The 48,461-nt window shown below is 69.6% G+C and carries 43 protein-coding genes, 1 tRNA gene and 1 pseudogene; 27 read left to right on the top strand and 18 right to left on the bottom strand.

The window, feature by feature from the left end; all coding sequences use genetic code 11:
- The 3 genes and pseudogenes from D7X99_RS29280 to D7X99_RS29270 all read left to right on the top strand — a co-directional run.
- A pseudogene (locus tag D7X99_RS29280) lies at window positions 1–644 on the top strand (serine/threonine protein kinase); the annotation flags it as partial.
- Window positions 645–743: 99 nt separating this feature from the next.
- On the top strand, window positions 744–1,214 hold the full coding sequence (locus tag D7X99_RS29275) for an NUDIX hydrolase (RefSeq protein WP_121780659.1): 471 nt from the start codon (window positions 744–746) through the stop codon (window positions 1,212–1,214).
- 93 nt (window positions 1,215–1,307) lie between these two features.
- Complete coding sequence (locus tag D7X99_RS29270) at window positions 1,308–1,778, top strand: NUDIX hydrolase (protein ID WP_121780658.1); 471 nt, start codon at window positions 1,308–1,310, stop codon at window positions 1,776–1,778.
- A 42-nt stretch (window positions 1,779–1,820) separates the two neighbouring features.
- On the opposite strand, the gene D7X99_RS29265 is transcribed toward D7X99_RS29270, so the two are convergent.
- Window positions 1,821–2,678 (bottom strand): SDR family oxidoreductase, encoded by an 858-nt coding sequence (locus D7X99_RS29265; protein ID WP_121780657.1) that lies wholly within the window; start codon window positions 2,676–2,678, stop codon window positions 1,821–1,823.
- A 108-nt stretch (window positions 2,679–2,786) separates the two neighbouring features.
- Between D7X99_RS29265 and D7X99_RS29260 the strand changes: the two genes are divergently transcribed.
- The 3 genes from D7X99_RS29260 to D7X99_RS29250 all read left to right on the top strand — a co-directional run bounded on the left by D7X99_RS29260 (window position 2,787) and on the right by D7X99_RS29250 (window position 5,281).
- A complete protein-coding gene (locus D7X99_RS29260; protein WP_121780656.1) occupies window positions 2,787–3,197 on the top strand; it encodes a helix-turn-helix domain-containing protein in 411 nt (136 codons plus the stop codon).
- Window positions 3,198–3,290: 93 nt separating this feature from the next.
- Window positions 3,291–4,490, top strand: a complete 1,200-nt coding sequence (locus D7X99_RS29255) for a GNAT family N-acetyltransferase (RefSeq protein ID WP_121780655.1) — start codon at window positions 3,291–3,293, stop codon at window positions 4,488–4,490.
- Window positions 4,491–4,585: 95 nt separating this feature from the next.
- Window positions 4,586–5,281, top strand: coding sequence for a suppressor of fused domain protein (locus D7X99_RS29250; protein WP_121780654.1), 696 nt, complete (start codon window positions 4,586–4,588; stop codon window positions 5,279–5,281).
- Here D7X99_RS29250 and D7X99_RS29245 read toward each other — a convergent pair.
- A complete protein-coding gene (locus D7X99_RS29245) occupies window positions 5,247–7,292 on the bottom strand; it encodes a PAS domain-containing protein (RefSeq protein ID WP_233613807.1) in 2,046 nt (681 codons plus the stop codon). The genes D7X99_RS29250 and D7X99_RS29245 overlap by 35 nt on opposite strands.
- Before the next feature lie 197 nt (window positions 7,293–7,489).
- Here D7X99_RS29245 and D7X99_RS29240 point away from each other — a divergent pair, with 197 nt between their 5' ends.
- Both D7X99_RS29240 and D7X99_RS29235 read left to right on the top strand, forming a co-directional pair.
- Window positions 7,490–8,560 carry a dipeptide epimerase gene (locus tag D7X99_RS29240; RefSeq protein WP_120579163.1) on the top strand — a complete coding sequence of 357 codons (1,071 nt, stop codon included), beginning with the start codon at window positions 7,490–7,492 and terminating at the stop codon, window positions 8,558–8,560.
- 99 nt (window positions 8,561–8,659) lie between these two features.
- Window positions 8,660–9,289: a response regulator transcription factor gene (locus D7X99_RS29235; protein ID WP_121780653.1), complete on the top strand. Its 630-nt coding sequence runs from the start codon at window positions 8,660–8,662 to the stop codon at window positions 9,287–9,289.
- Between the two features lie 4 nt (window positions 9,290–9,293).
- On the opposite strand, the gene D7X99_RS29230 is transcribed toward D7X99_RS29235, so the two are convergent.
- The 3 genes from D7X99_RS29230 to D7X99_RS29220 are packed head-to-tail and all read right to left on the bottom strand — an operon-like array spanning window position 9,294 to window position 12,534.
- Complete coding sequence (locus tag D7X99_RS29230; RefSeq protein WP_121780652.1) at window positions 9,294–10,574, bottom strand: hypothetical protein; 1,281 nt, start codon at window positions 10,572–10,574, stop codon at window positions 9,294–9,296.
- A 9-nt stretch (window positions 10,575–10,583) separates the two neighbouring features.
- Window positions 10,584–11,225 (bottom strand): hypothetical protein, encoded by a 642-nt coding sequence (locus tag D7X99_RS29225; protein WP_199756375.1) that lies wholly within the window; start codon window positions 11,223–11,225, stop codon window positions 10,584–10,586.
- Window positions 11,226–11,241: 16 nt separating this feature from the next.
- Entirely contained in the window at window positions 11,242–12,534 is a 1,293-nt protein-coding gene (locus tag D7X99_RS29220) for an AAA family ATPase (protein WP_121780651.1), read from the bottom strand.
- Between the two features lie 118 nt (window positions 12,535–12,652).
- Here D7X99_RS29220 and D7X99_RS29215 point away from each other — a divergent pair, with 118 nt between their 5' ends.
- From D7X99_RS29215 to D7X99_RS29185, 7 genes are all read left to right on the top strand, one after another.
- Window positions 12,653–14,197: an AAA family ATPase gene (locus tag D7X99_RS29215; protein ID WP_121780650.1), complete on the top strand. Its 1,545-nt coding sequence runs from the start codon at window positions 12,653–12,655 to the stop codon at window positions 14,195–14,197.
- Window positions 14,194–15,021 (top strand): hypothetical protein, encoded by an 828-nt coding sequence (locus D7X99_RS29210; RefSeq protein ID WP_121780649.1) that lies wholly within the window; start codon window positions 14,194–14,196, stop codon window positions 15,019–15,021. Before D7X99_RS29215 ends, D7X99_RS29210 begins: the two co-directional genes overlap by 4 nt.
- Window positions 15,018–16,718: a M48 family metalloprotease gene (locus D7X99_RS29205; RefSeq protein ID WP_121780648.1), complete on the top strand. Its 1,701-nt coding sequence runs from the start codon at window positions 15,018–15,020 to the stop codon at window positions 16,716–16,718. The genes D7X99_RS29210 and D7X99_RS29205 overlap by 4 nt, the downstream gene beginning before the upstream one ends.
- Window positions 16,715–17,281: a hypothetical protein gene (locus D7X99_RS29200; RefSeq protein ID WP_233613806.1), complete on the top strand. Its 567-nt coding sequence runs from the start codon at window positions 16,715–16,717 to the stop codon at window positions 17,279–17,281. Before D7X99_RS29205 ends, D7X99_RS29200 begins: the two co-directional genes overlap by 4 nt.
- Window positions 17,278–18,576 carry an AMP-binding protein gene (locus tag D7X99_RS29195; RefSeq protein ID WP_121780646.1) on the top strand — a complete coding sequence of 433 codons (1,299 nt, stop codon included), beginning with the start codon at window positions 17,278–17,280 and terminating at the stop codon, window positions 18,574–18,576. The genes D7X99_RS29200 and D7X99_RS29195 overlap by 4 nt, the downstream gene beginning before the upstream one ends.
- 86 nt (window positions 18,577–18,662) lie before the next feature.
- Window positions 18,663–18,857, top strand: coding sequence for a hypothetical protein (locus D7X99_RS29190; protein ID WP_121780645.1), 195 nt, complete (start codon window positions 18,663–18,665; stop codon window positions 18,855–18,857).
- 34 nt (window positions 18,858–18,891) lie between these two features.
- Window positions 18,892–21,045: an ATP-binding protein gene (locus D7X99_RS29185; RefSeq protein WP_121780644.1), complete on the top strand. Its 2,154-nt coding sequence runs from the start codon at window positions 18,892–18,894 to the stop codon at window positions 21,043–21,045.
- On the opposite strand, the gene D7X99_RS29180 is transcribed toward D7X99_RS29185, so the two are convergent.
- Both D7X99_RS29180 and D7X99_RS29175 read right to left on the bottom strand, forming a co-directional pair.
- The gene (locus tag D7X99_RS29180; RefSeq protein WP_121780643.1) at window positions 21,046–21,840 is read right to left on the bottom strand and encodes a radical SAM protein; all 795 of its coding nucleotides are present in this window, start codon (window positions 21,838–21,840) and stop codon (window positions 21,046–21,048) included. It lies immediately after the preceding gene.
- A gap of 41 nt (window positions 21,841–21,881) precedes the next feature.
- A complete protein-coding gene (locus tag D7X99_RS29175; protein WP_199756374.1) occupies window positions 21,882–23,669 on the bottom strand; it encodes a DEAD/DEAH box helicase in 1,788 nt (595 codons plus the stop codon).
- 291 nt (window positions 23,670–23,960) lie between these two features.
- On the opposite strand from D7X99_RS29175, the gene D7X99_RS29170 reads away from it, so the two are divergent.
- Window positions 23,961–25,553: a S8 family serine peptidase gene (locus tag D7X99_RS29170; RefSeq protein WP_121780642.1), complete on the top strand. Its 1,593-nt coding sequence runs from the start codon at window positions 23,961–23,963 to the stop codon at window positions 25,551–25,553.
- On the opposite strand, the gene D7X99_RS29165 is transcribed toward D7X99_RS29170, so the two are convergent.
- Window positions 25,550–27,478, bottom strand: coding sequence for an ATP-dependent DNA helicase RecQ (locus D7X99_RS29165; RefSeq protein ID WP_121780641.1), 1,929 nt, complete (start codon window positions 27,476–27,478; stop codon window positions 25,550–25,552). The genes D7X99_RS29170 and D7X99_RS29165 overlap by 4 nt on opposite strands.
- Window positions 27,479–27,572: 94 nt before the next feature.
- Between D7X99_RS29165 and D7X99_RS29160 the strand changes: the two genes are divergently transcribed.
- The 7 genes from D7X99_RS29160 to D7X99_RS29130 all read left to right on the top strand — a co-directional run bounded on the left by D7X99_RS29160 (window position 27,573) and on the right by D7X99_RS29130 (window position 34,844).
- Window positions 27,573–29,072, top strand: a complete 1,500-nt coding sequence (locus tag D7X99_RS29160; protein WP_121780640.1) for an asparagine synthase C-terminal domain-containing protein — start codon at window positions 27,573–27,575, stop codon at window positions 29,070–29,072.
- Window positions 29,073–30,266 (top strand): glycosyltransferase, encoded by a 1,194-nt coding sequence (locus D7X99_RS29155; RefSeq protein WP_121780639.1) that lies wholly within the window; start codon window positions 29,073–29,075, stop codon window positions 30,264–30,266.
- 71 nt (window positions 30,267–30,337) lie between these two features.
- Complete coding sequence (locus tag D7X99_RS29150; protein ID WP_233613805.1) at window positions 30,338–31,120, top strand: ROK family protein; 783 nt, start codon at window positions 30,338–30,340, stop codon at window positions 31,118–31,120.
- A 24-nt stretch (window positions 31,121–31,144) separates the two neighbouring features.
- On the top strand, window positions 31,145–32,086 hold the full coding sequence (locus tag D7X99_RS29145; RefSeq protein ID WP_121780637.1) for an HNH endonuclease: 942 nt from the start codon (window positions 31,145–31,147) through the stop codon (window positions 32,084–32,086).
- A 136-nt stretch (window positions 32,087–32,222) separates the two neighbouring features.
- On the top strand, window positions 32,223–33,113 hold the full coding sequence (locus D7X99_RS29140; protein ID WP_121780636.1) for a S1C family serine protease: 891 nt from the start codon (window positions 32,223–32,225) through the stop codon (window positions 33,111–33,113).
- Between the two features lie 12 nt (window positions 33,114–33,125).
- Window positions 33,126–34,040: a S1C family serine protease gene (locus D7X99_RS29135; RefSeq protein ID WP_120597583.1), complete on the top strand. Its 915-nt coding sequence runs from the start codon at window positions 33,126–33,128 to the stop codon at window positions 34,038–34,040.
- A gap of 96 nt (window positions 34,041–34,136) precedes the next feature.
- Window positions 34,137–34,844: a phytanoyl-CoA dioxygenase family protein gene (locus D7X99_RS29130; RefSeq protein WP_121780661.1), complete on the top strand. Its 708-nt coding sequence runs from the start codon at window positions 34,137–34,139 to the stop codon at window positions 34,842–34,844.
- A 3-nt stretch (window positions 34,845–34,847) separates the two neighbouring features.
- Here the strand turns inward: D7X99_RS29130 and D7X99_RS29125 are convergent, their stop codons facing one another.
- Together D7X99_RS29125 and D7X99_RS29120 are read right to left on the bottom strand one after the other, a co-directional pair.
- On the bottom strand, window positions 34,848–35,462 hold the full coding sequence (locus tag D7X99_RS29125; protein ID WP_121780635.1) for a hypothetical protein: 615 nt from the start codon (window positions 35,460–35,462) through the stop codon (window positions 34,848–34,850).
- A gap of 134 nt (window positions 35,463–35,596) precedes the next feature.
- The gene (locus tag D7X99_RS29120) at window positions 35,597–35,833 is read right to left on the bottom strand and encodes a hypothetical protein (protein ID WP_120578646.1); all 237 of its coding nucleotides are present in this window, start codon (window positions 35,831–35,833) and stop codon (window positions 35,597–35,599) included.
- A 165-nt stretch (window positions 35,834–35,998) separates the two neighbouring features.
- Between D7X99_RS29120 and D7X99_RS29115 the strand changes: the two genes are divergently transcribed.
- Window positions 35,999–36,979 carry an oxygenase MpaB family protein gene (locus D7X99_RS29115; protein ID WP_121780634.1) on the top strand — a complete coding sequence of 327 codons (981 nt, stop codon included), beginning with the start codon at window positions 35,999–36,001 and terminating at the stop codon, window positions 36,977–36,979.
- 59 nt (window positions 36,980–37,038) lie between these two features.
- On the opposite strand, the gene D7X99_RS29110 is transcribed toward D7X99_RS29115, so the two are convergent.
- The 4 genes from D7X99_RS29110 to D7X99_RS42935 all read right to left on the bottom strand — a co-directional run bounded on the left by D7X99_RS29110 (window position 37,039) and on the right by D7X99_RS42935 (window position 42,186).
- Complete coding sequence (locus tag D7X99_RS29110; RefSeq protein WP_121780633.1) at window positions 37,039–37,626, bottom strand: redoxin domain-containing protein; 588 nt, start codon at window positions 37,624–37,626, stop codon at window positions 37,039–37,041.
- A 67-nt stretch (window positions 37,627–37,693) separates the two neighbouring features.
- The gene (locus D7X99_RS29105) at window positions 37,694–40,015 is read right to left on the bottom strand and encodes a protein-disulfide reductase DsbD (RefSeq protein WP_121780632.1); all 2,322 of its coding nucleotides are present in this window, start codon (window positions 40,013–40,015) and stop codon (window positions 37,694–37,696) included.
- Between the two features lie 165 nt (window positions 40,016–40,180).
- Window positions 40,181–41,533, bottom strand: a complete 1,353-nt coding sequence (locus D7X99_RS29100; RefSeq protein WP_121780660.1) for a VWA domain-containing protein — start codon at window positions 41,531–41,533, stop codon at window positions 40,181–40,183.
- Between the two features lie 491 nt (window positions 41,534–42,024).
- Window positions 42,025–42,186 (bottom strand): hypothetical protein, encoded by a 162-nt coding sequence (locus D7X99_RS42935; protein ID WP_158627089.1) that lies wholly within the window; start codon window positions 42,184–42,186, stop codon window positions 42,025–42,027.
- Between the two features lie 452 nt (window positions 42,187–42,638).
- On the opposite strand from D7X99_RS42935, the gene D7X99_RS29095 reads away from it, so the two are divergent.
- Window positions 42,639–44,849, top strand: a complete 2,211-nt coding sequence (locus D7X99_RS29095; protein WP_121780631.1) for a (Fe-S)-binding protein — start codon at window positions 42,639–42,641, stop codon at window positions 44,847–44,849.
- A gap of 74 nt (window positions 44,850–44,923) precedes the next feature.
- Here D7X99_RS29095 and D7X99_RS29090 read toward each other — a convergent pair whose 3' ends face one another.
- Entirely contained in the window at window positions 44,924–45,424 is a 501-nt protein-coding gene (locus D7X99_RS29090; protein ID WP_121780630.1) for an ankyrin repeat domain-containing protein, read from the bottom strand.
- Between the two features lie 155 nt (window positions 45,425–45,579).
- Here D7X99_RS29090 and D7X99_RS29085 point away from each other — a divergent pair, with 155 nt between their 5' ends.
- Both D7X99_RS29085 and D7X99_RS29080 read left to right on the top strand, forming a co-directional pair.
- Window positions 45,580–46,050, top strand: a complete 471-nt coding sequence (locus D7X99_RS29085) for a DUF3592 domain-containing protein (protein ID WP_121780629.1) — start codon at window positions 45,580–45,582, stop codon at window positions 46,048–46,050.
- Between the two features lie 13 nt (window positions 46,051–46,063).
- Window positions 46,064–46,582, top strand: a complete 519-nt coding sequence (locus tag D7X99_RS29080) for a DUF3592 domain-containing protein (RefSeq protein ID WP_147476295.1) — start codon at window positions 46,064–46,066, stop codon at window positions 46,580–46,582.
- Here the strand turns inward: D7X99_RS29080 and D7X99_RS29075 are convergent.
- The 3 genes from D7X99_RS29075 to D7X99_RS29065 all read right to left on the bottom strand — a co-directional run bounded on the left by D7X99_RS29075 (window position 46,579) and on the right by D7X99_RS29065 (window position 48,330).
- Window positions 46,579–47,529, bottom strand: a complete 951-nt coding sequence (locus tag D7X99_RS29075; protein WP_306465377.1) for a hypothetical protein — start codon at window positions 47,527–47,529, stop codon at window positions 46,579–46,581. The two genes, D7X99_RS29080 and D7X99_RS29075, sit on opposite strands and share 4 nt — an antisense overlap.
- Before the next feature lie 140 nt (window positions 47,530–47,669).
- Window positions 47,670–48,200 (bottom strand): non-proteolytic archaemetzincin-like protein, encoded by a 531-nt coding sequence (locus D7X99_RS29070; RefSeq protein WP_121780626.1) that lies wholly within the window; start codon window positions 48,198–48,200, stop codon window positions 47,670–47,672.
- 56 nt (window positions 48,201–48,256) lie between these two features.
- Window positions 48,257–48,330: transfer RNA gene (locus tag D7X99_RS29065), tRNA-Gln, on the bottom strand.
- Between the last annotated feature and the right edge of the window lie 131 nt (window positions 48,331–48,461).

Genomic DNA, 48,461 nt, shown 5'->3' with positions numbered 1-48,461 from the left:
GGACCCCTCCTGCTATGTCCACCCCCACCTCCCCACCTGTGGCCACCCCGGGGCCGCCAATCGCCGCTGCTCCGAAGGAAGGATCCGACTTGAAGACCCGCGCTCCCGAAGCTCCGTCCCAAGGACGCCCACCCCGTATGCCAAAGAAGGCCATCGCCGCCGTTGAGTGCGCGTCGTTGTCGCTCGTCGCGGCGCTGGCGGCGGGATGTCCAGGGGTTCAAATCCGGCCCGAGTCCTTCACCTGCCCGGATGGGGCGGAAGAGGCCATGGAGAAGCAGCTCCACTGGAGCTCCAGCGATCGCTTCATCGTTCAACTCGACGATCGCCAGAAGCTAGATGGACCAGTCTGGCACACCGCCGGCGCGGAGGTGGTGGGGGTGGTCCCGAAAGGCATCAACGACGACCGTCAAGAGGCGGTCGCCCCACCTGGGACACGCTTCTACGGCAAGGCGTACTACCTCTCCGACAAGATGGGCCGTGCGGAGGGGCCCGCGCTCGTCGTCCGGTATGACCGGGTGAAGCTCCCGGGACAGGCCGATTATCCGATTTGCTTCGTGGTTGAGACTGAAGCCGGGGAGTTCAAGGACGGCAAGGTGGAGGCACGCAACACGGGTGACGGTCGTGTTGTGCACCGCTGGCCCTGAGTGGGGCCGGAGTGCCATCCAGCGGGCCCAACTCGCGGGCAGTCCGCCCATGGTGGCGGATGCCCTGCTCCCGATGAACTTCACGTCCATGAGTAGCCGATGAGTGGCGGAGATGCATGGCGGGGCAACATCAAGGCACGCCTGTACGAACGGATCCGCGCGCTCGGCTTCGACTCGCTCACAGCCTTTGCCGATGCGCGTCCCGCTGTCCCGCTGTACGCACTGGCCGACGAGCTTGGCAAAGATGACGTTGCAGCAGTGCAGGTGTTGAGCGGGTTGCTCGGAGAGGCGGAACGGCGCAAGCAGGTCACGCGCTTTGTCCGGGATGTTCTCGTGCGCCTCTTGTCTCAGAGCCTTCCCAACGGTTGGCCAGCCGTGCTGGATGACGCGAACCGAGTCAAGGTAGCCATGGCCCTCGGCTCTTGGTTCGCTTACACCCCAGAAACTCACAAGGAGCGCGTTGACCGGGCCGGCGATGTGCTCCTCTCCAGTCCGCCGCCTCCTGGGTGGCGTCCGCTCGGGCCCGATGACGAGTTACTCCGCATGCGCCTGCCTGACGAGGAAGCCTGACCGGCAGCGGCGGCCCCGCCAGTTGACAAGGCGGGGCGCCACGTTGCGACACCGACACTTCGTCCCGCAGAACTTCACCAGGGGCAGGAGGCGATGACCGACGGACGTTCGTGGCAGGGGAACTGGAAGGCCCGTCTGTACGAACGCGTCCGCGAACGCGGCTACGACTCACTGACCGCCTTTGCCGAAGCACGTCCTACCGCATCACTTGTGGCGCTGGCCGGTGAACTCGGGGCGGACGACGTCGCCGGGGTGCAGGTGTTCAGCGGGTTGGTGGCGGAGGCGGAGCAGCGCAGGCAGGTGACACGCCTGGTTCGAGGGCAGTTCGTGCGCGAATTGTTCCAGCATCTTCCAAATGGATGGCCACCCGTGGTGGATGACACAAACCGATTCGATGTTGCCCAAGTGCTCGCCCGTTGGAGTAGCTACACCCCCGAGACGCATGAGGAGCGCGTAAAGCAGGCTAGAGCTTCGCTCCGCGCCCATCCGCCACCGCCCGGCTGGCGTCCGCTCGGACCTGACGATGAACTGCTCCGCACGCTTCTACCCGACGAGGAAGCCTGACCCGCGAAGTGACTTCGCGGGCCAGGGGGCGCCACCCAGAGCTCAGCCCTGCTTCAGCGCCGCGCCAATGGCGTTCCCGAACGGCGCCGTGGGCCGGCCAATCAACCGGCTCAGCGTGCGGCCCGTGTCGTTCAGCTCCCCGCGCGACAGGCCCGCGTCCGCGTCCGCCAGCGTGTCAGCGAAGGGCTTGGGCACGCCCACCCCCTGGAGCGCCGCGGAGAACTCCGCCACCGGCAGGTCCACGTACTTCACCGGCTTGCCCGACTGGCGCGACAGCTCCGCCACGTACTCCGGCAGCGTGAAGCTCGCGTCACCGGCCAGTTCGTACACCTGGTTCTCGTGGCCCGCGCCCGTCAGCACCGCCACCGCCGCGTCCGCGTACTCCTCACGCGTCGCCGTGGCCACCCGGCCCTCCTTCGCGCTGCCCTGCACCACGCCGTACTGGAGCGCCGGCCCCACGTGCTCCGTGTAGTTCTCCACGTACCAGCCGTTGCGCAGGAACACGTACGGGATGCCTGACGCGCGGATGGCCTCCTCCGTCGCCTTGTGCTCCCCCGCCAGCGACAGGCCGCTCTTGTCCGCGAACAGGATGCTCGTGTAGGCCAGCAGCTTCACGCCCGCCTTCTTCGCCGCCTCAATCACCGCCGAGTGCTGCGGGAAGCGCTTCCCCACCTCGTTCGCGGAGATGAGCAGCACCGTGTCCCCCTTCCCGAACGCCCCGTTCAGCGTCTCCGGGCGGTCATAGTCCACCTTGCGCACCTGCACGCCGCGCGCGGCCCAGGCCTTCGCCTTGTCCGGATTGCGCACCGCCACCGCCACCTGGTCCGCCGGCACCTTCTTCAGCAACCCCTCGACCACGAACTGGCCCAGCTTCCCCGAGGCTCCCGTGACAACGAACATGGCTCCGCCCTTTCCTTGCTCGCGCTCCAGGCGCGAAATCGAACTGGGCTTACCGTAACGGGGGTACTCACTTTTCGTAAGTACGCACCTCATGGTAAGTGTCACGCCATGAAGGCAAGCAAGGGCAGTCCATTGCTGGAGAAGGTGAAGCAGCGCGGGGACCTGTACGCGGCGGCGTGTCCTTCGCGCGGCGTCCTGGAGCACGTCACCAGCCAGTGGGGCGTGCTGGTGCTCGTCGCGCTCAAGGAGGAGGGCACCCACCGCTTCAGTGAGCTGCGCCGCAAGGTGGGCGGGGTGAGCGAGAAGATGCTCGCCCAGACGCTCCAGGCCCTGGAGCAGGACGGCTTCGTGCACCGGGAAGCCCACCCCGTGATTCCTCCCCACGTGGACTACAGCCTCACGCCCCTGGGTGAAGAGGTGGCCGTCCACGTGGAGGCGCTGACCTCCTGGATTGAAGACAACGTGCACCGGGTGATGACCGCCCGGACCAAGGCGACGCCCCGCAAGAAGGCCTCCTGAGAGGCCCCGGGCGGCCCCGAGCCTGCTCGCCCGGATGCTCTCCAACGGGACGAACGGGAGCGAAGGGGACAGGCCCGCGTTAAGACTGCTCCCGTGCCCGCCGACACCCCGCTCAAGGTCCGCATTCTCGATGCCATCCGCGATGTCCCGGCCGCCTGGTGGGATGCCCTGGTCGCCGACGGCGCGCCCCCCTTCGTGCGCCACGCGTGGCTGTCCGCCATGGAGGAGAGCGGCAGCGCCACCGAGGACACCGGCTGGGCCCCGCACCACCTGACGCTGTGGCGGGGCAAGAAGCTGGTCGCCGCCGCGCCCGCCTACCTCAAGTTCCACAGCATGGGCGAGTACATCTACGACTTCGGCTGGGCCAACGCCGCCTCCCAGCTGGGCGTGGAGTACTACCCGAAGCTGCTCGTGGGCGGCCCCCTGTCCCCCGCCACCGTGCCGCGCTTCCTCACCGCCCCCGGAGAAGACGCCGCGCTCCTGCGCCGCGCGCTCCTCCAGGCCGCGGTGGAGACCGCCCAGGCGCAGGACTGCTCCGGCGTGCACGTGCTCTACCCCACGGATGAAGAGGCGGACTTCCTGGAGGAGGCCGGGCTCGCGCGCCGCATCACGCTCCAGTTCCATTGGAAGAACCCGGGCTACCAGCGCTACGACGACTACCTGGCCCGCTTCGACTCCAAGCGCCGCAACCAGCTCAAGCGCGAGCGCGCCGCCGCGGCCACGCAGGGAATCCAGCTGCGCACCGTGCGCGGCGCGGACCTGACACCGGAGCACGCCCAGCGCGCGTACACCTTCTACACGTCCACCTGCGAGCGCCACGCCTGGGGCCAGGTGCAGCTCACCCCGGGCTTCTTCGAGCGCGTCTTCCGCGACCTGCCCGACACCGTGGAGATGGTGGAGGCGGTGAAGGACGGGCAGGTCATCGCCGGGGCCTTCAACCTGGCCACGCCGGAGCGGCTCTACGGCCGCTATTGGGGCTGCACGGAAGAGCACCCCTTCCTGCACTTCAACGTCTGCCTGTATCAGTCCGTGGACGACTGCATCCGTTCGGGCCGCAAGGTGTTCGAGCCCGGCGCCGGCGGCGAGCACAAGGTGACTCGCGGCTTCGAGCCCACCGCCGTGCACAGCGCCCACCTGATTTTCGACAAGCGCCTGGACAAGGCCGTGCGGAGCTTCCTGCGCATGGAGCACATGCGGCTGGCACCCGCCGTGGAGGAGGCGGAGCGCATCTGCGGCCTCAAGCCGTGGGCTGGCTCCGGAGCCGGAGGGGCCCCCGGGTCCACCGGTACCTGAAAAACCTGAACGTCTGTCCGCCAGCCCACCGGCCGGTGGGCATCCGCGCTCGGTTCAAGTTGTGAAATCGGGGTGAAGCTCTAGAGTCCGCCCCCATGAAAGTCCCGGAGACAGAGGAAGACTTCATCCAGTGGTACGAAGACTGCTGGGCGGACCGCGACGAGGTGGAGTACCCGAAGCTGTTCGGCGCCATCCGAGAGGAGGTGGACCTCCTGGAGGGCACCGGCGTGCTGGAGGGGTGGCTGGAGAGCGAGCTGGCCCAGGGCACGGAGATGGATCCGAACTGGCTGCCCATGGGCGTGCGCGTGGCGCCTCCCAGTCCAGAGCACCCGTACTGGACCTACGTCACGAGCGGCCTGTCCAACCCCTTCACGGTGGCCCCCGGCGAGGACCTGGCGGACGACGCCCGCAGCGGCCTGGGCTACGAGATGGTCATCCACACGCCCGAGGAGGAGCGCTGGCCGGTGCTGCGCCTCCTGGACATGATGGCCTACAACCTCGTGTGCGCGCGGCTGTTCGCCATGGGCCACCGCTACCCGGTGGACGGCACGCTCACCGGCAGTGAGACGAAGCTCGCCGGCTTCGTGTTCGTGAAGGACGCCAACCGCCCCAGCCACTTCACCCTGCCCAGCGGCCAGGTGGAGCTGCTCACGCTGGTGGGCGTGACGAAGAACGAGATGGCCTTCGCGCGCTCCAACGGCATGGAGAGCCTGCTGAAGCGGCTGGCCGACCCCGCGAACCCGAGCTCCGCGTTCATCACGCGCCCGGAGCGCGACGAGGTGAAGCTGTAGCGCCCCCACGCTCGCCGCCGACGCGCTGACCGGCGCGCGGCGGCGAGGACTCCACCAGCGAGTGCAGGAGGCCCGGCTCGAAGGGCTTCTCGATGCGCGGCAGCGGCACGGCCTGGAGGAAGGCGCGGGCGCGCTCCGTGAAGCTGCCGCCCGTCATGAACACGAAGCGCGACAGGAGCTCCGGCCGGCGCCGGGACAGCTCCGCGTGCACGTCCATGCCGGTGAGGTCCGCCATCATCAGGTCGCAGAAGACGCGGTCGAAGGCGTCGTCCTGCTCCAGCAGCGCCAGCGCCTCCCGGCCGCTGTGCGCCACCACCACGTCATGCTGCCGGCCGAGGATGCGCCGGAGCACCGAGGTGAGCTGCGGCTCGTCGTCCACCACCAGCACGCGCTTGCGAGAAGGCCCGTCGTCCGCGCGCACCGCGGGGACTCCCGGGTGGACAATCGGCTCCGAGACGGGCAGCCGCACCTGGAAGGTGCTGCCCATGCCGGGGATGCTGGTGGCCGTCAGCTCGCCGTGCATGCTGCGCACGAGCCCCAGGCAGATGGACAGCCCCAGGCCGCTGCCCTCCCCCACGGGCCGCGTGGTGAAGAACGGCTCGAAGGCGCGCTGGAGCACCTCCGGCGTCATGCCCAGGCCGGTGTCGGACACCTCCGCCAGCACCCACGCGCCCTCGCGGCGGGTGGTGAGCGTCACGCGGTGCCGCTCGAAGGCGCCGGCGGGGATGGCGTGCGCGGCGTTGATGAGCAGGTGGAGGAACACCTGCCCCAGGCGCGCCTCGTGCGCCAGCGCGGGCGGCACCTGGCTGAAGTGGCGCTCCACCTGGGCGCGGCTGCGCAGGTGGGTCATGGCCATGGAGATGCCGAACTCCAGCGCCGCGTGCACGTCCACCGGCCCCAGGCGCAGCTCGTCCGCGCGGGCGAAGGTCTGCAGGTCGCGCACGATGACGCGGATCCGCTCCGCGCCCTCCTTCGCCTCGCGCAGCGCCTCCAGCGCCTCGCCCAACACGTCCTGGAGCCCCGGACGGCGGGCGAGCGGAGTGAGCTGCTCCACCGCGAACTGGAGGTTGCCGGCGACGTAGGACAGGGGGTTGTTGATTTCGTGGCCCACGCCCGCGGCCAGCTGGCCCGCCATGGCCAGCTTCTCCGACTGCACCAGCCGCTCGCGCGCGGCCATCAGCTCGTGCGTGCGGCGCTGGGCCAGGGCCTCCGCCTCCAGGCGGCCGGAGCGCTCGCGGGAGAGCAGCGCGTCGCGCTCCGCCTGCACGCGCTTCTTGTCGGTGATGTCGCGCGCGTAGCTGGAGATGTTGCGGCCGCTGGACCAGGCGTGCACCTCGTGCCAGCGGTCCCTGCCGGTGCGCAGCTCGAAGAGGCGGTAGCTCTCCTCGGCGGCCACCTCGCGCATCGTGCGCTCGAACGGGGTGCCGCACAGCTCCGGGCACGCCTCCCACAGCACGCGGCGGAAGAGCTCTTCTTGAGAGCGGCCGGTGAGCGCGGCGGCGTTGCGGTTCACGTAGGTGAGGCGCCAGTCCGCGTCCACGGTGAAGAAGGCGTCCGGCATGCTCTCCAGCACGTCGCGCACCCAGTCCAGCGTCTCGCGCAGCCCCTCCTCCACCCGCTGGGCGCTGGTGATGTCACGAAGGCGCAACAGCACCCCGTCCCGCAGCGGCACCGCCGTGCCCTGCAGCAGCACCTCCCCTTCGGTGAAGTGGTCCGCGTGCGGCCGGCCGGACTCCACCACCTGACGCAAGAGGTCCATGCGGCCGGCGATGCCGCCCTTCGAGGACACCTCGCCCAGGCGCCGGCCGCGCAGGTACTCCGGCCCCCGGCCCAGCGCGCGCGCCGCGGCGGGGTTCGCCCACAGCCACTCGAAGTCCAGGATGACTCCGCCCGGCGAGCGCACGGCGCGCAGCACCATGCACGCCTCCGGGTGTTCGCGCTCGGCCTCCTCCAACGCGGCCAGGAGCGCATCCGGGAGCGGGAGGGCCACGGTCGTATCGGTCGCGGACATCCGCCTCCTCGCGGCCCAGGCAGTGCCCAACCCCCGGGAAGCCCGCATGTCGCCACGAATCGCACTGCGGCTCAAGCCAGCCCCAGTCTTCGTATCTTTCTTAACCTTCTCGAATTACAGACACGTGAGAGTAAAAACCGGAAGGAATGGAAAGACTCCCCTCTGGACCGGAACGTCGGCCAGACTCGTGCCTGCCCATGCGCCCTACCCTCATCACGCACGTCTCGTTCGAAGCCCTGCACCTGTCCCTGACGGAGCCGTTCGCCATCGCCACTGGCGCGCAGTTGGCGGCGGAGAATGTTCTTGTGCGCGTGACGCTCGCGGACGGCACCGTGGGGTTGGGCGAGGCGGCGCCCTTCACGGCGGTGAGCGGGGAGACGCAAGCCAGCACGCTCGCTTCGTTGGAGCCGGTGCGCGAGCTGCTCGTGGGCCGCGACGCCCAGGAGTGGCGGCCTGCGTCGGAGGCGCTGGGGGATGCGCTGACGCTGGCGCCGGCCGCGCGGTGTGGCGTGGAGATCGCGCTCCTGGACGCGCTCACGCGGCACCACCGCATCCCGATGTACGCCTTCTTCGGCGGGGCGGGGACGTCGCTGGACATCGACATGACGGTCACCGCCGGAGACGTGGCGCACGCGGTGGCGTCGACGCGGGCCATCCTGGGGCGCGGCATCGACACGGTGAAGGTGAAGGTCGGCGCGTTGGACCCGGACACGGACGCGGCGCGACTCGTGGCCATCCACCAGGAGGCCCCGAAGGCGCGGCTCATCGCGGACGCGAACGGGGGCTATGACGTGGCGGAGGCGCTGGCGTTCCTCAAGGAACTGGAGCGCGCGGAGGTGCCGCTGTCGCTGTTCGAGCAGCCGGTGGCCGACGTCGCGGGGCTCGCGGAGGTGACGCACCGCTCGAAGGTGTCGATATGCGCGGACGAGTCGGCGCGCTCGGTGAAGGACGTGCTGCGGCTCATCCGTGAGAACGCGTGCCACGGCATCAACATCAAGACGATGAAGTGCGGGATGGTGGATGCGGTGACGATGTGGAGCCTCGCCCGCGCGGCGGGGTTGGAGCTGATGGTGGGCGGCATGGTGGAGAGCGTGCTCGCGATGACCGCGTCCGCGCACCTGGCGGCGGGGCTGGGCGGCTTCAGCTACGCGGACCTGGACACGCCGCTGTTCATCGCGAACCACCCGTTCCAGGGCGGCGGTCAGTACTCGGGCTCGCGGCTGACGTTGGACCCGAACGCGCTGGGGCACGGCGTCACGCTGCGCTGAGGCCTCTCTTCACAGGGCCGTGGCCCGGAGGGAAGAAAAGGCGTTCTGGCGCCGTGCGGCGTGGCGAACGCGGCGGGCGCGGTTAGGGATGAGGGGCTCATGTTGGATGCGCCCTCGTCATCGCCCAGGCTCGCGCTCGTGTCGGAGGACCCCCTGGCCCGGGGTGCGCTCGCACGGGCGCTGAGCGACCAGGCGGAGACCTGGACGGTGGTGGCGGCGGGCACGCAGGTGGAGCTGGAGGCCGCGCGGGGCGAGCCGCCCGACGTGGTGCTCTGGGACACGGGCCTGCGGCTGGAGGAAGGCGCGGCGCCGGACCTGGGCGCGCCCGTGCTGGCGCTGGTGGCGGACGAGGCGGCGGGGGAGCTGGCGCTGGGCGCGGGCGCGAAGGGCCTGCTGTTCCGCGACGTGGCCCCGGGGATGCTCGGGGCCGCGCTGCACGCGGTCGCGCGAGGCCTCACGGTGTTCGAACCGGGTCTGTCCCAGGTGCGCGCCGCGCCCAGGAGCACGGCGCCCACGGGAGCCCCGGGCCCGGACACGCTGACGCCACGTGAGCGCGAGGTGCTGGGGCTGCTGGCGGAGGGCCTGTCCAACAAGGCCATCGCGGACCGGCTGGACATCAGCGAGCACACCGCCAAGTTCCACGTGAACGCGGTGCTGGCCAAGCTGGGCGTGCAGCGCCGCACGGAGGCGGTGGTGCGCGCGGCGCGGATGGGACTGGTGACGCTCTAATTGCTCAGGGGGCGACGAGGGCGCTCAGGTGCTTCCACTCGTTGTCCAGTGAGGCCTTCAGCCAGTCGCGATGGAGTGATGGAAGGGGCCACACGTCGAGATGAATCTGATTGGACGCGGCAGCCATCGCCCGGCCTCTGGCGAGGTCCGCGGTCACAGCGGCCCGCTTCACATCGAAGCCTGGCAGCAACCTGGCGCCCTGCTCCATCTGACGCAGGCCCACCAGCCGTTCCACCAGGGTGTTTCCCTCAGCGATGCGTTCGCCCAGGGTCCACAGGGCGCGTCCCAGCCGGATCCGCTCCTCCTCCGGTAGCTCCGTCGAGGCTTTCGCCCGATTGAACAGGACCATGGGGCCCACCAGAGCGAGCTCGCCTACCGCGGCCATGAAGGCTCCATCGACAGGAGCCTGGATTCCCGCCACCTTCATGCGCCGCTCGGCATCCGAGTACAGCCGGGCAAAGGAGGTGGTCCGGTACCTGGGCAGGGCAGCGATTCGCTCCAGTGCCTGAAGCTCCTCCTCCGTGAGCGGCGCCTCCTGCGCCGTGTGCTCCAGCAGCATGAGCAATGGCAACTGCGATTCCCGGGACTCGGCGGCGAGCGGCGTCAGCCGTTCCCGCAGCGATGCCTGGATCTGCCGCCGCGCCGTTTCATCCATGACTTCGCTGTGGAAGGTCTCGAGGGTCGCACGCAGCAGGTCGGGATCCGCCACCTCGGACAGATGACTTGCGATCCATCGCTGCTGTTCCTGCGATGGCCCCACCATCAACGCAGCGAGCAGCCGTGTGTCCGGAGCCTGCGTGCCCCTCCACACCGCACGGATGGCCTCGGGTCCCCAACCGGGCGTTCCCTCCGGCAGGAGTGACTCCACCCCGAAGTCCGGACGCCCCGCCTCGATCCAGGCGGCGATGAAGGCCTCACGCCATTCACCGGCGGGATTCGCCCGGCGCAGCCGGACGAGGGCTTCGAGAACCCGGCCTTCCGCCTGCTCGGGAGCCACCTCGCGCAACCGGGCCACGGTCTGGGCCGCCGCGTCCAGGGCTCCCTGCTCCAGCAGCACACAGGCCTGGACCATCAACGCCCCTGGCTCCTTGGGCGCGGCCTTCAAGACCGAGGCGATCTCCAGCCGCGCCTCGGACAACGCCCCTTGCCGCGCCTGGCTCGCGGATTCGCGGATCCGGTCCGCGATGGGCTTCTGGTGAGCTTCGTCCACGGAAGGAGCAGGCGTTGCTCCCGCAAGAAGCACGCCCAGGGACAGCAGGGAGAGGGACCGCCGCGGAGCCATCATCCGCGCAGTCTACGCCTTCTTCCTTCCGCCGCCTGAAGGAGGCTTCCGTCTTCGTGTGGCAGGCGGGGCCTCCACACGAGAGCGGTCCATCTGGTTGCCACCCGTGGACCACCGTCGGCCTTCACGCGACTCCCAGGCCCGCACCGCACGGGCCACCAGGGGAGCCTTGTCCTCCAGGTAGTCCAGCGTCACACGCCCCTGCTCGTATTCCTCCAGCCACTGCCTCCGATATCGGATCACACGCTCATCGTGGTCCAACCCCAGCAGGCGGAGGGTCTCGGCGGCCCGCTTCCGCAATCGAGGCGGGCAGCGTTCGGTCACCTGGAGTTGAAGGGATGGAAGGAGAAGCGCGAACCAATCGTCCTTGATTTCGAAGGGGTCCAGCAGCCGTGTGGAGACCAGGGCCTGTTTCCGGCTGTTGAGCCATCCAGCGGAGTACCGGAAGTTGCTCCATTCGTAGGCGAGCCGCCGATCCTCATCGATGGAGATGAAATGGTCGACGGTGCCTGGCGAGCCCAGGTACATCGCGGTGTACGCACAGCGCTCGAAGAACGCCTTCGCGAGTTGAGCGTTGCAGCGCCGCCAGTACGAAGGCGGACGGTCGAGGGCCTTCGCGTTGCGGCTCAGCCATTCGCGTCCGGGCACTCTCACCCGCGAGTCGAAATCCTCAGGCTCTCTTCCGGGAACGCACCGGATCACGGCCGCCTCCTCCATCGCGAGCGACGACCCACCGGGGCCAGAACGGATCCTGCTCCGGGAGCAGGCGCCGCAGTTCGGCGTCGAGCTCCTTCAGCGTTCCCAGCCCCTCACGCTCCCCGCGCATATAGGCTTCGGCGGCCTCCACCGCGCGCTCAGCCTCCCAGGCTCGCGCCTGGGCCAATCCCAGCACCGGGGACGTCAGCCAGTCGTTCGCGTCTCCCTGCTTCGCCCAGGGGAGATGCTTCAGGTGCACCTGTCCCTTTTCGAGCTGGAACAGGAAGAGGGCATCCTGCTCTTCATCGAAGAATGGCTCCAACGAGGCCAGGACCAGGGGGGAATGGGTCGTCAGGAACGTCTGGACGGAGGTCTCGCGTGCGAGGCCGTCGATGACCTGGATGAGTGAGCCCACGATGCGGCGCTGCCAGAGGGGATGGAGATGGGTCTCCACCTCGTCCACCAGCAGGATGAACCGGGGGTCTCGGGGCTTCCCCAGGAACTCCGAGGCCTGGATGTGCTCATGCCAGGCCCAGACGACGAGATAGGCCAGCCCGAGGATGCGCCGCATTCCCGCGGAGGCGTGCACCACCGGGATGGGGCCGTAAGGCATGTCGATGGTCGGGTAGTCCTGGACGTCTTCCACGGTCAGCCGCGTGGGCCTTCCAGGACGGATCGGCTCATCCTTGGGCGAGAGTTGTTCCAGCGCGCGCTTCAGCATCTGGAACGGGGATTGCGCGGAGCCATCGTCCTGCAACTGCCAGGTCAACCAGTCCCGGACGAGCCCGTTACAGACCGTCTTCCCTTCGTATTTCAGTCCCTCCCAGAGGTCCTGCGGAGAGAAGTGGAAGGCGTCCGGTCTGCGCGGCAGGTCCGGATCCGACCGGGACGTCTTGTGCCAGTAGTTCCGCGCGGGATCCCACACGGAGAAGCTTCCATCGACGCGGGCATAGACTGTCAGGCCCGGCATGCTCGGGCGCCCTTCGGGCCAGGGCCACAGCTGCCGTTCCGGGTCGAAGTGGCTCGTCTTGTTCGACGCCCGCCGCGCCTTGCCTGTCAGGGTCCAGTCAATCTGACGCCGCTTCGCGCCGCGGTGGGGCCACGCGGGTAGACCCGGCCAGGTTCCGGTCAGGCTCCACCACGCAACGTCGAGCAGGAAGCTCTTGCCCAACCCGTTGTCGCCCGTCAGGACGTTCAGCCGGGGTGCGAACTCGACGTCCAGGCGAGGCGCGGGGCCGACCCCCTGAAGGTGAAGCTCTCGGAGCATGCGCCGACACTTAGCGCATCCCGTCCGCACCGCCCACTTTCGGAAGCCTGGATGGAGGGGGGACACCCATCCAGCGCACACCCGCCCCCCGCTCCCGCTGCTACACTCCGCACCCTCCATGGCCAACCAGGATTGGGTCTCGCGCCTGCTCACCGGGCGTGCGTCGGCGGACAAGGGCCTCAGCGTCCACCTCTCCGAGCGCGACGGCGGCAGCCTCCACGACAAGATGCGGCAGGCGTATTGGTGGATCACCAACAACGCCGTCATCTGCCCCTACTACGACATCGAGTTCGGCGGCACCGCCGCGCTCAAGAACACCGCCGGGGACGAGGTCCACCTCCCGGAGGACATGAGCTACAGCTCCTTCGTCCTCATCCCGCTGCTCACCCTCTTCACCTGCCGCCGCGCCCTGCTCGTGGGCGGCCCGGGCCGCGGAAAAACCACCTCCGCCATCCTCATGGCCCTGCTCTCCGGCATGGGCCGCGAGGACGTCCACCGGGGCATCCAGCGCGGCCACCCGCAGCTGTCCATCGCGGACCTGCTCGGCGCTCCGCTGCCCTCCGACATGCTCAAGGCGGAGGACCTGTCCGCCGTGAAGGTCAGCTGGCGCAAGTGGATCACCCAGCGCGTGAAGATCATCGACGAGTACAACCGCATCCCCACGAAGACGCAGTCCGCCCTGCTGTCGCTGCTGGGTGAGGGCTACGCGGAGATGATGGACCAGTACGTCTACACCGGCCGCTCGTCCTGGTTCCTCACCGCCAACGACGACCAGGGCGGCGGCACCTTCCAGGTCATCGAAGCGCTCAAGGACCGCCTGGACGTCGTCGTGCGCGCCGTGCCCTTCAACTCCGGCTTCGTGGACACGCTGCTCCAGCGCATCGAGTCCGACAAGTCCCCGGAGGAGATGCTCCCCAAGGACATCGTCTTCACGCCCGGCGAGCTGGAGAATGCCTACAACTCCATCCTCGCCGTGGAGGTCCCCAAGGGCGTGCTGGAGCGCGTGGCCTTCTTCCTGGGCCAGCTGGACTTCTGCCGCATGGCGTCCCCGCGCTTCGAGTTCAAGCACAAGGACACGCTGAAGCTCGCCGGACAGACCGTGTCCGCCGTGTGCAACGAACAGTGCCCGTTGGACAAGAAGGTGCACCTCTGCACGCAGACGGAGAACGGCACCAGCGTACGCGCGTACCAGACCATCCTCCACTTCGCGAAGGCGCTCGCGTTCTTCCGAGGCCACCGCGTGACGGAGCTGGAGGACTTCCGGCAGATCATCCCCTGGGTGCTGCACGAGAAGCTCACCCCCAACGCGCGCAGCCCCTTCTTCGAGGCGAAGGGCAACAAGCTGCTGCTCCAGGACCGCGTGGCGTGGATCCGCAACATGTTCGACATGGCCATGGCCCGCTACGGCGCGCACGCGCCCGTGCGCCAGAAGGTCGTCGCCCTGCGCGCGGAGCTGGACCTGGGCCTGTCAGGCGTGGACCTGCGCACCACGGAGAAGCGCCTGTCCGCCGTCACCGTGCTGATGAACGACCTGATGACCCGCCAGGAGCTGTCCGGTCCGGTGTACGAGGACCTCATCCACTTGAAATCCCTCTACAGCCGCTACCGCAACTACGCGACGTGGCTGAAGGAGAACCCGGGCGGTCAGGGGCAACAGCCATGAGCGAGTTCGTCGACGACCTGGAGAAGGAAGCCCGCGGCCGGTTCGTGCGCTGGGACCGTGCGCTGTGGAGCGCGTTCCTCAACGGCCCGGTGGTCCGCCTGGGCCGTGCGCTCAAGGACGGTGACGCCGCGTCCGGAGAGGAGCTCCTGCGCGATTACATGCGCCTGGGAGCGGAGGGCATCGGGCTGGGCTACATGTATCCGGGGTCCGCCGGGCGGGAGAACTTCTTCACGCTCGCGTGGCGGGAGCTGCTGCCTCGCCTGTTGCCGGACCTGCGTCAGGAGGAGCAGGCCCCGGCGCTCGCGCGCGTGTGGAACCTCAGCGAGAACCTGGAGTCCGCGCCGCCCTGGGTGCAGCGGCTGTTCTGCCGCCTGGGCTCGAACCTGTCCTCGCTGGAGGACCTGGAGGGCCACCTGCACACCATCGCCAACGAGGCGATGGAGCCGCCGACCCAGGCGCTGGGCGACACGTCCACCGCGCAGTGGGTGGACCTGTCCCAGGAGGACTCGCGCTTCATGCCCGGGGAGATGCACTTCCTGGCGCCCGCCGTCGTCTGCGTGCACGACCGTCACCGCGCCACCGCCGCCGGCGGACGCGATGCGGCCACGCAGGGCGTGTGGCTGGTGAAGAAGCCCGTGCTGCTGGGGCCCATGGGCTGCAACGAGCGGCTGGAGCCCGCGACGGGCAAGCCCTCCAAGGCGCTCACCTCGCTGGCGCAGCGCGACCCTCGCGCGGGGGATTGGTACAGCACCCAGCACAACGAATGGCGCGCGGTGGCCACGATGCACACGTCCCAGTGGCTGGCGGTCATCCTGCCGGCATGAGCGCGGGCGCGGCCTTCACCCCGGAGGAGGTGGAGCGGTGCTGGCGCGACGCGCTGGCGCTGTGGGACGTGCACGTGCAGTTGAGCCCTCCCGAACCGCACCAGCCCTTCCACCCCGGCGAGGCCACGCCGAACGAACCGCTCGCGTACATCGACCTGGTGCGCCGTCAGGTGTTCGTCCACTTCGACCTGCTGGTCCGCATGGGCGCGCGCGACAGCCTCACCGCCGTGCTGGCCCATGAAATCGGCCACCACGTGCGCTTCCCGCACACGCTGGGATGGGACGCGGAGCTGCGCGTGCTGGAGCAGCGCCTCATCCCGGGCCTGGGCCAGTCGCTCACCAACCTGTTCTTCGACCTCCAGGTGAACGAGTTCGTGGGGCGCACCCACGCGGAAGCGCTGTGCCAGGTGTACCAGGGCTTCCTGCGCACGCCCGACGGACGCAAGAAGAACAAGAAGAAGAAGGACGGCGACACGAACGGGCCGTCCCCGCTGTTCTGCTTCTACCTGGCCATCTACGAGGAGCTTTGGCGTCGCGCCCCCGGACACCTGGTGCCCGCGGCCCTGCTGCCAAAGCTGGAGGAGGCCTACCCGGGCTTCCGCGCGCAGGCGCGCATGTTCGCGCAGACGTTCTACGCGCTGCCCGACGGGCGGCTGCAATTCCTCTACTTCTGCGCCGCGTTCATCCGCTTCATCGACATGCCCTCGGAGGTCGGCTTCTGCATCCCGCTGGCCGGCGACCTCGGCACTCCGGACGAAGGCGACCTGGACGCGGCAGTGCAGTCCGGAGGCCGGTGGGAGGACGCGCTGAAGGAGGCCCGCGCCAACGGCTGGCTGGACGACTCGCACGACACGAAGGAGTCGGATCCACTGGAGACCATCCGCCGCGCGACCGCGCACCTGCCCGGCAACGACGGCGGCAGGCTGCGGCGCGCGCTGGTGGCCCGGTACTACCGGCGGCTCGTGGACCCGTACATCCTCAAGCTGCCCGCCTCGCCCGCGAAGCCTGAGCCCTACCTGCGCACGATTCCAGAGGCGTGGGAGTACGGCGACGACCCGACCACCATCGACTGGACGCTCACGGTGATTTCGCAGGGGCACCTGGCCGCCGTGGCCCCACTGCGCCGCGAGCTGGAGGCGGACCTGCCGCCCCCGTCGGACCTGGGCGTGCCCGCGCTGGAAATCTATCTGGACACCAGCGGCTCCATGCCCAACCCGCAGCAGGACCTCAACGCGATGACGCTGGCCGCGCAGGTGCTGTCGGCCTCCGCGCTGCGCAAGGGCGCCACGGTGCGCGGCATCATCTACTCGGCGGACAACCCCATCGTGTCCCCGTGGATGTACGACGAGGAGACGGCGCGCGACTTCTTCTTCCACTACATCGGTGGAGGGACGTGGTTCCCCGTGGAAGTCATGGAGGATCTGTCGATGGAGCGGCCTGACGCGCTGCGCGTCGTCATCTCCGACAGCGACTTCCTGCACAACATGCGGCAGGAGGACGCGCTGCCGCGGTTTGCCCGCGCGATGAGCCGGTCGCGCCGGGTGGTGGCCTTTCTCGCGCTGCCGGACGACGCCCCCGCGCGGCAGGTGCTGGCGCCGGTGCTGGGAAGCCCACGCTTCCGGCTGGCGACCGTGCAATGGATGTCTGACTTTGGCCGTGCCGCCGCGGCACTGGCCGATGCCCTGTTGGAGAAATGATGGCGGTCTCGATTCCCCACCTCCGTGAGCAGCTGGCGGCCACGCCCATCGTGTCGCCGTATCCGCACGACCTGGCGGTGGCCATCGTCTGCGACACCTTCCGCATGGCGAGCCAGCGTCCCCCGTCGCAAGCCGAGTGGGAGAAGCTGGAGCAGCGCGTGAGGAACCCGCTGTTCCGCGAGCAGGTGGGCATGCTCGCGCACGTGCTGGTGTCGTCCGACCTGCGCAAGAAGACGGTGCTCTACCTCACTCCGGACCGCACCCCGCAGGCGCGTCTCCAGCAGTTCTTCGAGGAGGTGCATCCCCTCACCGCGGAGATGATCCGCTCCAACGCCTTCCGCCAGGAGGAGTTCCTGCGCAAGTGGCTGGCGGCCCTGGGCGCGGACATCGAAGGCGAGACGGAGGCCGAGTCGAAGCGCCACGTCAAGGAGCTGGACTACCGGCAGGCCGTGACGGACCTGCGCAAGGTGGAGGAGGCGCGCAAGAAGGAAGCGGACCGGCGCCAGGAGATGCTCCAGGAGGCGCAGCGCAAGGAAGCCGAGGCCCGGGGCTGGCGCGAGTGACGCTCGGGGTCGCGCCCAGGGCTCGCATCCGCCGCGACAGCCACACGCAGCGCCCGCACCTGCCGTGGGCGCTGGACGTGGCCGCGGGCCTGGCGCGCGGCACGGCCACGGTGGACGAAGCCGCCGCCCGCGCGGAGCTGGAAGCGCGTCTGCCGGCCTTCCGTGAAGCGCTCCTGGGTTCGCCCTACTACGTGCGCGTGCTGCGCGAGTCGGGCCTGCACCCCGGCGACCTGCGGCGTCTGGAGGACCTGCGGCACTTCCCCGCGCTGGACCGCGCCACGCTCGCGCGCCACTGGGAGGACGTGCCCACGCTGCCCGCCGCGTCCGATGAGTGCGTGGTGGTGAAGAGCTCCGGCACCACCGGGGACCCGGTGAACGTGCTGCGCGACCGGCGCGACTGCCTGCTCATGTGGGCCGTGCTGCGCTTCTTCACCGAGCGCACCAACACCGTGCCCCCGCCACGTCCGCGCGTGGTGCTGCTGGATGCGCTGCCGGGCGGATTGGAGTACTCGGTGCGCCTGCCGCTGTTCCACGACGGCGCCCTGCACCGCGTCTCCGTGCTGCGCGATGACGCGGTGGCGCGACTCCAGCGGGTGAAGGCCTCCGTCATCTTCTCCGACCCGGAGGGGTTGCGCTGGCTGCTGACCCATCCGGAGGTGCCGTCCCCCCGGCTGGTGCTCACCTCCGCGCAGCACCTGCCGCACGCGCTGCGCGATGCATGGAACCAGGAGCGCGGCGTGCCGGTCCTCAACTACTACGCCGCCACGGAGACGGGGCCGCTCGCGTGGGAGTGCCTGGAGGACGCGAACCGGGGCCGATTCCACGTGCTCACTCCGGATGTCTGGCTGGAGCCGGACGGGGACGAGGTGGTGGTGACGCGGCTGCGCCCCAGCGTGCTGCCGCTGTTGCGCTACCGGCCCGGCGACACCGGCGCCGTGCGGCGCGACACCTGCGCCTGCGGCTTCCACGGCTGGACGCTGACGGGCTTCGGCGGACGCGGGGGCTGCGCGTTCCACACGCCCTCCGGCCGCGCGGTGGACGCCTGGTCGCTGGCGTGGGTGTTCAAGCACCACCCTCTGCGCGCGTTCCGTCTGACGCAGGTAACAGGGGAGCACTTCACGCTGGAGCTTTCAGGCGCGCCCCCGGACAGCGTGGCGGCGCTGTGCGAGCGGCTCGCCGCGGCGCTGCGCAACCTGGGCTGGACGAGGCCGGTGGTGGAGGCGCTTGGTGCGGAAGGGCTGGCACCGGCCGCCAAGCCGCTCCCCTTCCGTTGCGAGCTGCCGACTCCTGGATGAGCCAGCCCTCCGCCCGGTCGTTTGCCCTGGATTCCCGCGCCTCGCGTGAAGATTCTCCCAGGTAGGTGCACCCGCACGGAGGACACATGGAGACTCGGAAGCTGGGCAGGCAGGGCCTCACCGCTTCGGCGCTGGGCCTGGGCTGCATGGGCATGTCGGAGTTCTGCGCGGGCCGCGGCTTCCTCACCGGCCAGTTCAAGCGCTTCGAGGACCTGCCGCCGGAAGACGACTACCGCCGCCAGGGGCCCTTCCAAACCGATGCACGGAAGGAGGCACGCTGACGGCCGGCCCCAGGCCCGTCCGCCCCGCGAATCCATGACCGCGCCCGCTCCGTCCGCCCCGCCGCATCCGCCGGTGCCTCCCTCCTCCCCGCCTCCGCGCGCGCCGGAGTCGTTCCAGAAGGAAGAGGGCTCCGCGCTGCTGAGCTACGGGCTGGCGGTGGCGAGCGTCGTGGTGGCGTTCTTCGCCCAGCGGCTGCTGTGGCCCTACATGTCCAGCGCCCCGTTCCTGGCCTTCTTCGCCGCCGTCGCGTTCGCGGGCTGGTGGGGAGGCTGGGGGCCGGGGCTGATCGCGACGGCGCTCTCACTGGTGACGGTGGACTACTTCTTCCTGTCCCCCCTGGGGAACTGGGTCATCCACCCCGGAAACCTCATCGCGCTGACCTTCTTCCTCGCGCTGTCGATGTTCGTGACGCTCCTCAACGTGCGCCTGCGCCGGGCCAACGCGGAGCGCGCGGACCTGCTGGAGCGCGAGCGCGCCTCCCGCGCCGCCGCGGAGTACGAACGCGCGCGCCTGCACGAGCTGTTCATGCGCGCGCCCGCGCACCTGGTCATCTTCCGCGGGCCCCAGCACGTCTTCGAGCTGTCCAACCCCCTCAACTCCGGGATGCTGGGCAACCCGCCACGGCTGTTGGGCCTGCCCGCGCGCGAGGTGGGACCGAAGGAGGAAGCGGAGCGCGTGGCCCGGATCCTCGACCACGTCTACGCGACGGGCGAACCCTTCGAGGGCCGGGAGGTGTCCCTCAAGCTGCCACAGCCGGATGGCTCCCTCCGGGAGTTCATCTTCGACGTCACGTACACGCCCACGCACGACACGCGCGGGCAGGTGGACGGCATCGCGGGCTTCGGCTTCGACGTGACGGACCTGGTGCGCGCCCGCGCCCGGGCGGAGCGGCTGGCGCGCGAGCTGTCGCACAACGAGGAGCACCTGCGCCTGCTGGCGGGGGCCAGCTCCTTCCTGGCCACGTCGCTGGACTACAAGGCCACGCTGCGCAACGTGGTGCGCCTGGCGGTCCCCACGCTGGCGGACTGGTGCCTCATCGACAGCGCGCTGGAGGACGGCACCTTCCAGCGCATGGAGGTGGAGCACGCGGCCACGGAGCCGGAGTCGCTCGCGGAGCCGCTGCGGTCCCGCACGACGTACGCGTCGGGCCTCCCCAAGATGGCCGGCCCCGGGTCGATTCAGCACGGGCAGCCCTTCTTCATCGAGAACTTCACCGACGACCTCCTCCCGCGGTTCACGAAGGACCCGGAGCGCATCGCGCTGCTCCGGGAGCTGCGCGTCCGCTCGCTGGTGGTGGTGCCGCTGGTGGCCGGGGAGCGCTCACTGGGGTTGCTCAGCTTCGTCACCACGCACCGCTCCGGCCGGAGCTATACGGCCGCGGACCTGCCCTTCCTCCAGGAGCTGGCCAACCGCGCCGCGCTCTCCATGGAGAACGCGAGGCTGTACCGCGAGGCGCGCGAGGCGGTGCGCCTGCGCGACGAGTTCCTGTCCATCGCGAGCCACGAGCTGAAGACGCCGCTCACGCCGCTCAACCTCAAGCTCCAGGCGCTGCGGCGCGAGATGGAGCGCCACCCGGGCCCGGTGCCGCGCGAGCTGGTGGAGCGCTACCTGGACGTGGGCTCGCGGCAGATGAAGAAGCTGGCGGAGCTGGTGAACGACCTGCTGGACGTGTCGCGCATCGCGGCCGGGCGGCTGTCGCTGGAGTGCGTGCCCATGGACCTGGTGGAGCTGGTGCGCGACGTGGTGGCCGCCTACGAGGGCCCCGCCACGCGCTCCGGCTCCGTGCTCCAGTTGGAGAGCGCGGACGCCATGACGATGGGCGTCTGGGACCGGCCGCGGCTGGAGCAGGTGGTGGTGAACCTGGTGGACAACGCCATCAAGTACGGCCAGGGGCGCCCCATCCAGGTCCGCCTGGAGACGCGCGACGGCAAGGCGGCGCTGACGGTGCGGGACCAGGGCATCGGCATCTCGGAGGAGTCCCTGCCGCGCCTCTTCGGCCGCTTCGAGCGCGCGGTGAGCGACCGGCACTACGGAGGCCTGGGCCTGGGCCTCTACATCACCCGCACGCTGGTGGAGGCCATGGGCGGCACGGTGCGAGTGGAGAGCCGCCTGGGCCTGGGCTCCGTCTTCACCGTGGAGCTGCCCCTGCTCGCACCGTCGGCGGACGTGGGAGCTCCGGCGCCCTGATCAGGAAGCGGCGCGGGCGCGCGGCAGCTGCGCGTGGGGTTCCCAGGGACCGCTGGAGCCCAGGCAATGGCGGCAAGTGGCCAGCGGCGTGTCCCTCTCCAGGTAGCCCAACAGGCGCGTGAGCAGGTCCGGGTCATCCAGCGACACGCCGTCGTGTTCAACGAGCGCGGGCAGGTGCGGATGCTCCGCGGCGAAGACGGCGGCGACGTGGGGCGGCCGGGTGCAGGTGAAGAAGCGGCCCTGGTGGACCAGGTGACAGCGCTGCTTGAGCCAGCACTTGTCGAAGACGTCCCGCACCTCCGCGTCGGACGTGAGCGGCGCGTCCGGGGTGATGCGCTGGAAGCGGTCGATGGCCTTCACCGTGAGGTGGACGCCGTGCCGGTCGCAGCGCTCGGTGATGCGGGCGATGGAGCGTTCAGGCAGGGGCGCGGACGTGTAGAACGACAGGGTCATCCGGTCGAGCCGTTCGTACACGGCGTCGGGGGCGCTCTGGGCGAGGAAGCCGTTGGTGGTGACGGACACCTGCTCGGTGAGCCCGGAGGCGCGCACCACGTCCAGCACGGCGGGCAGGTCCGGGTGGAGGAAGGGCTCACCGCCGGTCAGCTTGAAGACGTTGGGCTTGAGCACGCGTGAGAGGCGGCGCAGGTCCTCGGCCAGCGCCTGGGGGGACACGGCCCACGCGGGCAGGTGCGGCGACAGCGGGCAGCACTGCGCGCAGCGCAGGTTGCAGTGCGTGGTGACATGCGTCTCCAGGGACCAGGTGAGGACGCGGCTGTCGTGAAGCTCGTAGCGCACGGAGCGGGAGTCTATCCCCGACACAGAAAAGAGGTCCGTCTTCAGCTCGCGGTGAGGACGAGTTGGTCCATCGCCCGGGTCATGGCTACGTAGAGCAAGCGAGCTTCCTCCTTTGCATCAGGCCGCTCGGGAGCCGGACGCTTGAGCCGGGGTATGGCGACAACTGGGAACTCCAGCCCCTTGCTGGAGTGGAAGGTCAGGACCTTCACGCTGGCCTCGGAAGATTTGAAGGCGGATTGGCCAGAGTTCTTGCCCACCCACTGCAGAGGAATGCCCACGTGATTCAGGTGCTGGACGGCACGCTGGCCGATATCCGAGCTGCGATAGAGCAGCGCCATCTCATTCCAGGCGTGGCCTTCCGCGTGGAGCTGCTGGAAGCGTCCCGTGATGTAGCGCAGTTCTTCATGCAGGTTGGGCAGTGTGACGACCTTCGGCGCAGGTCCACGGCGTCCCGCGGATTGGGGTTGGACGAGCGGGACGCCATCTTCGTCCGCGTCGCTGGGAGTCAGCACCTCTCGCGCGAAGTCCGCGGCGAACTGGAGGATGTCCGCGGTGTTGCGGTAGTTCAGTCGCAGGATGGTGGTACGGCCCTGGGCCTGGATGCCCACGCTCCGGAAGCTGAACCGCTTGTGCGGGTAGATGGACTGGGCGTCGTCGTAGAGCAGCAGGAGCGAATTCGTCCCCGGGTCCACCATCTGAGAGATGAGCTTGAACCACTCTGGATGGAAGTCATGCCCTTCGTCGATGAGCACGGCTCCGTACTGCTCCCGGGGAATGAGGCCGCGATCCACGGCGGCGATGACCCGCTGGACGAGCTGCTCCGCGAACTCACCGGGCGGCAGCCCCTGGGGTGGAAGTCCCGCGTGGAAGTGGCGGAGCTGGGCGTGGCACCAGGCATGAAAGGTCTGGATGACCACCTGCGCTGAGAGCCCCTGGGCGCGCAGCAGCTGTTCCAGCCAGCCATAGAGCGGTTTCCCGAAGCAGAGGACGAGGATGGGGCGACGGAGCGTCCGGGCCAGCTGCAGGCAGCGGTAGCCCAGGATCATCGTCTTGCCGGAGCCCGCGACCCCGTGGATGACCCGGTGCCCCTCGCCCAGGCTGCGAGCCAGTTGCTCCTGCTGGAGGTCCATGATGCGGATGAGGTCTGGAATCGAAAGCTCCAGCTCCGCCTGGACCGGCGCGGAACGGGCGAGCGGGCCGCTGCCAATCCGGAGTTCGGGGAAGACGTGCCAGCGGATCCGGTCCAGTTGAGGCAGTGAGATGGGCTGCGGAGGCGACCACGGGAACATGTCCCAGAGGCGCTTCTGGAACCGCTCGGGGTCAACGTCCTCCGCCATCTCATCCCGGCAGATGACGCGAGAGGGCGGCAGCACCTTCCCAAGGTCGCCCTCGTCGAACTGCTTCCGGGTGATGTTCGAGAGCACGACGCCATGGCTCCAGGGCAGGACGAGCCGGCCCCGATGCGGGCCATCGGCACACACGAGCATCGGGTCGCGCTGGAGCAGCGTCGCGATCTCCTGGGCGTAGACACGCGACTGCTCGAAGGGGTTGGCCACCTCCTTGAGGCCCGTCTCTGTCATCAGGACCGCGCGCGACTTGTCGATGTTCTGGAGGGTGTCGCGCTTCCAGTCCTTCACCTCGAGGACCAGCAGCCCCCGGCGCGGATGCAGGACCATGAAGTCCGGATGGTGGCCCGTTCCCCCGATGGGGACGTCGTACCAGAGCAGGTAGTCGTCCTCGAGCTTCTCCTCCAACCGGCGAGCAAACCGCTTCTCCCCGGCCTGCATCCGCGAGAGGCACTGGTTGAGGGTGGGGATCAACGTCGCCATGCGGCAAGCCTATCCTGGCGGGAGGGAGGCGGCATTACCGCCCCCACTTCGCGTCAAACGCCGTGCGGCCTGCCATGCCCCCTGCACATCAAGATGCCGTGAGGCGTAATCGCGCGCGAGCAGGGATTTCTCGACAAAGGCACTGAGGGAGGGGTTCCGAAATATTCGCTCGGAGGCGTTTATATCGGAGGCCCCCTCTCTGGAGTGACGTGGCCACGTCCAGCTGTTCACGCAGCCACCGCCCTGGGGGCCCGTATCCCTCCACGAAGTCACAGGGATACAGGTGCGCCCATGGCGCCGCCCGAGCAGTTCGAGTCCGCGAAGCTCCGCACCCTCGACGTCCTCCTCCGTGAGGGTTTCGACCGGGCTACCCTGGAGAAGGTTGTGGCCGCGCTCGTCGGAGCGGAGCCGTGGATCATCCGCCCGGTGCCGTTCGAGCCCACCGGGCGTGCGTTCGACCTCCTCCCTCCCGGCACCGTCGAGCCGGGACACGCGTGGGAGCTGGCGCGCCGCCTCCAGTCGGACCCGAGCGTGGAGGACGCGGATCCGGCCTTCGAGGCGGTCTACGCGGAGCAAACCGCCGTCACGGACACGGCGCCCACGCTCCTCAAGGCACAGACGGCGGAGGCTGGACCCGGGACGCTCAACGAGAACGATTGCGATTGGAGCCCGCGCTTCGTGAAAGCAGGCGAGGCGTGGCAGCTGACCGGCGGCGCGAGCCAGGGCGAGGGCATCCTCATCGGCCATCCGGACAGCGGCTACCTGCCCAGCCCCGAGCTGGGACCGAACTTCACGCCGAGCCTGGGCTGGGACTTCATCGACGATGACCCCACGACGGAGAATCCCGGCGGAGGCCACGGACTGGGCACCGCGAGCGTCATGTCGAGCCCGTACAACGACCCGAGCGTGGACGGACCGAAGCTGTTCGTCGATGGCGTCGCGCCGAAGGCCGAGGTCATCCCGCTGCGCGTCGCGAAGCCCACGCTCTTCGTCCCCTCGCCCGTGCTGTTCAACGTGGGCGTCGACCGGCTGCGCGACTCCATCGGGTTCGCCATCCAGCGGCGGGTCCACGTCATCAGCATCAGCCTCGGGTGGCTGCCCAACGCGGGGCTGCACCGGGTCATCCAGCAGGCCGTGCGCGAGAACATCATCGTCATCGCCGCCGCGGGCAACTACACGGGGCCCATCGTCGTCTGGCCGGGCGCTTACGACGAAGTCGTCGCGATGGCCGCGTGCAACGCGAGCGCACAACCCTGGGCCTTCTCCGCCTGGGGCAAGGCGGTCGACGCCACCGGCCCGGGTGAGAACGTCTGGGTGGCGCAGCCCGTCGACAAGGTCGGGCAGAGCAGCGGCACCTCGTATGCGACGGCCACCGTCGCGGGGATCGCCGCGCTCTGGCTGGCGCACCATGGCCGGGACAACCTGCTCGCGAAGTACCAGGGAGGACCGACGCTCGCGCAGGTCTTCCGCCATGTGCTCCGCGCCACCTGTGACAGCTGGCCTCAGAGCCAGCTCGCGTGGGGCGCCGGCCTCGTCAACGCGAAGGCGTGCCTCGAATCCCCGCTCCCGGACGTGACGGAGCTGGAGTCGTTCACCGCGAGGGCGCTCCTCCATGAGTCCTCGGACACCGTGGCCGCCACCTTCAGCGGTCTCCCGCAAGCCGACGTCCTGAGGGGCCTCGCGACCACGCTCGGGGTCGATGAGCAGAAGGCGGCGCGGCTCGACTCGGACTACGGGCGCGAGCTGCGGTTCTGGGCGCTCACCCATGCCCCCTTCCGTCGAGCGCTCCAGGAAGGCGCGGGGCGGGACCGGCAGGCACTCAGAGCGAAGACCCTGGCCGTCCTGCCCCCCTTCTCACCGAGCCTGCGGGCCGCGATCGGTTAGCGCGCTTCACAGAACATCAGCACCTGAGCGAACGGCCACTCCGCCAGGGTGCCGAAGAGCTTGTGCCCGCTGAGCTTCGCCTTGGAGAGCGCGGGGCTGCTCAGGCCACAGAGGAAGCGGGCCGCCTGCCTTGGATGGCCCAGCGCCTCCGGATGCTTCGCGACGAGCGACCGGAACGTGGCCGCGTCCAGTTGTTCGCGCAGGTCCGGCCGTGGATGCGGCGGCGGCAGCACGCGCGCCACGCCCGTGCGGCAGAAGGTGCAGTGACCGCACGGTGCTTCGCGCTGCTCACCGAAGTGGGCCACCAGCGCGTTGCTCTGGCAGCCGTCGTGCGTGACGAGCCGGAGCACGTCGCGCACGCGCGACACCTCCTGGACCTCTCGCTTCTGGAAGCGCTCCTGCAACAGGGACACAAGCGCCTTCGGGTCCTCGCGCTCGCGCAGCCGCGTGTAGCGCTGACGCGGTTCGGCCACCTGCACCTCCGCGTAGCCCTGCTCCTGGAAGTAGTCGAGCGCCTTCACCACGCGGTCTCGAGGCTGGTCCAACGCCTTCGCGATTTCGGCGGGGTCGAACGTGTACCAGGTGCGCCCCTTCTTCGCGTGCGCGAACAGTTCCTTCACGAAGCGCGCGCGCTCACCCTGGAACTTCCCCACGAGCGCGTCCACCGAGCCCGCCGGCTGCACCTTGTAGCCCGCGTAGAACGGCGTGCCCTGGCGCAGCACCCCCTCCAGCTCCAGGTACGTCAGCGCCGTGCGCAACACCAGGGGCCGCAGGTCGTGGCGGTTGCCCAGCGCATACATGTCCAGGTGCAGCTCCGGCCCCGAGGACAACAGCTCCTTCACCAGCGCCGTCAGCGCCTCCGGTAGCGGCGTGTCTCCGAGCGCGAAGTTCTCCAGCGTGGGCACGTCGTCCGGGCACGCGAGCAACTCCACGACGGATGCCTTGCCATCACGGCCCGCGCGGCCGATCTCCTGGCTGTAGCTCTCCAGGCCCTTGGGCAGGTTGTAGTGATACACGGCGCGCACGTCCGCCTTGTCGATGCCCATCCCGAACGCGATGGTCGCCACGACGATGCCCTTCGCGGAGTGGGTCCACGCATCCTGCACCCGCTCGCGATCCTCGGACTCCAGGCCCGCGTGGTAGGCGCTGGCGGGCAGGCCCTCCGCGCTCAAGAGCGCCGCCACGCGCTCCGCGGTCTTCTGCAGCGTGACGTAGACGATGGTGGTGCCGGGCGGGCGCGACTTGAGCCGCTCCACCAGCAGGGCATCGCGCGCCTCCAGGCCCGTGGGCGTGGTCTCCAGCGTGAGGTTGTTCCGGTAGAAGCCGGTGACGACCGCTTGTGACTCCGGGATGCCGAAGCCCTCGCAGATGTCATGCACCACCTGCGGCGTGGCCGTGGCGGTGAGCGCCAGGATGCGCTCGGCCCGGAGCGTGCGGGCCGCCTGCGCGAGCTTGAGGTAGTCCGGCCGGAAGTTGTGGCCCCACTCGGAGACGCAGTGTGCTTCGTCCACCGCGAAGAGGGAGATGGAGAGCTCGCTCAAGAGCCCCATGAAGCGCTCGTTGTTGAAGCGCTCCGGTGCCACGTAGAGGAGCTTCAGCGTTCCATCGCGCAGGGACTCCGTCACTTCGCGCGACTCCTCCAGCGACAGGGAGGAGTCCAACCGCGCGGCGCGGATGCCCCGCCGCTCAAGCGCGTCGATTTGATCCTTCATCAACGCGATGAGCGGTGACACCACCACCGTGAGCCCTTCGAGCAGCAGCGCGGGGAGCTGGTAGCACAGCGACTTGCCGCCGCCCGTGGGGAACACCGCGAGCGCGGAGCCGTGGGGCTTGAGCAGCTCCGTGAGCACCTCGCGCTGTCCGGGCCGGAAGGACTCCAGCCCGAAGCGCTCCCGCAACACGACGTCCACCGCATCCGTCCTCATGTCCCGCCCTTCCCTGTTCGCGCTGTCCAGGAGGGTTATCTCACCCTCCCTGACTTTCCGCTGACGACTCCCAGCTCCCTATGATGCGGACCGCATGCCGACCCGACCTCCCAAGGTGCCTCCCGCGCGGGGCCTGTCTCCCCGCGCGATGAGCGACCTGCTGTTCCATGCCCGCGCGTCCAACGCGGACCTGCGGCCAGACACGGAGCCTATCGGCGTGGCGCTGCCGCGAGTCATGCGGGAGGCGGAGGCACGGGATGAGGAAGGGCTCGGGGCACGGCTGCTGGCCGTCTGGTCCGACACCGTGCGGGCGCATGTCGAAGCGGGCGCGCACGAGGTGAGTCTGAGCGGCGGGGTGGACAGCGCGGCCCTGTGCGCGATGGCCGCGCGGCACGCACCGGGGAAGGTGCGTGCGTGGACCATGGACGTGCACTTCGCGGACGCGGTGGAGCGGAGCAACGCGCGGCGGATGGCGAAGGTGACGGGCGCGGAGCTGGTGGACGTGCTCATCCCGGACTCCGTGCTCCCGGACCTGTTCGAGCACGCGGTGCTCGCCAACCAGACGGTCATCCTCAACGCCCGGGCCGTGGCCAGCTACGCGTTCTATCTGGAGGCCCGGCGGCAGGGCGCGGGCCCCGTCCTCCTGAGCGGCGCGGGAGCGGACGAAGTGCTCCAGGGCACCCCGGACGCGCTCGCCTCGGCGAAGGCTCGCGTGGACGAGGACCGCACGCTGGCCTTGTGGGCGCTGGGATTCGAAGGCGCGGCGCTTGTGGACAAGTTGCGGGCGCCGTTCCCAGCCGGCTCGCGCGATCATGAAGAGCCCCCCGGAGTGGCACGGGGGGCTGTGGACAACTCGGGGAGGCCCCTGGATGGGGCTCCGCGTGGCGATCAGGAATCAAACCCATCCACGGGGCTTCCGCCCTCTGGAAATGGCGGTTCCGATCAAGCCATGGGACATCGTGGAGACTTCCCACCTGTGGACAACTTGAGGACTGTTTCCGAGCGCCTGAACAGCGATCACGCCTCGCGAGGCCCCCCTGTGGACAACCTGGGGACCGTGCTCGCCTCGCTGCCCGCGCCTTGGGATCTGCCCTCGAAAGAGACTCTTCCCTCCGAGGAGCTGCGATACGCGAAGTGGGTGCTGGCCGAGCTCATCCTCCCGCCCGAGCTGCGGGGCGCCCGGGCCCATGGGCTCACGGTCCGCACGCCGTACCTGGATGAAGGCTTCGCGCGGATGGCACTGGCCCTGCCGGAGTCCGTGCTGCAGAGGGACGGGTTCGGCAAGTGGCTGTTCCGGCACGCGGTGCGGTCCCTGGTGCCGGACGAGGTCCGCCTCGCGCGCAAGACGCCCCGGTATGGGCACACCGCCCTCTCCAGTCCGGTGCGGTCACGCTGGCTGGAGCTGTATCGCGCCTGGCTCTCTCCCGATCGGCTGTACTCCCTCGAGGTCATCGATACGCAAGCGATGCTGGGCTTGATGACTCGCTACATCCGCATGTCCCCCGATGACGCGCAGGCCGGACCGATCGATCGGTTGTTGATGCGCCTCATGTCCCTGGCCATGCTCCAGGCCCACACCAAGGCGCCCCCCTGAATGTCCCGAGTCCTCATCGCCACCTCGCCCGAAAAGGGCCACCTCAACCCGATGGTCGGCGTGGCCCAATGGCTGCGCCGCCTGGGGCACACCGTCGGATGGTTGTGCATCCCCGAACCCGCGCCGCAGCTCGAAGCCCTGGGCGTGGAGGTGCTGCGCCTGCCGCGCGACGAAGCCGCGCCGCCGGGCATCGAGACAGGAGGCGAAGCGCTGGCGAAGCTGGTGCTCGATGACGTGGCGCTGGGGAAGTGGATCCGAGGCCTGTTGCTGGACGCGGCACCCGCGCTCCTGGAGCCCGTGCGCGAGGTGGTGCGCGCCTTCCGTCCCGACGTGATGGCGCTGGACGGGATGCAGTACGCGGCGGTGCTCGCGGCGCACACGGAGGGAATCCCGTGGGCAGGCGTGTCCTCCGCGCTCACGCTGCTGGAGCCAAGGCCGGAGATTCCCCTGCTGCGCAACGTGCGGGCGCTGAAGGACGACCGTCAGGCCCTGTTCCGCCGTCACGGCTTCGACGCGCGCTTCCGCACCTGCGAGTGTCTGTCGCCCCGGCTCAACGTCATCTTCGCCACCGAGGCCTTCCTGGGCCCGGACGCGGGAGTGCCTCCAGACACGCTGCTGGTGGGCCCTTCCATTCCGCCGGAAGCCCGGGGTGACGAGGTGGCCTTCCCCTGGGAGCGGCTGGGCGAAAAGCCGGTGCTGTACGTGTCCTTCGGCAGTCAGATCTCCTATCAGCCGGAGCTGTTCCGCATCATCGCGGAGGCCGCGAAGCCCTTCGGCGTGACGCTGGTGTTGTGCGCGGGCGAGCTGGCGGACACGGACTTCCCGAGCACGCTGCCCGGTGACGTGGTGGCGGTGCGCTACACGCCGCAGCGACAGGTGCTGGAGCGCGCGGCGGCGTTCATCTCCCACGGCGGCGCCAACTCCGTGATGGAGGCGATGACGGCGGGAGTGCCCATGCTGCTGCTGCCGGTGTGCAACGACCAGCCCGTGCAGGCGCACTTCCTGGAGAAGGCCGGAGCAGGGCTCGCGAGGGACCCGAGGACCCTCACGGTGGAGTCGTGCCGCGAGGCCATCGCGCAACTGCTCGCACCGAAGTCGCCGATGCGCGACCGCGTGGCGGAGATCTCCCGCTCCTACCGCGCGCATGATGGGGCGAAGACCGCCGCTGAACGCATCGCCGGGCTCGTGGAATGAACGCCTCCAGGTGGAGTCCTCGCCGGCATCACCCTGAGGGGATCACACCGCTGGAGGTGTGGAACCTGCCCGTGTTCGGGCGCGAGCTGTGGGAGCTGCTGGGCTCCCCGTGGGTGGAGGACGACCGGCGTGCGGGAGTGCCCGGAGCCAGACTCGCGGCCCGCGTGATGCTTCCGCTGGCGGAAGCGCTCTCGCTGCTGGTGAAGAAGCACGCGCCGGATGCGGCGTACCTGAGTGGAGGTCTGGCGGAGCTGGACGGCTTTCCCGCCGCGTTGAGGGAGGCCACGGCGTCGCTGCGCTGCCCGGTACACATCGCGTTGTCACCACGCTTCGCCCCCGTGCGCGCGGGGCTGCGCATGCTGGAAGCAACGGGTGCGCGAAGTCCGCTCTGCGTGGACGTGGGGCAGACAAGCATCAAGCTCGCACGAGCCGGAGCCACGCGCGTCGTTGAGCGGAACCTCTCCACCCTGCCCCCGCTGTTCATCGGTCAGCCGCGTCCGGCGGACGGCCATCACATCCGGGACACGGTGGCGTTCATCTCGGGAGCGCTGCGGACGTTCCTCGCGGAGGACAGCCGCGAGCCTCCGGACGCGCTGTGTCTGGCATTGCCGTGCCCGCTGGATGAGGACCTGATGCCCGGAGGCTGCACCTACGGCTTCGAGGGCACGGCCGCCCTGGTCCCGGACATCCTCGCCCACGCGGGCCTGCCGGACACGGGAGGCAAGGTGCTCGTGCTCAACGACGCGGAGCTGGCGGCCGAGTCCGCGCGGCGGGCCCCCCAGGTGAAGGGACGCCGCGTGCTGTGCCTGTCCCTGGGCTTCGGCCCGGGGGGAGCCCTGCTCGAACGGGGCTGAGCCTGGTAACCTGGTCGTGGACCCGTGCCCACGCCCTCCGACAGCGACCAGGCCATCCGACTGGCGGCCTTCAATGCCTTGCAGGCGTTGGTGGAGCGGTACGGTGAAGTGCTGCCGTGGGAAATCATCGCGGAGGGCTTCCAGCTCCACGGCGAGCAGCACCTGTTCGCCAACCGGACGCGCGGCATCTTCTGGCCCCGGCAGATGCAGGAGACCGCGCTGTCCATCAAGACCACCGTGCCGCGAGGAACCCGCGTCGCCCGGTATGACGATGACAACATCGCCTCGGACGGAGCCTTCCTCTACAAGTTCCAGGGCACGGACGTGAAGGCGCGTGACAACCGCCGGCTCGTGCGCGCGCAGGAGCTGGACGCACCGCTCATCTACCTCTACGGCATCGAGCCCGGTTTCTATCGGCCCCTGTGGCCCGTCTACATCTCCGACGTGGACCGCGCCTCGCACTCCTTCCACGTCATGGTGTCCGAGCCTGAAACCGTGAAGCAGCTCCAGCCTCAGCGCTATGTGGCGGACACGAAGCTGCTGCCGCTGGAACGGAGATACACGACGGTACAGGCCAAGAAGCGGCTGCATCAGGCGGCCTTCCGTCAGCATGTCCTGAACGCCTACGAACACCGCTGCGCCGTCTGCGCGTTTCCTCGCAAGGAACTGCTGGACGGCGCCCACATCCTTCCGGACCGCGACGAACGCGGCCACGCGGAAGTCTCCAACGGACTGGCGCTGTGCCGGCTCCACCACGGCGCCTTCGACACGAACCTGATGGGCTTCCGACCCGACGGCGTCATCGAGCTGGCGCCCAGCCTGCTCGCCACCCGGGACGGCCCCACGCTGGAGCACGCGCTGAAGGGCTTCGTGGGCAAGACGCTCCAGTTGCCTCGCGCGAAGGAGCTGCGGCCCAAGAAGCTCTACCTGGAAGAGCGCTACGAGCGCTTCCGCAAGGTGAGCTGAACCTCCTGCCCGAAGCACCAGGGTCCTGACCGGAAGGAGAGGCGTCCTGCCCGAACGGGTAGGTCCCCGTCCTGCCCGGTCCGCCGATGTGGCGCGATTTCGAGCCCTTTAGTTTCAGGCTCGAAAGGAACACGCCATGTCCACCGACACCCTCCAATCCCTCTCGCAGTCCATCTCCACCGTCGTCGAGCGCATCGCTCCCTCCCTCGTCCGCGTCGAGGCCCGCCGTCGCCGGGGCGCCAGCGGCGTCATCTGGGACGCCGATGGTCACATCCTCACCACCAGCCACGCGGTCGAACACGAGGGCTCCATCCAGGTGGGCCTCGCGGACGGCCGCTCGGTGTCCGCCGAGCTCGTCGGCCGCGACCCGAGCACCGACCTCGCGCTCCTCAAGGCCGACGCCACCGGGCTCACCGCGCTCGCGCCCGCGCAGCTCGATGACGTGAAGGTGGGCAACATCGTCCTGGCCATCGGCCGGCCGGGGCGCACGGCGCGGGCCACGCTGGGCATCGTCAGCGCGTTCGGCGGCGACTGGCGCACGCACGCGGGCGGACAGGTGGACCGCTACCTGGAGACCGACGCGGACCTGCCCCCGGGCTTCTCCGGCGGCGCACTGGTGGACGCGCAGGGCCGCTTCCTGGGCATCCCCACTGCGGCCTTCTCCCGCACCGCCGCGGTCGTGCTCCCCGGCAGCACGCTGACACGCGTGGCGAACTCCCTGCGCGAGCACGGAGGCATCCGCCGCGGCTACCTGGGCGTGGGCGCCTACCCGGTGCGCCTGCCTCGTGAAATCGAAGGCACGAAGGCGGGCCTCATCCTGCTCTCCGTGGATCCAGACGGGCCCGCGCAGAAGGCCGGGTTGGTGCTGGGCGACGTGCTGGTGAGCCTGGGCGGCCAGTCGCTGCACGGCGTGGAGGACCTGCTGGGCTACCTGGGCGACGAGAAGGTGGGCACGTCCGTCCAGGCGAAGGTGTTGCGCGCGGGCGAGCTGCGCGAGGTGCCCATCACCGTGGGCAAGCGTTCTTGAAAGGAGCCGGCGATGAAACTGTTGCAGCAACTCTCGGATGACCTGGAAGGACTCGTGGCCGGCGCGGCTCCTGCCGTGGTGGGCGTGGAGCACGCGCGCGGCCACGGCACCGGCCTGTTCCTCACGCCGGACGGCTACGTGCTCACCAACCGGCACGTGGTGATGCGCACGCCCAAGCGCCTCACCGTGCAACTCCACAACGGCGAGGAGCGCCGGGCCACGCTGGTGGGCGGGGATGCGCCCACGGACCTCGCGGTGGTGCGCGCGGAAGGCGATGACTTCCCCACGCTGCCGCTCGCGGATCCGGAGACGGTGCGGGTGGGGCAGCTGGTGATGGCCATTGGCAATCCCTTCCGCCTGGAGCAGTCGGTGTCGCTGGGCGTGGTGAGCGCCATCAACCGCAGCATCACACTGCCTGACGGCGTCATCCTGGAGGGAATGCTCCAGACAGATGCGGCCATCAACCCGGGCAACTCCGGCGGGCCATTGCTCGACACGCGCGGGCGTGTGGTGGGGCTCAACACGCTGGTGCTGCCATTCGCGCAGGGCATCGGCTTCGCGGTGAGCGCCACCACGGCGGCATGGGTCGCGAGCCTGCTCATCCAGCGCGGCCGGGTGGACCGGAAGTTCCTGGGCATCGCCGCCACGGCGGTGAACCTGGAGCCCGCGCTCGCGAAGGACACCGGCCAGCCACGAGCCGTGCGCGTGTTGAAGGTGCAGGAGGGCACGCCCGCGGACGACGCCGGACTCCAGCCTGACGACCTGCTGCTCGGCATCAACAGCCGGCCGGTCAACAGCGTGGACGACCTGCAGCGGCTGATGGCGCTCGCCACCGAGGAAGAGGTGCACCTGGACGTGCTGCGCAAGGGCCGCCGCAAGGACGTCTCCGCCCGGGCCCGCCACCGCCGCGAACCGGTGGCGGCCTGAGCCTTCCGGGCTCCGGTTCCACCGGGCAGGTGTCCCGCGTGGAACCGCGCCCCCGTTATGCTGCGCTCCACGATGTCCCCATCGACGGCGCACGACATGGCTTCGGAGGAACTGGCCGCACGCATCGAGCGCGAGGGCTTCGCCATCCTCCCGCAGGGAATCACGCCAGCCACCGCGGACGCCCTGCTCCAGGCCCTGCGTCCCGTGAATGAAGAAGCCGCGACCTCCCAGCGGCGAGGCGGCGTGCGAAACCTGCTGGAGAACGTGCACGCCGTCCGCGAGCTGGCCCGCTCAAATCCGGTGCGCGAAGCCGCCGAGTCCGTCCTGGGCCCACACTGCTTCGCGGTGCGAGGCCTGCTGTTCGACAAGACACCGGACGCGAACTGGAAGGTCATCTGGCACCAAGACCTCACCGTCGCCGTGCGCGAACACCGCGACGTGCCCGGCTTCGGTCCCTGGACGGAGAAGGCCGGTGTGCCCTGCGTGCAGCCCCCCACGTCCGTCCTGGAGGACATGGTCGCGGTGCGCGTCCACCTGGACGACTGCGGAGAGGACAACGGCCCCGTGCGCGTGCTCGCGAGTTCACACCGTGAAGGCCGTCTGTCCTCTTCGAGCATCCCAGGATGGCTTGAACGAAGCGCTCCCGTGGACTGCCTCGTGCCCCGCTGCGGCCTGCTGGTGATGCGGCCCCTGCTGCTGCACGCCTCGTCACCGGCACGCGTCCCCGCGCACCGCCGGGTCATCCACCTGGAGTTCGCGGCACGGCCCCTGCCCGGCGGGCTCGAATGGCACGCGCGCGTCTGAGGCTCACGGCCACGTCAGCATCAAGCCCACGCCATCCGGCGCGGGCACCAGGCGCGCCGTGAGCTCCCCGTTCAGCTTCGCGTTGAGGAACGTGAGCACGCCATCGAACACCAACAAGAACGCGCCCTGCACGAGCACGCTCTTGCCCCAACCTCGCAGGCGCTCCGAGTCCTTGCGCATTCCGCGCTCCCACAGGAACCCGCCGAAGGCGATGTAGCCCACGTCCAGGCCGGCGTTGAGGAGCAGCACCTTCTCCATTTGCTGTCCTTCGGACAGGCTGCGCGCCAGGTCCCATGAGGCAGGATCCGCCGTCGCCTGTCCGTGATAGCCGAACCCCGCGATGACCAGGTTCACCACGTTCCAGGCCGCGTTCGCCTGGAAGAAGGCCCGCGTCTCGCCCTCGCTCGCGAAATGTCCGGCGACGCCCGTGCCGATGTTCAGCACCGCCCAGCCGAACAGGATGCCCATCGCGGTCTGGTTCACGCGCACCGCTTCCGCGTTGTGCTCCGCGAGCCACGCCTTTGCGTCCGGGGCAGGCGTCTCCTGCGCCACCCCTGGCATCGCGAAGAACAACAACACCAGGACGCAGCAGGAACGCACGAGGCGGGCGGAGGCCATGGCGGCACTCTAGGCCCCCAGGTCTCCAGGCCGTGCGCCTCCCGCCCGGCGCGGCCTCAAAACCTGTCCGACTGTCGGACAGGTTTCCGCGGCTCGGCTCCCCGGCGCCCCCGCCCGCCGAGCGACGGCCAAAGCTACCGGTCGCCGTCGTCGCTGAGCGGCGGCGCTTCCCTCGCGGGCTCCGTGCCCTCCTGCGCGCCGTAGCCGCCAATGCCTTTCTGGAGGATGCGGTCCTCGCCTACGTCCTCGTCCGTCACGTCGCCCCGTTCGGTGCCCGGGCGCTGGTGCCTGGCTTCACGCTCCAGTTCCTCCGCGCTGTGGGTATCCGTGCGCTCGGGCCCCTTCACCGGCGGCCCCTTGTTGCTGGCCATGGTCGCGTCTCCTGTCTGGATGTCCTGCCCTCCAGGACAAGGTCCGGCGCGTCCCATCCCCCGACAAGGCCACTGCATAAGACACACGGGTCGGCAGGGGCACGGCATGCCGTCGTGGAGCGGGGTAGCATCACCAATCGCCTTGCTTCCCGGAGCCGCCCCGCCATGACCGACCCGGCCCATCACCCCGAGGACGCTGTCCCCTCCGGCTGTCCCTTCAGCGGCGAGGGAAGGCCTTCCGCCGCTCGCGTGCCCGGCCCCGTCTATCGGAAGCCGTTCTGGCGAGCGCGTCTGCCCGAAGTGAGCCGGGAGATCGCCTCCCTGGATGCACGGCGTGACTGCCAGCGCATCGTGCACCTGCTGACCAACTACGAGTTCCCCTTCGACATCGTGCGGTCCACGGAGATCGCCCTCTTCCACACCTACGGCAGCCGTTCCGTCTCCCGCCTCCTGGACCGCACGGGTGAGTTCAACAAGCGAGGCCAGAAGCGCTACGACGACACGCGCATGCTCATCGCGCGGTTCATGGAGTGCGGCTGGGAGGGCGAGGCGGGACACCGTTCGCTGGAGCAGATGAACCACATCCATTCCTTCTTCCGCATCCCGAACGAGGACTTCCTCTTCGTGCTGTGGACGTTCATCGACTTCCCCATCCAGTGGATGCAGGAGTTCGGCTGGCGTCCCTTCACCCAGCACGAGCAGGAGGCCTGGTTCCATTACTGGTGCGAAATCGGCCGCCGCATGGGCCTGAAGGACATCCCCGAGGACAAGCCCGCCTACGACGCCTTCATCCGAGACTACGAGGCGCGCGAGTTCGTCCCCGACGCCGCCAGCCACCGTGTGGCCCAGTCCACGGTGAACATCCTCGCCGGCTGGGTGCCACGCCCGCTGCGTCCGCTCGTGGCCCCCATCAGCCTCAGCCTGGTACCGCCGCGCCTGCTCCCCGCCATCCAGTTCGACTCCCCACCCGCCTGGGTGGGCGGCCTGGTCCGAGGCGCCCTCAAGCTGCGCAAGCGCGTCAAACGCCACGTCTCCCTGGAGCGCTACCCGTCGACCCTGGAGACGACGCTCAACCGCACCTACCCCGGCAATGCCTACCGCATCGAAGGCCTGGGCCCGGACTACGCCCACCGCGACGCGAAATGAAAAAGCCCGCGTCCCCTCGCGGGAACACGGGCCTTCAAACCTCATGACGTCACAGCGGCTCAGCTCTTGTACTTCACGGAGCAGCCGTAGGGCTCGGAGGTCGGGTTCGCCACCTGCTTGCCGTTGATGAGCGCGTCCACCGCCGTCTGCACGTAGTTCACCTTGGTGGCTTCCTTGCCGCGCGGGTCGTTATCAATGGCGCCCGCGTAGCGGACCACGCCCTCACCGTCGATGACGTACATGTGCGGCGTCGTCTTCGCCGCATAGCTCTTGCCCACCGCGCCGTCCGTGTCCAGCAACACCGGCTGGCTGAAGCCTTCCTTCTTCTTCCAGTCCGCGGCACTCTTCGCGTTGTGCGTGGAGGACGAGTCCACCGTCAGCCACACCACCTTCTTCGCGTCGAAGCCCTTCTGCGTGGTCTGCATCGTCTTGGCCTCGTAGTGCCGCTTCACGAACGGGCACTCCGGGTTCGTCCACTCGAGCACCACCACCTTGCCCTTGTACTCGGACAGCGAGTGGGCCTTGCCCGCCTCGTCCTTCAGCGTGAACGCCGGAGCGGGCTTGCCCACCTCCGCGTTGTCAGCAGCGAAGACGGGGGCGGACACGAAAGCCGCGGTGAGAGCGAGTGCCTTGAAGACCTGCTTCATGACGGAACCTCCAATGAGTTGAACGCTGCGCACGAACGAACAACACAAACCCGACTTCACTCCCGGCTCAAGGCCGGGCGCACACCACCGAGCCACCCTTCAACGGCGACCCACACTCCGCCGCGCGCTGCACCGCCGTGATGACGCTGTCCGCGGTGAGCAGCTCGTTGAGCACCTCCGGCTTGTCCGGCGCGCCCGGGCTCAACACCAGGTACATGGGCACGCCCGCGCGGCCATGATCCGCCAGCTTCGTGGTGATGCGCGCGTCCCGCCGCGTCCAGTCCGCCACGAAGAACGCCACGTTGTGCTTCAGGAACGCCTGCCGCACGTCGTCGCGCGACAGCACGGTGCGCTCGTTGAACTTGCACGTGAGGCACCAGTCCGCCGTGAAGTCCACGAACACCGGCTGCCCCGCCGCCAGCGCCGCCGTCACCGCCGCCTCGTCCCACGGCTGAGCGCCACCGTGCGACGCCACCGCGCCGCGCGTCTCCAGCGACGCCTGCGCCTCCTCGAAGCGCAGCGCCACGGCGCCCGAGCCCACCAGCACGAGCACCGCCAGCGCCACCGTCACGCCCCGGCGCCCGCCCTCCAGCCCCTGCGACTGGCCGTACAGCCACGTGACCAGGCCCACCGCGATGAGGAACGCCAACAGCCGCGCCATGCCGTCCACGCCGGCCAGCCCGCCCATCACCCACACCAACCACACCGTCGTGCCCAACAGCGCGAAGCCCAGGAGCTGCTTGCCGCGCTCCATCCACATGCCCGGCTTGGGCAGCCGCTTCGTCAGCCCCGGCACCAGCACCAGCACGCAGAAGGGCAGCGCCAATCCCAGCCCCAGCGCCACGAACACCGCCACCACCGTGGCCGGGCCCGCCGCGAAGGCGAAGCCCACCGCCGTGCCCAACAGCGGCGCCGAACACGGCGTCGCCAGCACCACCGCGAGCACTCCTTCTCCCGCGCTGCGCAGCAGGCCGTGACTCTGGTCCACCTTGCCCGCGAGCGCCGTGCCGTCCGCGCCCAGCGTGTAGACGCCGAAGAGGTTGAGCGCGAACGCCACCAGCACCGCGCTCACGCCCGCGACGAACAGCGGCTCCTGGAACTGGAAGCCCCAGCCCACGCTGGCACCACCCGCGCGCACCGCCAGCACCGCGCCCGCGAGCAACAGCATCGTCGCCAGGATGCCGCCCGCGTACGCCGCCGCGTGCGGCGCCACCTTGCCCTTCTCCTCCTGCACCATCCGCGTGAAGCCGTACGCCTTGAGCGCCAGCACCGGGAACACGCACGGCATCAGGTTGAGCAGTGCCCCCCCCAGGAACGCGAACAGGAGCGCGACGCCCAGCCCCAGGGGTGACTCGCCCGACGCAGCCGGTGCCGCCGCGACCGCGGGCTTCACCTTGCCCACCGCGTCCTTCACCGACGGAACCTTCAGGGGCGCGGCCCCCGCCACCGCACCGTCCGCAGCAATCACCGGCGCGAGCGCCGTGTCCACGTCCACCGCCGTGAAGCCCGTGGCCTTCGTGCCCAGGCGCAGCGCGCCCGTGAGCCGGGGCTCTCCCTTGGGCACCACCGACGACGCCTGGCCCTTCAGCGCGAACGTCCCCGGCGCCGTCTGCGTCAGCGCCACGCTGTCCACGCCCAGGATGCGGCCGGGCACGAAGAAGTCACCCTCCACGTCGCCCGCGTAGGGCTTGCCGTCCGCCGCCGTCACGGTGAGCTTGCCGGTGAACGGCTTGCCCGCCGTCAACGATGTGCCATCCAATGCCAGCGCCACGCGCGGCGCGCCCTGCGCTCCCACCGGCGAGGGCACCTGGGCCTGCGCGGCGTCGAACCGCGGCGCGAACTCCGGATCCGTCACCGTCTCCGGCCCCACCGGCAACGTGCGCGTCAGCACCAGCTGCGCGGGGATGCAGTGCACCTTGCACGCGAGCGCGTCCACCGCCGCCGACACGTTCAGCGTGCCCGTGGCGTCCTTCGACACGTGCGCGGGCGCGAACAGCAGCACCTCGTCGTGGTAGCCGTGCGTGGTGATGAAGCCGTCCGGCGTGCGGAACGTGCTGGGGAAGGGCCAGCGCAAATCCCCCACCGTCACGCCCGGCACGTCCCACGACACCTCCGTGGCCAGGCCAGAGTCGCCCGGGTTCTTCCAGTAGACGTGCCACTCCGGGTCCAGCTTGAGGCGCACGCCCACGCGGAAGTCGCCGCCCGCCTTCACCTGCGTGGCGTCCAGGAGCAGCGCACCCTCCAGGCGCGGGTCGCCCTCGTCCGGCGCGGTGCTGCCCACGGCCGTGGGCGGCAGCGCGGCCTGGGCCCACGTCGCCAACAGCAACGCACCCACCACGCCCAGCCCACCGAGCCGGATTCCAGACCTCTTGCTCCACGGATGCGTCATGCGACTCCCGTTAATCCACATGGAAACGCCGTGCTACCTGGGATGCGTCCCCGCGGGATGCACTCAACCTTCCGGGCAGCCAGGCATTCCGCATGCCCGCACGCCCGGCGTCAGGGACCACCCGGGCCCCCGCGCCTTCCCCTTACGCACAGGGACTCCGGGCGGTTACGACTCGCCGCCGCCCGTCTTCCAGGGCAGGAGCCCCCCGCTGTCCAGCGTCACCGCCTGCGGAGGCGGTGCACCGCCGTTCGCCACGGCGGGCAGGGACGCCCGCGGGGGCGGGCCCACATTCACCGCGGCCGGAAGCGCCGGCCCGATGCGGCTCATGGTGATGCGCGACACCTCCGACTGGGCCCGGCGCACCCCCAGGGCGGACGGCTGGGCCGCGCGACGCTCCACCGCCCGGCGCAGGTCCGCCAGGCGGTCCACGTGCCGCTGCGCGGGGACCTCCGCGGAGCCCAGGCGGGCCAGCTTGTAGAGCCCCTTGTCCGCGCCCTCGAGCGCCCGCTCGGCCGCGTCCTGCTGACGGCGGGAGAGCGCCTTCCAGGCGGCGGCCTCGTGAGACACGAGCTCCAGCTCCGCGGACACCGCGCGCACGAAGCGGCCCTCGTCGCTGTCCAGCAACAGGCGCGTCACCGGCACGGACAGCCGCCGGGTGTCGCCGTGCTCCGTGTACGAAGCGGTGACGGTGAGGTTCCAGTCGCCCTTCTCCAGCACGCCCACGAAGAGGACGCGGCGCGGGAACGCGTGCGACACCGCCCCCAGACCGGCGCTCATCGCGTCCCCCTCCACGCGCGACGGGTAGCGGTGACGGCAGCGCAGGTCCGCGAAGCCCGTGGGCAGCACGTACACGCGCGCGTCCGCCACCACCTCGCCGAACAGCTCCGCGCCCAGCGCGCCCACCGCCAGCGGCAAGCCCTCCGCGTCGTCCACGTGCGTGAAGCCCGTGCCGGACGGGCCGGTGAGTGCCTCCAAAATCTCCGGAAGGTAGTGCTTGCCCAGCCCCAGCGCGTGCAGCGCCACGCCGGAGTCGTGCACCCGCTGGCCCAGCACCTTGAACTCGCCCAGCGCGGTGGGCCCCACGGAGGGCTCGCCGTCCGTGAGCATGAGCAGCTGCGGCCGGGCGCCCGGCACCAGCACGCGCCGCACGGCCTCCGCGCCGTTCTCCACGGCTTCGTGCAGCGAGGTGCCTTCACCGGAGTCCAGGCGGGACAGCGTCTTCAGGAAGGCCGCCTTCGCGCCCGGCTCCATCGCGCGCACGGGCAGCACCTGCTCCGCGTCCGCGTCGAAGGTGAGCAGGCCCACGTAGTCCTTGGGCCCCGCCCGCTCCACCAGCGCGCGCGCCGCCTCCACCGCCGCCGCCAGCGGCGCGCCCCGCATGGACGCGCTGCGGTCGATGACCAGGTTCACCGCCACCGGGGCCCGAGGCGTCTCCGCTTCGGCCTCCAGGGTCACCAGCAGCAGCACTTCGCGGCCGCCCTCCGCGTCGCGCTCCACTGCCCAGGCCGTCTGCTTCATCCGCACTCCCGCATGGTGGGTGGGCCCCATCCCGCTCTTCGACGCGATTGCCGTCGCGACGGCCTCCTGGCCCCGGACGCCCCTGCACGGGCCCGCGTCCGCCCGGAAGTCCTGTCGCTGTTCCTGGAGGATGTCGGGTTTCCGGTCGTGAAAGCAACGTGTCCAACCCGACCAACCCCTGGTCTTACGAGCCTCCGGCCGGCACCGGCGATCACCCACCCGGCGCGCCTCGGGACGCCTTGCGTCACCCACGAACACGCGGATTCCGGCGGCTTCGTTCAGCCATTTACGGATTTACTTTTTGAAAGGTCCTACACCGGTCATTCCCGAGACCGCTCCGCGGGGCTCGACCCGGCCTTGGACGGGGAGCGTCACGGCATCCAGCGCACTGCATCAGGGCCCGGGAGTGCAAGTCCCGGAACCTGTCCGACAGTCCGACAGGTTTGACAACGAAGGCCCCCGCGCAGGCCACGGGCCGCGGGGGCAGGGCGTCACTCCGCCACGCTCCAGCCGCCCCAGGCCTCTTCGTCCAGGTGGCCCCAGCGCCGCTCATCCGTGGAGTCCAGCGGAACCGAACGGCCGTTTTCACCCGTCGCGGACAGCTCCAGGTCGTCCAAACCCTCGTCCAGGTACGTGCTCTCGTCGTGGCTCATGTCCGGCTCCTCGGCGCTCCATTCACGGGGTGTACGGCCTATGACGGCTCGCTTCCCCTTGGACGCCCTGCGTCGGTCACCGGGCCCGCCCCATGCGGGTCCATTTACAAGCGATGCTTGACCGATTTACGAACATGTTGGGAGCTTGCCCCGATTTTGTAAAGCCCTCGGGACGGCAAAGTTCGCGGACGGTCCGGCGAACCACGCCCGGCCGCCTGCCTTCCAGCACGCCAGGCATGGTGGTTTCGCGCACGGCGGGTCCGGGGCGGAGGGTGGGTGGGCACCACCCTGGAGGACGGTCTGGAAGCAGTGGAAGGAACGCTGCGGGACAAGGCCCCCGCACGGTGCTTGATTCGCGAATCACCCCTGCTAGGGTTGACAATCACTCCAGAATTGCCGCGTCGCGGCAACCGGCGTTGCCGCCGTGCGGCCCCAGAGGGTCCCGAGGTTCCATGAACCCCATCATCACCGGCCTGCTGCTGGCAGGCGCAGTCTCAATCTTCATCATCACGATGTCCGGCCGCGTGGGCGTGCTGCTCGCGATGAAGAAGGAGAACCGGCTGGACCACATCCCCTACCGCGTGGCGCAGCTGGTGCGCTTCGGGTTGGGCCAGAAGCGCATGGTGGATCCGGAGGAGTTCACGCCGGGCCTGTTCCACATCTTCATCTACGCGGCGTTCATGGTGCTGGCGGTGCGCACCATCATGATGTTCGTGATGGGCTTTTCGTCCACCGCGCTGGACGTGCTCACCGACCTGAGCCACCCGGCCTGGGACGCCGCGCCGCCGCTGCTGCTCCTCTACAAGCTCTACCTGCTGGTGAAGGACGTCGTGGCGGCGCTGGCGCTCGCGGGCGTGGCGTACTTCGTGTGGACGCGCTGGAAGGTGAAGCCGGACCGCATGTCCCAGTCCTGGGAGGCCTACCTCATCCTGGGCTTCATCGCGGGCCTGATGATCACCGAGTTCATGTTCGGCGGCAGTCACATGGTGGCCGCGCACGCCGCCGCGCAGCAGGTGCCCATGGGCGCCACGCAGGTGCCGGCGGCGCCGTCCGCGATGGTGTGGTGGGAGCCCGTCACCAGCCTGACGGGCCTGGCGATGATGCCCCTGGGCGCCACGGCGGCGCACGTGCTGGGCGTGGCGGGCTTCTTCATCCACCTGACCATCATCCTGGCGTTCCTGAACTTCCTGCCGCTGGGCAAGCACTTCCACATCATCACGGGCCTGCCCAACGTCTTCTTCCAGCGCACGCACTCCACCGGCAAGCTGCCCACGCCCAACCTGGAGAAGGAGGAGTTCGGCGCCGCCACGGTGAAGGACCTCACCTGGAAGAACGGCCTGGACCTGTACTCCTGTACGGAGTGTGGCCGGTGCCAGACGCACTGTCCCACGTACATCACGGGCAAGCCGCTCACGCACAAGGCCGTGAACCAGGACCTGAAGCACTGGCTCTGGGACAACGAGCGCTGGGTAGAGGAAGGCTACGGCCCCAACGGCGTGAAGGAGCCCCTGCCTGAGATTATCGGCAGCGCGCTGAAGGCGGAGACGGTGTGGGCGTGCACGAGCTGCGGCTGGTGCGAGCAGGCCTGCCCGGTGTTCATCGAGAACGTCCCGCGCCTCATCGACATGCGCCGCTACCAGGTGCAGGTGAAGGCGGAGTTCCCGGCGGAAATCCAGCGCGTGTTCGAGGGCATGGAGCGCCAGGGCAACCCCTGGGGCATCGGCCAGGACCAGCGCGACGAGTGGGCGGGGGACCTGGCGCTGCCCACCTGGGGTGACGGCGGCGAGTACGAGTACCTGTTCTTCGTGGGCTGCGCGGGCAGCTATGACGACAAGCAGAAGAAGGTGAGCCGCGCGCTGGTCAAAATCATGCGCGAGGCGGGCGTGTCCTTCGCGACGCTGTCCAAGCAGGAGATGTGCAACGGCGACTCCGCGCGCCGCATGGGCAACGAGTACCTGTACCAGACGCTGGCCAAGACGAACGTCGAGTCCTGGAACGCGATGGGCGTGAAGGCGGTCATCACGCAGTGCCCGCACTGCTTCAACACCATCAAGAACGAGTACCCGGAGTTCGGCGGCGAGTACCGCGTCATCAACCACACGCAGCTCATCAACGATCTGCTCAAGGACAAGCGCATCAAGCTGTCCTCGGTGATGAACGCCGGAACGAAGCTGACCTACCACGACCCCTGCTACCTGGGCCGGCACAACGGCGTGTACGACGCGCCCCGTGAAGTGCTCAAGAGCATCCCGGGCCTGGAAGTGGTGGAGATGCAGCGCAGCCAGCGCGAGGGCTTCTGCTGCGGCGCCGGTGGCGGCCGGATGTGGATGGAAGAGCACATCGGCACGCGCATCAACCACAACCGCATCAACGAGGCGGCCCTCACGCTCAAGCACGCGGAGGACCCCACCACGCCCTACCCCGACGCCGCGGACAAGAAGAAGCCGGGCATGGTGGGCGACTACAAGGAGCCGGGCGGCAAGGGCATCGTCGCGGTGGCCTGCCCGTTCTGCTCCACCATGCTCAACGACGCGAAGAACGACACCGGCCGCGAGCAGATCCAGATCAAGGACATCACCGAGCTGGTCGCGGACTCCATGGAGACCACCAACAAGGGTGGCACCGTGAGCCCCAGCCCCGTGGTGAGCGCCAAGCCGGAGTAACGCAGGTCCAGCTCCGGATGTGACGAGGGCCCGGTGGCTCCCCACGGTGGGAGCGGCCGGGCCCTTCGCTTTTGCTACTTGCGGCCCTTGAAGGGACCCTTGGGCGCGTTGCCCTCCGAGCGCAGCACGCGCTCCAGGCGCTTGGTGGCGCCGGCGTCGCCCAGCTTGCCCGCGACGTAGGCACCCGCGGAGGCGAGCTTGCGGCGGAAGTCATCGGGCGCGACCTCGGACGCGCGCGAGGGACGCGCCGGAATCTCGTCGATGCCCTGGTTCTTGAGCAGCGTGCGCGCCATGTCCTTCTCGTCGGAGGTGGCGTGCGGGGACAGGAGCGCGCAGACCCGGAAGTGGCCGTAGGCGGCGGCGGCGACGAACGGGGTCTCGCCCACGGAGTCCGGCAGCGTGGGGTCCGCTCCGGCCTCCAGGAGCGCCTGCACCAGGTCGTCCTGGCCCGCGCGCGCGGCCATCATCAGCGGGGTACGGCCCTCGTCGTCGAAGGGGTTGGGGTCCGCGCCCGCGTCGAGCTGGGCGCTCAGGGCGGCGCGGTCACCCGCGGCGACGGCATCGAACAGGGACACGGTGCGTACCTCCGGACAGGACGCGCGGGAGCATGGCGTTTCGGCGAACTCGACGCCAGGGAGGGGCCCACGCGCAGGCTCTACGGAGGGGCGAGGAGGGCATTGCCGTTTCGCGTCGACGGGTGCCCGCTTAAAGGGCGGGCAGGAGGCACGGCGTGGCTCTCTTCGCGGCGCGGGTCCTGGGTGTGACGTTCGTGGTGCTGGGCGCGTCCATGCTGGTGTTGACCTGGGGGTCGTACCGGCGGGACATGGGCATCCTGCGCGAGGGGCTGCACACGGAAGGGACGGTGGTGAAGAAGGAGTTCCTCGCGGCCTCGGACGACAGCGACTACATCCTCGTCTACGCCTTCACGCCCCAGGGCGGTGAGCGCCAGGAGCACCGGCGGAACATCTCCTCGAAGCTGTGGAAGCGGCTGCGTCCCGGGGACCGCATTGATGTGCAATACGGCCGGAGCGACCCGCGCCGCAGCTTTCCGGAGGGCCACGGGGTGACGTCGCTGGGGCTCGCCCTCTTCCTCAGCTTCGTGGAGGTGTGCCTCTTCCTCATGGGGCTGGTGGCGCTCCTGGGGAAGGCGGTGCCGGAGCCCCCCGAGATTGCCTCCGCGTCCCTCCCCCCGTCATCCTGAGGCCGTCATGCCCATGAACCTGGTTCTGCTCGTGGTGTTCTTCTTCATCGGGGTGCCCCTGATGCTGATGGTGCGGCTGCTGATCGATCATCAGCTCACCCTGGAGCTGCGGGAGCAGGGGGTGCACGCCCGGGCCGAGGTGGTCCGCATCCGCCGAAGCTGGCTGAACGCGGGGAACCGCATCGTGGAGTACGTCTTCCACCTGCCGGACGGTTCGGAGATCCACGGCGAGTACGACGAGCACAGGCGCAGACTCCTGTCCCGGCGCACTTCCGAGGGTGACTCCCTGGAGGTCCTCTACCATCCGGGCAATCCCCACCGGCACCAGCGCGTGGGCACGGAGGTGGGGCTGTTCTACGTCCTGACCTGGGTGTTCAGCCTGATGGTCTTCATGTCCCTGGCCATCATCGCGATGATGAACGCGCCCTCGAAGAAGGCCCCGGCGCCGCATGGGTCCACGCCCTCGGGCAGGCTGCGGACCTACGACGAGCCGCCTCCCCCCAGGGAGAGGCGGCTGCGGGGCGAGTACTAGTTGGGCCCGTAGAAGGGCTCGTTCGCGGCGGGCACCGCGAGCGTCACGGAGCTGGCCGTGGAGGACACCGGGGCGCGGTAGATGCTCGGGTCACCGCCGGAGTCGTTGAAGAGGAAGCCCAGCTCCGTGCTGCTCGTCCAGCTGGGGAAGCTCTCCGCCACGGTGCTCGCCGTGTAGTCCGTCAGCCGCCGCAGGGCGCCGCTGATGCCCGTGGCCGTCGCATTGCCCACGAAGATGCGCGTGCTGCCGTTGGACAGCCGCCCGTCCAGCGCCACCTGCCGCCCGTCCGGGGACACCACCGCACGGTTCGCGACGGCCAGCACCTCGTTGCCCAGGGCCACGAAGTTGGCACTGCCGCCGCCCACCGGCACGAACGCGAGCTGGTTGTAGAAGGAGGGACTGCTGCCCGCGGGCGCCACCACCGTGTTGCCGCTGGGGAAGAAGGACGGCGACCCGAAGGCGATGCCCGCGTTGGGCGTCAGCTCCACGAAGCCGCTGCCATCCACCGCGATGCGCGCCAGCGAGCTCAGCGCCCCCGACGTCCGGTCGAACGCGAAGACGATGGTGCGGCCATCCGGGCTGAACGTGGGCCCGCGGAAGTTGGTGCAGCTGCCGCACGCCGCGTCGTTGGTGCTCAGCAGCGTGGCCACCGGCCCGCCCGTGGTGGGCACCGTCTGGAGCGAGTACGTGTTGCCGGAGCGCTGCACGAACACGATGCTGTTGCCGTTCTTGGAGATGGAGGGCGTGTACGCACCGCCAGCCGTCGTCAGCCGCTGCGGACTGTTGGGGTCGCCGTCGTCGTCCACCACGTAGATGTTCCGGTCGTCGCGCACGAAGGCGAAGCCCCGGTCGAAGAGGACGTCACCGGTGGTGCCGCCACCACCCTCCAGGGGCTCGCACGCACCCAACAACCCCACCGCCACCACACCGCCGAGCCATCGCCGCATGCCCATCATCGCTGTCTCTCCCGCCGTGCCGGCCCTGTCACACGCGCTTCGCGCCCGAACACTACAGGGCGCGCCAGACAGGACGTCAACGCACACGGAGGCATTCACGCGCGCCCGTGTCCGGGAGCGCGCACGCCCCTTCAGCGGTTGAGGCGGTTCAGTTCGTTGCGGCAGACGTTGCAGGGGCCCAGCGACTTGCGGTCGATGTCCTGCGGGAACAGAGGGAGGAACATCACGCAGCGTGAGTCCTCGCAGTACGACAGGCCGATGAGGTGCCCGGCCTGGTGCACCGCCTCCACCTGCACGCGGCGGCGCAGCGTTTCGCCCTCCGCGCCCTGGCGCAGCCGGTACAGGCTCATCACCGCGACCTTGGACTCCCGGTCCGCCTGACCGAAGACGAAGGGCGAGTCCGGTTCGAAGAGGTCCGCGTCCGTCACGCCCATCACCAGCTCCTGCGGCGCCTCATCCAGCACCGTGCCCAGCCGGCGCATGATGGCGTTGCAGTGGTACTGGCTGCGGTCCTTGTTGAAGGCGTAGGCCGGGGAGGACAGCGCCATCCGGCTCACGACCGCGCTGACGCCCAGATGGGTCGCCAGCGGTTCCTGCAAGGCATTCACGATCGCGGACGGTGGACTGCCCACGGTGACCAGCAGGAGCGTCTTCTGCGGCATCAGCCCACCGCCTTCTACCTCCGGACGGACATTGACCGCGTCCCCCCGGAGCGGAGTGGCTGGGGCGCAAGGATTCGAACCTTGATAATCAGAGTCAAAGTCTGACGTCCTGCCATTAGACGACGCCCCAGCAGGTTCGCACGCGTACTCGTGGGCCGATACTACGGCACTTTGACGGGCGCGGGAACCCACTCTGACACTGCCCCCCTCCATCCAGGGCTGTCTCTTATACACCTCTGACGCTGCCGACGAATAGCCTTG

It is taken from the genome of Corallococcus sp. AB032C, assembly GCF_003668935.1.
Taxonomy (GTDB): Bacteria; Myxococcota; Myxococcia; order Myxococcales; family Myxococcaceae; genus Corallococcus; species Corallococcus exiguus.
The sequence above is the reverse complement of the archived record's forward strand: the minus strand, read 5'-3'. Positions and strand labels throughout refer to the sequence as shown.

Excerpts from the sequence above, each read along its gene's own strand:
- D7X99_RS29275 (WP_121780659.1), top strand. The coding sequence starts at position 744 with ATGAGTGGCGGAGATGCATGGCGGGGCAACATCAAGGCACGCCTGTAC.
- D7X99_RS29270 (WP_121780658.1), top strand. The coding sequence starts at position 1,308 with ATGACCGACGGACGTTCGTGGCAGGGGAACTGGAAGGCCCGTCTGTAC.
- D7X99_RS29265 (WP_121780657.1), bottom strand. The coding sequence starts at position 2,678 with ATGTTCGTTGTCACGGGAGCCTCGGGGAAGCTGGGCCAGTTCGTGGTC.
- D7X99_RS29260 (WP_121780656.1), top strand. The coding sequence starts at position 2,787 with ATGAAGGCAAGCAAGGGCAGTCCATTGCTGGAGAAGGTGAAGCAGCGC.
- D7X99_RS29250 (WP_121780654.1), top strand. The coding sequence starts at position 4,586 with ATGAAAGTCCCGGAGACAGAGGAAGACTTCATCCAGTGGTACGAAGAC.
- D7X99_RS29245 (WP_233613807.1), bottom strand. The coding sequence starts at position 7,292 with ATGTCCGCGACCGATACGACCGTGGCCCTCCCGCTCCCGGATGCGCTC.
- D7X99_RS29240 (WP_120579163.1), top strand. The coding sequence starts at position 7,490 with ATGCGCCCTACCCTCATCACGCACGTCTCGTTCGAAGCCCTGCACCTG.
- D7X99_RS29235 (WP_121780653.1), top strand. The coding sequence starts at position 8,660 with ATGTTGGATGCGCCCTCGTCATCGCCCAGGCTCGCGCTCGTGTCGGAG.
- D7X99_RS29230 (WP_121780652.1), bottom strand. The coding sequence starts at position 10,574 with ATGATGGCTCCGCGGCGGTCCCTCTCCCTGCTGTCCCTGGGCGTGCTT.
- D7X99_RS29220 (WP_121780651.1), bottom strand. The coding sequence starts at position 12,534 with ATGCTCCGAGAGCTTCACCTTCAGGGGGTCGGCCCCGCGCCTCGCCTG.
- D7X99_RS29215 (WP_121780650.1), top strand. The coding sequence starts at position 12,653 with ATGGCCAACCAGGATTGGGTCTCGCGCCTGCTCACCGGGCGTGCGTCG.
- D7X99_RS29210 (WP_121780649.1), top strand. The coding sequence starts at position 14,194 with ATGAGCGAGTTCGTCGACGACCTGGAGAAGGAAGCCCGCGGCCGGTTC.
- D7X99_RS29205 (WP_121780648.1), top strand. The coding sequence starts at position 15,018 with ATGAGCGCGGGCGCGGCCTTCACCCCGGAGGAGGTGGAGCGGTGCTGG.
- D7X99_RS29200 (WP_233613806.1), top strand. The coding sequence starts at position 16,715 with ATGATGGCGGTCTCGATTCCCCACCTCCGTGAGCAGCTGGCGGCCACG.
- D7X99_RS29190 (WP_121780645.1), top strand. The coding sequence starts at position 18,663 with ATGGAGACTCGGAAGCTGGGCAGGCAGGGCCTCACCGCTTCGGCGCTG.
- D7X99_RS29185 (WP_121780644.1), top strand. The coding sequence starts at position 18,892 with ATGACCGCGCCCGCTCCGTCCGCCCCGCCGCATCCGCCGGTGCCTCCC.
- D7X99_RS29175 (WP_199756374.1), bottom strand. The coding sequence starts at position 23,669 with ATGGCGACGTTGATCCCCACCCTCAACCAGTGCCTCTCGCGGATGCAG.
- D7X99_RS29170 (WP_121780642.1), top strand. The coding sequence starts at position 23,961 with ATGGCGCCGCCCGAGCAGTTCGAGTCCGCGAAGCTCCGCACCCTCGAC.
- D7X99_RS29165 (WP_121780641.1), bottom strand. The coding sequence starts at position 27,478 with ATGAGGACGGATGCGGTGGACGTCGTGTTGCGGGAGCGCTTCGGGCTG.
- D7X99_RS29160 (WP_121780640.1), top strand. The coding sequence starts at position 27,573 with ATGCCGACCCGACCTCCCAAGGTGCCTCCCGCGCGGGGCCTGTCTCCC.
- D7X99_RS29155 (WP_121780639.1), top strand. The coding sequence starts at position 29,073 with ATGTCCCGAGTCCTCATCGCCACCTCGCCCGAAAAGGGCCACCTCAAC.
- D7X99_RS29140 (WP_121780636.1), top strand. The coding sequence starts at position 32,223 with ATGTCCACCGACACCCTCCAATCCCTCTCGCAGTCCATCTCCACCGTC.
- D7X99_RS29135 (WP_120597583.1), top strand. The coding sequence starts at position 33,126 with ATGAAACTGTTGCAGCAACTCTCGGATGACCTGGAAGGACTCGTGGCC.
- D7X99_RS29130 (WP_121780661.1), top strand. The coding sequence starts at position 34,137 with ATGGCTTCGGAGGAACTGGCCGCACGCATCGAGCGCGAGGGCTTCGCC.
- D7X99_RS29125 (WP_121780635.1), bottom strand. The coding sequence starts at position 35,462 with ATGGCCTCCGCCCGCCTCGTGCGTTCCTGCTGCGTCCTGGTGTTGTTG.
- D7X99_RS29120 (WP_120578646.1), bottom strand. The coding sequence starts at position 35,833 with ATGGCCAGCAACAAGGGGCCGCCGGTGAAGGGGCCCGAGCGCACGGAT.
- D7X99_RS29115 (WP_121780634.1), top strand. The coding sequence starts at position 35,999 with ATGACCGACCCGGCCCATCACCCCGAGGACGCTGTCCCCTCCGGCTGT.
- D7X99_RS29110 (WP_121780633.1), bottom strand. The coding sequence starts at position 37,626 with ATGAAGCAGGTCTTCAAGGCACTCGCTCTCACCGCGGCTTTCGTGTCC.
- D7X99_RS29105 (WP_121780632.1), bottom strand. The coding sequence starts at position 40,015 with ATGACGCATCCGTGGAGCAAGAGGTCTGGAATCCGGCTCGGTGGGCTG.
- D7X99_RS29100 (WP_121780660.1), bottom strand. The coding sequence starts at position 41,533 with ATGAAGCAGACGGCCTGGGCAGTGGAGCGCGACGCGGAGGGCGGCCGC.
- D7X99_RS42935 (WP_158627089.1), bottom strand. The coding sequence starts at position 42,186 with ATGAGCCACGACGAGAGCACGTACCTGGACGAGGGTTTGGACGACCTG.
- D7X99_RS29095 (WP_121780631.1), top strand. The coding sequence starts at position 42,639 with ATGAACCCCATCATCACCGGCCTGCTGCTGGCAGGCGCAGTCTCAATC.
- D7X99_RS29080 (WP_147476295.1), top strand. The coding sequence starts at position 46,064 with ATGAACCTGGTTCTGCTCGTGGTGTTCTTCTTCATCGGGGTGCCCCTG.
- D7X99_RS29075 (WP_306465377.1), bottom strand. The coding sequence starts at position 47,529 with ATGCGGCGATGGCTCGGCGGTGTGGTGGCGGTGGGGTTGTTGGGTGCG.
- D7X99_RS29070 (WP_121780626.1), bottom strand. The coding sequence starts at position 48,200 with ATGCCGCAGAAGACGCTCCTGCTGGTCACCGTGGGCAGTCCACCGTCC.